The organism is Sulfuritalea sp., assembly GCF_017302275.1.
GTDB lineage: Bacteria > Pseudomonadota > Gammaproteobacteria > Burkholderiales > Rhodocyclaceae > Sulfuritalea.
On sequence record NZ_JAFLDR010000019.1, the window covers coordinates 1 to 54,951 of the forward strand.

Sequence of the window (54,951 nt, forward strand, 5' to 3'; positions counted from 1 at the left end):
GGCGCGGCGGCCGATCCTGCGGGCGCGGACGCCACGGCGGCGGCGGCGGCTGGCGCCGGTGTCGGTGCGCCCGGAGTGGCGACGGTCTTGCCTTCGAGAATGTTGTAGAAGTCGAAGCGCTGCCGCTCGGCGGGCTTGTCGCCGGGCTTGCCCGGCAGCGCTACCGGCGGCGCCTTGGGATTGGCTCCGTTGGCGGCCTTGTCCGCCTTGGGCGCGCCTTCGTACTTGTTCTGGAAGGGCAGCGGCGACTTGTTGAGGTACCAGACCACGCCGAAGGCGATGCTGACCCCGATCACCAGGCCGACGAACACGCCGAGCAGGGTGCCGCCGCCGCTCTTGTTCCGCGGCGCCCCGGGTTTCACCGCAGGGCGCACGCCCTGGTCACCCGTCTTGTCGAACTTGCCCATGGTCACATGCTCACCGGTTGCGATACGCCCAGCAGGGAAAGGCCGTTCTGCAGCACCTGGCGCGTCGCCAGGGCCAGCGCCAGGCGCGCGCGGCGGACTGCCGGATCGTCGACCAGCACCCGCTCGGCGTTGTACCAGCTGTGGAAGTCGCCGGCCAGGTCCTTGAGATAGAAGGCCAGCGCATGCGGCGCATGGTCGCGCGCCGCCTGCAGGATCAGGTCGGGGAATTCGGCCAGGCGCGCGCAGAGGGCGAACTCGCGTTCGTTCTGCAGCGGCGACAAGTCGGCGCCCGCCAGTTCGGCGGCATCGCCGTCCCACTGTGCCAGCACCGAGCAGATGCGGGCGTGGGCGTACTGCACGTAATAGACCGGGTTGTCGTTGCTCTGCGACTTGGCCAGGTCGAGGTCGAAGTCCAGCGCCTGGTCGCACTTGCGCAGCATGTAGAAGAAGCGGCAGGCGTCGTTGCCGACTTCCGCGCGCAACTGGCGCAACGTGACGTAGTCGCCGGAGCGGGTGGACATCGAGACTTTCTGCCCATCGCGAAACAGGCTGACGAACTGCACCAGCGTAACTTCGAGGCGGCTCGCATCGGCGCCGGCGGCCGACAGCGCGCCCCTGACGCGCGGGATGTAGCCGTGGTGGTCGGCGCCCCAGACGTCGATCACCTTGTCGAAGCCGCGCTCGAACTTGTTGAGGTGGTAGGCGACGTCGGACGCGAAATAGGTGTAGATGCCGTTCTCGCGCTGCACGACGCGGTCCTTCTCGTCGCCGAAGGCGGTGGACTGGAACCACTTGGCGCCGTCCTGGACGTAAATGTGGCCGGATTTTTCCAGTTTCTCCACCGCACGCGCCACCATGCCTGTGTCGTAGAGGCTGCGCTCGGAGAACCAGACGTCGAAATGCACGCCGAATTCTTCGAGGTCAGCGCGGCAGTCGGCCAGTTGCTCGGACAGCACGTGGCTGTGCACGTAGGCCCAGTCCTCACCCAGCAGGTCCTTGCCGGCGAGGATCAGGCCGTCGAGGCGTGCCTCGATGTCGTCGGTATCGGGTAAGCAGGCCAGCACGGCCTCGGCCGGATGCACGTAGCGGTCGCCGTGGGCCTGCCTGATCTGTTCGGCCATCTCGCGCACGTAGCCGCCCTGGTAGGCATTGGGCGGAAAGGGCAGCGGCTCGTCGAAAAGTTCCAGGTAGCGCAGCCATGCCGACAGCGCCAGGATGTCCATCTGGCGGCCGGCGTCATTGACGTAATACTCGCGCGTCACCTCGTAACCGGCGAAGGCCAGCAGCGAGGCCAGGCTGGCGCCGAAGGCAGCGCCGCGGCCGTGGCCGACGTGCAGCGGGCCCGTGGGGTTGGCGGAAACGAACTCGACCTGCAGGCGGCGCGCGGCGCGGCCGTTGCGCACCGGGCCGCGGCCGAAATCATGTCCGTTGGCCAGCACGGCGTCGACCACGGCGCAGCGGGCGGCGGCGGTCAGCGTGAAATTGATGAAGCCGGCACCGGCGATCTCGACCTTCGCCAGGGCCGACGAGGCGGGCAGCTCGCGCACCAGGCGCTCGGCGATCTGGCGCGGATTGGTCTTCAATTCGCGCGCCAGCTGCATCGCGACGTTGCTGGCAAAATCGCCGTGGCTGGCCTGCTTGGGACGTTCCAGGAGTATTTCGGCAAGTCCCTGGCCGGGAGCCACGCTGGCCAGTGCCGCACGCAGCAGGCCGGCGAGATGCTGGCGGGCGTCGAAGCCGCTACTGATTTTTTCGCTGGATGCAGCCATATCGGTGGTTGGGGGCTTTCGAAAGGCTGTGGATTATACTTCCCGTTTTAGCTACGGCCGCTTCGCTTAACGTCGATGAGGCCAACGTTAGCCTGCACTGAAATTTTCAATTTTAGCTACGGCCGCTTCGCTTAACCTCGATAATGCCGGCGTCGGCCCCCCACTGAATCCAGGTTCCTCGCCCGCCCCCGTGCGCCTCTTCCGCCTGATCCGAATCGCCCGCGTCGCGTACCTCTACGGACTCGACAGCCTGGTCCTCGAACACGAGGTCGAACCGGGCATGCGCACGCGCCTGCTGCTTGCTGCGCAGCGCCTGATGTTCTGGCGCGACCTGTCCGCACCGCGCGCCGTGCGCCTGCGCCAGGCACTGGAAGACCTGGGGCCGATCTTCGTCAAGTTCGGCCAGTTGCTGTCGACCCGACGCGACTTGCTGCCGTTGGACATCGCCGACGAACTGGCGAAGTTGCAGGACCGCGTGCCGCCCTTCCCGTCGGAACTGGCCATCGCCGAACTCGAGAAGGCCTACGGCAAGCCGGTAGACCAGATCTTTGCGCGGTTCGAACGGCAACCGGTCGCCTCCGCTTCGGTGGCGCAGGTGCATTTCGCGGTGCTGCCGGATGGCCGCGAGGTCGCGGTCAAGATTCTGCGTCCCGGCATCCAGCCGGTGATCGAGCATGACATCGCGCTGCTGCAGGTCGCAGCGAACCTGCTGGAAACGGTCTGGGCCGATGGGCGGCGCCTCAAGCCGCGGGAGGTGGTGGCGGAGTTCGACAAGTACCTGCATTACGAACTCGACCTGATGCGCGAAGCGGCCAACTGCTCGCAGTTGCGGCGCAATTTCGAAGGCTCCGACCTGTTGGTCCTGCCCGAGGTGCATTGGGACTGGTGCAGCACCAGCGTCATGGTCATGGAGCGCATGCACGGTACGACCATTTCGCAGATCGACGCCCTGCGCGACAAGGGCGTGGACATACCGCGCCTGGCGCGCGCCGGCGTCGAAATATTCTTCACCCAGGTGTTCCGCGACGGCTTCTTCCACGCCGACATGCATCCGGGCAACATCTTCGTCGCCACGGAGGGGCCGCGCAAGGGCAGCTACATCGCGCTCGATTTCGGCATCGTCGGCACGCTGTCGGACGTCGACAAGAACTACCTGGCGCAGAATTTCCTGGCCTTCTTCAAGCGCGACTACAAGCGCGTGGCCGAGGCGCACATCGAATCCGGGTGGGCGCCCAAGGAAACCCGCGTCGACGAGTTCGAGGCGGCGATCCGCTCGGTCTGCGAACCCTTCTTCGACCGCCCGCTGAAGGAAATTTCGCTCGGCCGCGTGTTGCTGCGGCTGTTCCAGACCTCGCGCCAGTTCAACGTCGAAGTGCAACCCCAACTCGTGCTGCTGCAGAAGACCCTGCTCAACGTCGAGGGCCTCGGCCGCGAACTCGACCCCGACCTCGACCTGTGGCAAACCGCCCTGCCCTTCCTCGAGCGCTGGATGAGCGAACAGCTGGGCTGGCTGGCGCTGGAGAACAACATCAGGCGCGAGGCAACCAACTGGGCCCGGCTGCTGCCGACACTGCCGCGCCTGGTGCACCAGGCGCTGACCGCTACGGCGACGCCCGCGCCCAACCTGGAATTGGAAAACCTCGCCGCCGAAGTACGCAGCCTGCGGCGACTGCTCTGGCTCGCATTCGCGGTCGCCGCGGGTGCACTGGCGTTCGCTTTCCTGCGCGCCTGAGGAGAGGGATTTACGCGGGATCGGCGCCACATTTATACTTTTGGCTCACTGACTACTGCTCACTGACATGCTGCTCTGGTTCGTCGTCCTCTATCTGATGGTCTCGGTCGGCATCGGACTGTTCGCCGCCACCCGGGTCCATAACGCCAGGGACTTCGCCGTCGCCGGCCGCAGCCTGCCGCTTCCGGTGGTGACCGCCACGGTGTTCGCCACCTGGTTCGGCGCAGAGGCCGTGTTCGGCGTCTCCGCCACCTTCGTCAAGGACGGCCTCGGCGGCGTGGTGGCCGACCCCTTCGGCTCCTCGATGTGTCTGATCATCGCCGGCCTGATCTTCTCGCGCTACCTCTACAAGCTCAACATCATCACCCTCGGCGACTTCTACCGAATGCGCTACAACCGCGCGGTCGAAGTCATCACCACCATCTGCATCGTGCTCTCCTACCTGGGCTGGGTGGCGGCGCAGATCAAGGCCCTGGGGCTGATCTTCTACGTCGTCACCGACGGCGCCGTGTCGCAGGAGGCCGGCATGATCCTCGGTGCCGGCATCGTGCTGACCTACACCGTGTTCGGCGGCATGTTCTCGGTGGCCATCCTCGATTTCGTGCAGATGGCGGTGTCGATGGGCGGCCTGCTGTTCATCGCCTGGACAGTCAGCGGAAAAGTCGGCGGTGGCGCCACGGCGGTGATCGACCACGCCGCGGCGGCCGGCAAGCTGGAATTCTTCCCGGCGCCCGACCCCTGGCTGTGGCTGACCTTCCTCGGCACCTGGATGACCATGATGCTGGGCTCGATCCCGCAGCAGGACGTGTTCCAGCGCATCACCTCGGCGAAGACGGCGAACATCGCGCTGTGGGGTTCGGTGCTCGGCGCCTCGATCTATTTCTGCTTCACCTTCGTGCCGATGTTCATCGCCTATTCGGCGACGCTGATCGACCCCGCGCTGTTCAACGAGCTGCTGGCCAAGGACACGCAGCTGGTGCTGCCGACCCTGGTGCTGCAGCACACGCCGCTGTTCGCCCAGGTGCTGTTCTTCGGCGCGGTACTGTCGGCCATCATGAGCTGCTCCTCCGCGACGCTGCTGGCGCCCTCGGTCACTTTCGCCGAGAACGTGGTGCGCGGTTTCTACCCGAACATGGGCGACCACCAGTTCCTGCGGGTGATGCGCCTGTGCCTGGTGGTATTCACCTGCATCGTGCTCGGTTTCGCGCTGAAGTCCGAAGCCTCGATCTTCAAGATGGTGGAGAACGCCTACAAGGTGACGCTCGCCGGCGCCTTCGTGCCGCTCGCCGCCGGCATCTTCTGGCGCCGCGCGACGACGCAGGGCGCGCTGGCGGCGACCTTCGGCGGCCTGCTCTCCTGGGTGCTGGTCGAAGTGCTGATCGGCGAAGCGAGCCTTGTGCCGCCCCAACTGATCGGACTGGGCGTGTCCATCCTCGGCATGGTCGTCGGCTCGCTGCTGCCGCAGTGGGTAGGCCACCGCCTGCCTGACCACGACCCGCACGCGATATTGCACCACCACGCCGCGTCGCAGACCCATCACGCCGACCCGGAACACCGACACTGAACCGGACAGCCGACAAGCAGACCCTCTACGAGCTTCTCGGCCTCGGCGACAAAGCCTCCCCGGCGGACATGCAGCAGACCCATGGCGTCCTTCGACTGACGCTGGACGCACAGTCCGAGAACGAGCAAGAGTACGAGCGCATTGCGATCCTGACGGACGCCCGCGATCTGCTGCTCGACCGGCCGAACCCATGGCCGTCGCAGCGACCGTGGCGCCAGCGCCGACTTTCCCCGTTCCGCCCGCAGCGGAAAGCCGGGATGCCGAAACCCCTGCCGCAAACATCGCCACCCAGAATGTCGCCATCGAACGCGCCAAGCGGCTCCCCAATGTGCACCCCATCCCCCCGATATGCACGAGGGGCCCCCGCGTGAGATCATTTCCACCACCGGAGCGTCGTCGAGAATCACCCTTGCCCCTGGACTCGATGCCAAACCGATCTGCCTTGGAAACGCCGGACGCATGGCGCGTGGAAGCCGGACATACAAGCCCGGATTTGCCAAAGGCCGCTTGATCCTTGCGCGGGGCACCATGCTCGGTGCAGCCAATCCCCGCGGCCAGCACCGACGCATCTCGAACAACCACTGTAACCACGGCGCCTCGGGTGGAGCGCGCGACCGAAGCCTCGGCGCGTCACTCACCGTGGAATCCGCGTGCCGGGCGCTCGACCGGACCTTGATCGTGATCGACGCCTTCCCGACCGACTGCCTGACCAACCTCCAGCGCAACCGGTAGCGTCGCATCGCCGCTGGCGAGGCTTGTCGCTCCTGCATGAAGGGGGCAGAATCCTGTTCGTGGCAATCGGCTCGCGCACCCACCTGACGCTCTACCTGACCGGCGGCTACCTGCTGCTGATCGTCTATGCCAGCCTGTATCCCCTTGCCGGCTGGCGCGACAGCGGCGGCAATCCGCTGGACTTCCTGTACGCCGCCTGGCCGCGGTATTACACCGACTTCGACCTGGCGACCAATGTCGCGGTATACCTGCCCTTCGGCCTCCTCTGTGCCGCCGCGCTGCGCCGCCGGTTGCCCGCCGTTCCGGCGGGGCTGTTGGCGACCCTGCTCGGCAGCGCCGTGAGCCTGTCGATGGAATTGCTGCAGAACTACCTGCCCGACCGCGTCCCCTCCAACCTGGACCTGGCCTGCAACGCCGCGGGCGCATTGCTCGGTGCCTGGCTGGGCGCCAGCAAGGCAAGCTACCTGCTGGACGAGGGACGCCTCGCCGACTGGCGGCGAAAAAACCTGATGCGCGGCTATGGCGTCGACCTGGGCGTGATGCTGGTGGCGGCCTGGTTGCTGACCCAGCTCTCGCCGGAATCGCTGCTGTTCGGCAGCGGCAACCTGCGCCTGATGCTCGACCTGCCCCCGGTACAGCCCTTTCTCGCGGAACGTTTCATCAGCGTCGAAACCACCATCGCCGCCTCCGGCCTGCTAGCGGCCGGACTGATCGTCACCCTGCTGTTGCGGCGCCATGCGCGACCGCTGACGATCGGCCTGCTGCTATTCGCCGTATTGGTCAAGGCGGCCACCCACGGCGTTCTCATGGGCCAGGCGGCGGCACTGGCCTGGATCACGCCCGGCAACAGCACCGGCATGGCGATCGGGCTGCTGCTGTGGTGGAGCGCCACCTTCCTCGGCATCGAATTGCAGCGCGCGGTGGCCGCGCTGGCGCTGCTGTTTGCCACCGTCATGGTAAATGTCGCGCCGGACAATCCCTACCTGCAGAATACGCTGAATATCTGGAACCCCGGCCAGTTCCTCAACTTCAACGGCCTGACGCGCCTGATTTCCTCGCTCTGGCCCTTCCTGGCGCTGCCATGGCTGATGTCCTACCGACCGAGAACAAATGACTCCGATTACTGACCTCACCACCCTGCGCGATGCGCTGCGGGCGTTCTGCGCCGCACGCGACTGGCATCGCTACCACACACCGAAGAACCTGGTCATGGCGCTCAGCGTCGAGGCGGCGGAACTGGTCGAACATTTCCAGTGGGCGACGCCCGAGGAAAGCCTGGCACTGGCGCCGGAAAAACACGCCGAGGTCGCCGACGAGATCGCCGACGTGCTGATCTACCTGACCGAACTGGCCGACGTGCTGGGCATCGACCCGATCGCCGCGGCACGCCACAAGATCGTCAAGAATGCGGCCAAGTATCCCGCGCCGGCCCGGTAGAATTCGCCCTCCGTCCCCCGCCCGGAACCCAAGCCATGAGCCACTTCACGCACCACGTTTTCTTCTGCACCAACCAGCGCGCGGCGGGCGAGGCCTGCTGCAACAACCACGGTGCCGGCGACATGCGCGCCTACGCCAAGGACAAGGTCAAGTCGCTGGGTAGCAAGCTGCCGGGCAGGGTGCGCATCAACGCGGCGGGCTGCCTCGATCGCTGCGAGAAGGGCCCGGTGATGGTGATCTATCCCGCGGCGGTCTGGTACACCTATGTGGACCAGGAGGACATCGACGAGATCATCGACCAGCACCTGGTCAATGGCCGCGTGGTCGAGCGGCTCATGGTGGACTGAAGGTGTCGCGCCACGAACGCGTGCTGCTGGACGGCCCCGACGGCAAGATCGAGGTCTTCGTCGAGGACCATGAAAGCCCAAGCGGCATTGCTCTGATCGCGCATCCGCATCCGCTGTTCGGCGGCACCGCCGACAACAAGGTGGTGACCACGCTGGCGCGCGCCTTCCGCGAGCGAGGCTGCATCACGCTGCGGCCCAGCTTTCGCGGCGTCGGCGGCAGCGAGGGCGCGCACGACCACGGCGACGCCGAGACCGACGACGTACTGGCGGTGCACGATTGGGCCCGCGCACGCTTCGCCAGCCGGCTTACCCCTGCCGGCACGCCGCTGCCCCTCTATCTGGCCGGATTTTCCTTCGGCGCCTACGTCACCACGCGGCTGGCGAAACGCCTTGCCACCGCCGGCGATCCGGCGCGCTGGCTGGTACTGGTGGGCACGGCGGCCGGTTTCGTCGAAGGCATGCGCCGTTACGAAACCGAGGCGGTGGCGCCCGACACGCTGGTCATCCACGGCTCGGAAGACGAAACCGTGCGCCTGGCCAATGTCCTGGCCTGGGCCACGCCGCTCGATCTGCCGGTGGTGGTGATACCCGGCGCCGACCATTTCTTCCATCGCCGCCTGCACCTGATCCGCGACTTGATCCAGCGCGCCTGGCACTGACGTCGATCACACGGGCGAGGCGGCGCTCTCCAGTGACGAAACCTGCTGTTTCGCGCAACCCGGTGTCAGTGCGGCATGGCCTCCCAGGTCTTGCGGATCTGCTCCAGCCGGTGGTTGCCGACGTCGCGCAGGGCGACGAAATTCAGGTAGCCCTGCATGCGGTTGTTGAGCCGCTTGCGCGTGTCGCCATCAATCGCCAGGCGGCCGGCGGCGAGCTCCTCGAAGCACTTGACGATGCAGGTCGCGGCATTGAGGTAGACCGCGACGTTCTTGTTCGACTCGGCCAGCCGGGCGAATTCCTCCACGGCACCGAGCAACTGGCCGTGCTTGGCCATGTTGGCGGCGGCGACGTTTAGCTGCCGCAGGTTTTCGCTGGCACCCTCGGCAATGCGCGTCGCGTGGGCCTCCCAGCCGCCTTTGGCCATCATGGTCATGATGCGCGCCTCGATCGACTGGTTGCCGATGTGGTCCTGGTACAGGGCCTGCGCCATCTGGCACGCCGTGTCTTCGTCGCCCATTTCGACCGCGGCTTCGAGCACGAACATCGACTCCTCGCGATCCAGCTCGTGCCCCCCCGCCGTGGTCGCGCCAAGGGCCTGGCGCATCTTCTGGTAGGCGTCGTCGACCGCCTTGCGGTCGCCCTTGGCCACGGCAGCGGCATAGGACACCGTCTTGCCGGAAAGCGCATAGGCGGGGTCGCTCTTGTGGAAGTCGGCGAGGTTGGCGGAGAGTCCTTCGAGTCGTTCCAGCGCCGCCTTGCTGCCGCTCTTGATCAGCATGCCGGCATAGGTGCTGAAATCGCCGGGGCGGATGAAACTCGAACCGCGCCCGTGCCGGTGCATCATCGCATAGGCATCGATCGCCGTCAGGGGGTCGTCGGTGGCCACCGCGATGCGCGCTATCTCGCGCTGGCGCTGGAGCGACTTGGGGTTCTTCTCCAGCACCAGCTTGAGCAGCACCTTGGTGGCTTCGAGGTCGCCCTTGCGTTCGTGCACCTTGGCCAGCAGGTCGTGCGCGTGCAGGTAATCCGGATTGTCGTGGATCAGTTCCTCGATGATGGCCGCGGTCTCGTCGTAGCGATCGAGGTGGAAGAAGGCGCGCGCCTTGCCCAGCTTGGCCCATGGCAGCACCGGGCGATCGGTCAGGATGGACTCGAAATGGTCGTAGGCTTCCTGGAAATGCTCCATCTGCAACATGCATTCGCCCGCGATGCGCTGGAATCCGGACGAATGACGCGGGTTGTCCAGCGAACTGCGCCGGCACACCTCCAGCGCCTCGCCGAAACGGCCGGCATCGAACAGGTCCGTCGCCCCCTTCAGCGCCTGGCGACGATCCCAGGCCTTGCCCAACCGTACGTGCAGCATGTCCGGCGAGATGGGCTTGATCAGGTAGTCGTCGGGGGCAAGTTCCACCGCCGAAAATACCTGCTCGTATTTGCGCTCGCCGGTGATCATGATCCAGATGGTCGACTGCGGCAGCAGCTTCTGTCGCCTGACTTCTTCGAGCAACTGCTGGCCGTCGCGGGTGTCGGAGAGGATGTAGTCGCACAATACGACATCGTAGTTGCCGCGATTCCGTATCCGGTAGAGCGCGTCGTGGTAGCTGTCGGAGACGTCGATCTTGGTGCCGCCCGCGTTCGCTATGGTGTTGCGCAACCAGACGCGCATGGTCTGCGAGTCCTCGATCAACAGGTAGGACAGAGTGCCGTAGGGGCAGGGCAGGAGCTGCGCGGCGGGCCGCCGCAACGGGGTCGTGCCAGGCTTGGCGTCGCCACCACCGTCGTCGTCAAACAGTCCATCCAGATCCGTAAGTCCAGCCATCGCCGACATCGCCTCCCGGCAAGCACTACGCCCACACCAAGCCCCGATATGCCCAGCGGCCCGCCGCCATTCGGCCGCGCGCCGTCATCGCATGGTACGCCCGCACGAACGGGTCGATGCGGGCTGTTAGAATTTTACCTTCAGCGACGGAACAGGAATATGTGCTGCATCACGGATCGCCCATGAGCCCACTGCGGGTGGTGTCGCTGCGCAAGTCCTACGAGGGCCGCGAAGTCGTCGCCGGGCTCGGCTTCGAACTGCGGCGCGGCGAGTGCTATGGACTGCTCGGCCCCAACGGCGCCGGCAAGACCACCACGCTGCGCTGCTGCCTCGGCCTCACCGCACCGGATTCGGGCGAGATTATCCTGGCCGGCGAACCGGTGCCGCAGCGGGCACGCGAAGCCCGCATGAAGATCGGCGTGGTGCCGCAGTTCGACAACCTCGACCCGGATTTCACCGCCGCCGAAAACTTGGTCGTGTATGGCCGCTACTTCGGCATGAAGGACGCCGAAATCAGGCCGAAGATCGCCGAGTTGCTGGATTTCGCCGGCCTCGCCGGCAAGGCAGATGCCAATATCCGCACCCTGTCGGGCGGCATGAAGCGGCGCCTGACCCTGGCCCGCGCGCTGGTGAACGACCCCGAACTGCTGCTGCTCGACGAACCCACCACCGGGCTCGACCCTCAGGCGCGCCACCTCATCTGGGAACGGCTCAAGCGCTTGCAGGCGCAGGGCAAGACCATCCTGCTGACGACGCACTTCATGGACGAAGCCGAGCGCCTGTGTCAGCGCCTGGCCATCATCGACGCCGGCCGCATGGTGGCCGACGGAGCGCCCCGCGACCTGATCCGCGGCAACATCGAAGCGCAGGTGGTCGAGGTCTACGGTGAAGATGCGCCCGGCTGGGCCCAGCGCGAGGCACAGGCCTTTTCGAATCGCGTCGAGGTCAGCGGCGAGACCGCCTTCTGCTACGTCGCCGACGCCACGCCCCTGCTGGCCCAACTCGCCGCCTGGCCCAGCCTGCGCACCCTGCACCGACCGGCGAACCTGGAGGACGTGTTCCTCAAGCTGACCGGCAGGGAATTGCGGGACTGAACCTGCGCCGCATCCGGCTCGCGCAGCGGAATACGAAAAGTCGGCGCCGGCGCGACGGCAAGCAGACATCGGAAACCACGGACGATCAGGTACCCATGGCGACAACCGGGTCGCCCGTGGCGACCCGGTTGCGCCCTTGCTGCTTGGCTCGATACAAGGCTTGGTCCGCGATGCCGACCAGTTGCGTCGGCACGGCTTGCATGGAAACGGCCATCGAGGCGACCCCAATGCTGATCGTGACATGGTCGGCAATCGCGGACCTCGCGTGCGGCATGGCGAGCTCCTCGACGGCGACGCGAATGCGCTCGGCGACGATGCAGGCCCCCGGCTGGTCCGTGGTGGGCAGGAGGATGGCGAACTCCTCGCCGCCATACCGGGCGACCTCGTCGCTGGATCGCTTGACGACACTCGACAGGGCGCCGGCGACGCGCCGCAGGCATTCGTCGCCCCCCTGGTGCCCGTAGGTGTCGTTGTAAAGCTTGAAGAAGTCCACGTCGATCATGAGCAGTGACAACGCACGGGACTCCCGAGTGGCGCGGCGCCACTCGGCATTCAGGGTGCTGTCGAAGCTGCGGCGGTTGGCCACGCTGGTCAGTCCGTCGCGCAAGGCCAGGCGTTCGAGCTCGGCCTGGGCCTCCTTCTGCTCCGTCATGTCGCGCAGTGTTTCCACCACGGCGACCACCTTGCCATGGCTATCGTAGATGGGCCCCGCATCGACGGCCAGGTACAGTCGCGCGCCCATGCGCGGCATGACGCACCAGTTTTCCGCCTTGCGCCCGTGCGCGGCGGCGGCCTCCCCGCCGACGTGGTCATGCGTGACGTAGAGCGCGTCGATTTCCCCGGTGCGACCCAGCGCGACCAGGTCGGCCAGGCAGGGACGCGGCTCGTCGTAGAAACCGCGCCAATGTTCCCGGGTGCCGATCACCTCGGCGGCCTTGATGCCGGTAAGGCGTTCGCAGGCACGGTTCCAGATGATGACCCGGCACCCGGCGTCGATGACAAAGGTCGGCACCACCAGTTGTTCCATGAGTCGAACGGAAAAATCCAGCTCGTCGACGCCTTGATGGCTCGCCGGAACGGTTTGCCTGCCGGTCATGCCTGCCTCCATTTGGTCGATATTATCCATGCAAGTGTAATGGCTAATCGACGGTATGGGGCTAACTTTCGGCATAGTGGCGAGGCGGCTGCCGGCGCGGTTGGCGCGACGAGTCGCCGTTTGCAGTTCCGTGCCACTGCTGGTCCACCTCGCCGCCCGAACCAGCCGGCGCACCCTGCACCGGCTGGCGAATCTGAAGGACATGTTCCGCAAGCTAACCGGACGCGAGTTGCGCGACTGATTCGGGACTATTTGACAAACAATAGTCGGTGCTGGCGATACGGCGATATTGCAATCAGGCGCCAGTCTGTAGAAGGCTCGCTGCACCGAACGTATCACAGCTCTCTCAACCGTTCTTCAACTAACCCCATTAGCTGTGCTGCCGGAATCTTCAGTGCTTCAGCCAAGCCCAATATTGTTGCAAGCGTTGGGCCTTTTTCCGCGCGCTCAAGAGCGCTGATATGGCTGCGTTCGGTGCCCGCGCGTTCGGCAAGTTGATCCTGTGTGAGCGCCTGTTGCAAGCGCAATTCCTGCAACACCTCACCAAAGATCTTCGTCGGTAGCTTCTTGTCCCGCATAAGCGGGCAAGGTTTGCCTATACACTCCGGCTTGTCTGCATACCGTTGTATGCGCTATCCTGCAAACATACTCAAATCGCAAGATGATTGTTCAGGGGGACTTTATGACCGGAATCCGATTTGCCACCGCCCTACTCTGCATTCCAGCCCTTGTGGGTTGCTCCCAGTTGGCAGGGATGCCCAGCGCAGAACCTTTTCCAGACGCGACGCTGCGGAAAGCAAAGTCCGCCGAGCACTGGAATATCATCGCCGGCGACGTCGCCGTGCAGACGACTGGATTGAGGAGTCGCCCGGAGCTTCAGGGAAAGGCGCTCTATGTCTCGCCCTCGGGGGACAACAGTGATTTCTCTCGTGGATTTCATTCGATGCTGATTTCCAAACTCGTCAATGGCGGGCTGAACGTCGCGACGAGGCCCGAGGGAGCCGTTCAAGTCACATATGAGGCGCAGGTCGTCCGGCATCTGGCGGGCCAAGGCGACTATCAGCCCGGCAGTGTGGCGGCTCTTGCTGGCGGCATAATCGTTGCGCGCGAAATAGCGGTAGGAGGCGCATCGTCCACAGCCAAGGCGGTCGGTGTTGCCGCGCTTGTTGCCGGTGCGGATCTATTGGCGGCAAATGCCCGGCTACACAGCGCAACGAATACCGAGGTGATCGTCACAACTTCCTTGGTCGACAACAACAGGTACTTGATGCGGAAGACCGATGTCTATTACATCGAAGACGCCGAAGGAATCATGTTCGAGGCACCGTTCCGTCCGCGGATCAAAACCTTGGGGGTAACCGGACAATGAGATAAATTGCCGCACTCATATGTGCCGTTGTCTTGAGCGCTGCTTGTGCCACGGGGCCAACCTATCAAGCTGCGGAAACCAGCGAGTTCACCCAGGCGAACTACTCCGCAGTCGATAAACTTGTCGCGGCCACTGCGGTGCCCATTGCAAAAAGTGCTCCATTGCTCGTGGCCACGATGGTCAATATCGACTCACTGAACCAGAGTTCGCGCTTTGGACGCCTGATCTCAGAACAAATCGCAACAAGATTGACCCAGCTGGGTCATGGCGTCGTGGAAATGAAGTTGCGAAACGACGTGTACATTCGAGAAGGAACCGGCGAACTGCTGTTGTCCCGCGACGTGAGGACTTTGTCCAAGAACCACAATGTCCAAGTGGTTGTGGTCGGCAACTATGCCGTTGCCGCCGGCTATGCGTATCTGACACTGAAGATGGTTACCGTCACGGACAATCGCGTTGTCGCGGCCGTCAACTACCTGTTGCCGCTTACGGAAAACAACAAGGCTTTGCTGATGCAGCCGAGGGAATAGAGGGCCGCAGGGATAGCCGGTTGCTTCAGTCGAAGAACTGCGCCTACCAAGTCCTATGTAGTGAATCTCGGCCGGAACAGCTTGGCTCTGGATCGAAGTGGATTTCCGGCCACTCGAATCGCCGTACCACCAGCGCCGACTATTGACAGGCACACGCCGTTGATACCAATTTGGTATCATGCTACAGTGGCGCATGCGGATCATTGCGCTATCCACCTTGCGGACCTTCTGGGAAAAGCACCCGGATGCCGAAACACCTTTGCGGTCCTGGTATGCCTTGGCGGGCCGGGCACACTGGAAAACACCGGCAGACATCAAGGCGGAGTATCGCAATGCCAGCTTCGTCGCCGATCGCAGGGTGGTATTCAACATCAAGGGCAATGACTATCGGCTGGTGGTGGCGGTTCGCTACGATCGGGGTCTGATGTATGTTCGTTTCGTCGGCACGCATCGGCAGTACGACAGGATCGACGTGGAAACAATCTAGGAGGCCGACATGGAACTCAAGCCCGTCCGCAACAAGAAGGAATATCAGGAGGCGCTGGCCGAGGTCGAGCGCCTGTGGAACGCACCGGCGAAGTCGGCCGAGGCGGACCGTCTCGACGTGTTGGCCATGCTGATCGAACGCTACGAGCGGCAGCACTTCCCGATCGCCGATCCCGATCCCATCGAATTCCTCGGCCACGTCATGGAAAGTCGTGGCCTGACACGCAAGGACATGGAAGCCTACATCGGGCCGCGTGGCCGCGTGGCCGACATCCTGAACCGCACCCGGCCGCTGACCCTGGAGATGATCCGGCGTCTCGCCGATGGCTTGCAGTTACCTGCCGAGGTGCTCATCAAGCCCTACCGCTTGCGCCGTGAAGCCGGTGAGCTGGAAGCGGCATGACCGCTGGTCAGGCATCCGCCTTCCCGCTTCGACGCCTTCCATGAGCGCCCAACTCCTCCTGCCGCGACTATCCCTGCGTGCCTTCGCCGTCTGGCGACGCAACTTCCTGGTCTGGAAGAAACTGGCGATCCCCTCGCTGCTGGGCAATCTGGCCGATCCGATGATCTATCTGTTCGGCCTCGGCTACGGCCTCGGCGGGCTGCTGCCGCAGGTCGGCGGCGTGTCCTACATCGCCTTCCTCGCCGCCGGCACGGTGTGCGCCTCAACCATGAACGCGGCCTCCTTCGAGGCGCTCTACTCGGCCTTCTCGCGCATGCACGTGCAGCGCACCTGGGAGGCGATCATGAACGCGCCGGTGACGCTGGAAGACGTGATGGCCGGAGAGTTGCTCTGGGCGGCGGCCAAGGCCACGCTGTCGGGAATCGCGATCCTGCTGGTGATCTGGGTGCTGGGCCTGATCGGCTCGCCACTCGCGCTGTGGGCGCTGCCGGTGATCTTCCTCACCGGGCTGGCCTTCGCCGCGCTGGGCCTGATCGTCACCGCGCTGGCGCCGTCCTACGACTTCTTCATGTACTACTTCACCCTGTTCATCACGCCCATGGTGTTGCTGTGCGGCGTGTTCTTCCCGACCGAACAGTTGCCGCCCGCGGTGCAGGCGGTGGCGGCCTGGCTGCCGCTGACGCATGCGGTGGCGCTGGTGCGGCCGCTGCTGTTCGGCGAAATCCCTTCCGGCATCATCGGCCACATTGCCGCGCTGCTGGCGGTCGCCGCGATCGCCTTCGGCATCGCCTCGGCGCTGATCCGCCGCCGCCTGCTGAAGTAAAATAAGGCCAGAGGCAAATTGGTCGCCCGCCCCCCTATCCCCCCTCACGGGGGGCTACTGTCTGGCTCGCTGCGCTCGATTGTGGCTAAGCACTCTTATTCTTGTAGTTCACGTTACGCATGAACCTCATCATCAACGGCGAAGCCCAACAACTGGCGGCACCGCTTTCCGTCGCCGCGCTGCTCGAGGCACGCGGACTGGCCGGCAGGCGCGTTGCCGTGGAGCGCAACGGCGAAATCGTGGCCAAGAGCCGCCATGCGGACACCCTGCTCGCCGACGGCGACCAGATCGAAATCGTCGTCGCCGTCGGCGGCGGCTGAAATTTTTCGGAACCCGAAACCATGAGCAACGATACCCTCGTCATCGCCGGCAAAGCCTATCGCTCGCGCCTGCTGGTCGGCACCGGCAAGTACCAGGATTTCGCCCAGACGCGCGCCGCGATCGACGCCTCCGGCGCCGAGATCATCACGGTCGCCATCCGCCGCACCAACATCGGCCAGGAACCCGGCCAGCCCTCACTGCTGGAAGTGCTGCCTCCCGCGCAATTCACCATCCTGCCCAACACCGCCGGCTGTTACACGGCGGACGACGCGGTGCGCACCCTGCGCCTCGGTCGCGAACTGCTCGATGGGCACCCCTTGTGCAAGCTCGAAGTACTGGGCGATCCGCAAACGCTGTTCCCCAACATGCCGGAAACGCTGAAGGCGGCCGCAACCCTGGTCAAGGACGGCTTCCACGTCATGGTGTACTGCTCCGACGACCCGATCCAGGCACGCATGCTGGAAGACATCGGCGTCGTCGCGGTGATGCCGCTGGCCTCGCTGATCGGCTCCGGCATGGGCATCCTCAACCCGTGGAACCTCAAGCTGATCATCGAGCAGTCGAAGGTGCCCGTGCTGGTGGATGCGGGCGTCGGCACCGCGTCCGACGCGGCCATCGCGATGGAACTCGGCTGCGACGGCGTACTGATGAATACCGCGATCGCCGCGGCGAAGGACCCGGTGCTGATGGCCGGCGCCATGAAGAAGGCGGTCGAAGCCGGCCGCGAGGCATTCCGCGCCGGGCGCATGCCGAAGAAGTTCTACGCCGCGACCCCCAGTTCGCCGGTCGGCGGAATGATCGGGCAAGGTGGCAAATGAGCCCCCTCGACAGTGCCGCGTCGCTCCGTTCTTCCCCCAGGGGGCCAAGAGGCACTTGGGGCGGCCCGGCGTGTCGCTTGTGAAACACCTCGTCGCCTGCGCACTTTGTATCCCGCTGTTCGGCCCGGTGCAGGCGGCGGACGCCACGCCGCAACCAACGCCGGCGATGGCACAGGCGGCGTCCGAACTCAGGCCGCGGCATCAGGGCTATGCCTTCGAGCAACCGCAACTGCTGCTGCGCCAGCGCCTGTTCGGCCTGGCGCACGGATTGTCGATGCTGGCGGCGGCCTGCCTCGACCTGCCGCGGCATTCGACGCCGATCCAGGATGCCTACGCGAGCTGGCATGGCAAACAGACCGGCACCATCGAGGTGCTGGTGCTCGACCTCGCCCGCTACTATTTCGGCGAGCGTGCCGACGAGGCCAGCTGGTTCGACCTGGCGCGCGCACTGGGCCTCAACGACAGCATCGAGCCTGCCTTGCGCGACGTCAGCCTGGACGATGCCTGCGCCAGCCTGCCGCAGGCGATAGTCGGGCCGCGCTACGATTTCGCGCGACTGCTGGCGGACGCCGCCGCGCCCGACAGCCCGGCGACGGTGGCGAACGCCGTGCCGCCGGCGACCGAAGGAAGTCCTCGTGGGACGCCGACTTCCCCCAAGCCCGCCGAATGAGCGCCGACGACGATCTCGAAACAGCGGATGGCGGCGCGCCCGGCCACGGCCACATTCGCAGCTATGTGCTGCGCCAGGGCCGCGTCTCCGACGCGCAGCGGCGCTTTCACGAACAAGGCATGCCGCGCTGGGGCATTCCCTACCAGGCGGCGCCGCTCGACCTCGATGCCGTGTTCGGCCGCCGCGCCCACCGCATCCTCGAGATCGGCTGCGGCATGGGCGAGACCACGGCCACCATCGCCGAGCTGCATCCGAGTAACGACTACCTGGGAATCGAGGTACACACCCCCGGCGTCGGCAGCCTGCTGAAGGAAATATCCACGCGCGGCATCACCAACCTGCGCGTGGTCCAGCACGACGCGGTCGAGGTGGTGCGCGACATGATCGCGCCGGGCGCGCTGTCCGGCATCCACGTTTTCTTTCCCGATCCCTGGCCCAAGAAACGCCAGCAGAAGCGCCGCCTGATCCAGCCGGCATTCGTCGCGCTGCTGGCGGAACGCCTCGCACCCAGTGGCTACCTGCATTGCGCCACCGACTGGGAAGACTATGCCCACCAGATGCTGGATGTCCTTGCCGCCGAGCCGCGCCTGCAGAACATGGCCAACGGCTTCACGCCGCGCCCGCCCTACCGGCCGCAAACCAAGTTCGAAAGCCGCGGCCTGAAGCTCGGCCACGGCGTCTGGGACCTCGTCTTCCGCCGCTCGTCGATGCGATGAGCATCGATCCGCGCACCGTCATCCTGCTTGCGGGCGTCATGGGCGGCATGATGTCGCTGGTGCTGTTCTTCATGCGCCGCAACTACCCGACGGCGATCGCCGGGCTCGGCGAGTGGGCCGCCGCCGCGGGACTGATCTTCGTTTCGACGCTGCTGCTCGGCGCGCGCGGAGCGATTTCCGACCTGTTGTCCGTCGTCGGCGGGAATACCCTCCTGCTAGCCGGCCTGGCGCTGTTCCACATCGGCAGCCAGCGCTTCATCGGCCTGCGGCCGTGGAAGCGAATCTGGGCCGGACTGATACTTTCCTCGCTGCCGGTGATGCTCTGGTACACCCTGGTCGAACCGCATTACGGCGTCCGCGTGTTCACCATGAGCCTGCTCATGGCCGTGCTCACCGCGGCGCATGCCTGGACCATCTCGCGCCACGGCATCCGCAGCCTGGCCAGCTACCTGTGCATCGGAGCACTCGTGGTGCAGGCCATCGCCCAGTCGGTGCGCTTGTTCTCGGCGTTCGGCACCACGCCCGACAGTTCCTTGTTCATCCTGTCGCCGGCACAGACCTACTTCGTCACCACCTATGCCCTTTGCCTGCTGGTGCTGAGCATCGGCGTGGTGCTGATGGCGACCGACAAGCTGCGCACCGAGTTCGAGCACATGGCGCGACATGACTCGCTGACCGGCGCACTGACGCGGCGCGCCTTCCTCGATTCCTGCGCACAGGAACTGGAGCGCGACCGGCGCAAGAACCGGGTCAGCTCCCTGCTGATCATGGACCTCGACCATTTCAAGGCTGTCAACGACAGCTACGGGCACCAGGCCGGGGATCGCGTGCTGATCGATTTCGTCGACCGGGTCGGCGGCCTGCTGCGCCGGCCGGACCAGTTCGGTCGCTTCGGCGGCGAAGAGTTCGTCGCGTTGCTGCCCGAAACCACTCTCGACGAAGCGCTGGTGGTCGCCGAACGCATACGGGCCGGAGTCGAGCAGGCGCGCGCGCAACCCGGTTGCACCGTGAGCATCGGTGTCGCCACCAGCGTCCCCGGCGAAGGCGCCATGGACACCATACTCGGGCGCGCCGACGAGGCCCTGTATCGCGCCAAGGCCGCCGGCCGCAACTGCGTCCGCGCCGCGGCCTGAGAGTCTCAACGTGAAGCACCCTGTTCGGAGACCCCTGTGATGGACGCGCGCAGCGCGCCAACTGGTAACCCCCCGCGAGGGGGGAAGGGGGGCGGGCGAATAGTTGGCTTTTGGTTACGGCCGCTGCGCTTAACGCCGATAATGCCGGCGTTAGCCTCCACCGAAACTTCGTTTTCTCGTGTTTCATCCTCGGCGAATGGCTCTCGCCGCCATTTGCGTTAGATGGATTTCCTCGCACATCCGCTCTGGCTGGTCGGCTTCCGGCCCTTCTTCGCGCTGGCCTGCCTCGCCGGCCTGAGCCTGCCCATGCTCTGGGTCCTGGTCCACCTCGGTCACGTGCCGGCCGCCGCGCTGCCGGTGGCACCGCTGCAGTGGCATGCCCATGAAATGTTCTTCGGCTTCGGCTGGGCGGTGCTCGGCGGTTTCCTGCTGACGTCGACCAAGAACTGGGTCGGAATTCGCGGCTATCACGGCGCGTCTCTGGTGATCCTGGTCGCCGCCTGGCTGTTCGAGCGCGCCGGCATGTGGCTGGGCGGCAGCTGGCCGGGCTGGCTGTTCCGGCTGTCCTGTCTGGGCTTCCTCGCCGCCATCGTCGCCATGCTGCTGTGGACCCTGGTGCGCCACCACAAGGACGACAGCTACCGCGACAACTATTTCTTCCTGCTGATCCTGCCGACCTTCCTCGTGGCGAAATTCCAGATGCTTGACGCCGGGCAGTTCCAGGCCGGCATCGCCATGGCCACGGGCCTGTTCCGCGTCGCCTTCCTGGTGATGCTGGAACGTACCCTGACCCAGTTCATGAAGAACATCTACCAGGTGGACATCCTGCGCCATGCCGGGCTGGACCGCGCCATCAAGCTGCTCGGCCTGATCCTGGTCGGCGCCGGCTGGATGCCGCCGCCGCTGGCCGCCGGCCTCTCGCTCGCGCTTGCCTTGCTGCTGGCTGGGCGCCTGGCGTTCTGGCAGCCACAACTGGCATTGCGCCGGATCGACCTCGGCATCATGTACCTCGGCTATGCCGCCATCGTGCTGCAACTGGTGGTCGAATTCGTCGCCGTGGCGGCGCCGCCGAACTGGATCGGCGCCTTTTCCACCCACATGTTCGGGCTCGGCGTGATGGGTCTGGTCATTCCCGCGATGCTGATCCGAATCGCCAAGGGCCACACCGGGCGCAAGGTGGTGTTCGAGCCCGTCGACCGGGGCGTGCTGTGGATCATGATCGGCGCCTTCCTGCTGCGCGTCCTCGCGCCGCAGCTGCTGCCGGCGTCCTACGCGCTCTGGCTGGCCTTGGCCGCCGGCGGCTGGCTGGCCGGCTTCGGCATCCTGGCCTGGCGCCTGATCCCGTTTTTGCTGCAGCCCCGGGTGGACGGCAAGGAACACTAGCGCGGCTAGCGACCCCTACCGCCCGAGTTCCAGGTCGCCGCGGTAGGGTTCGCGGGGATAGTGGAAGGCCACCGGGCCGTCCGGTTCGGCGTGGATGAACTGGTGCACCGAGGGATTCGACGAGTTCAGGAGTTCATCGGGCGTGCCGGCCGCGACCACCTTGCCGTCATGGATGAAGTAGGCATGGTCCACCACCTTCAGCGTTTCCGAAACGTCGTAGGTGACCACGATCGAGGTGGCGCCCAGCGCGTCGTTGAGGCGGCGGATCAGCTGCGCGATGACGTTGAGCGAGATCGGGTCGAGCCCGGCGAAGGGCTCGTCGTACATGGTCAGGCCGGGGTCAAGGGCGATCGCGCGGGCCAGCGCGACGCGGCGCGCCATGCCGCCGGACAACTCGTTGGGCATCAGCCCGCTGGAACCGCGCAGGCCGACCGCATGCAGCTTCATCAGCACCAGGTCGTGGATCAGGTCCTCGGGCAGGTCGGTCAGCTCGCGCATCGGAAAGGCAATGTTCTCGTAGACGGAAATGTCGCTGAAGAGGCCGCCGGCCTGGAACATCATGCCCATGTCGCGGCGCATGTCGTAGAGGCCGTCGTCATCGAGCTCATGCACGACGCGGCCGTCGACGCTAACGCGGCCGCGGTCGGGTCGCAACTGGCCGCCGATCAGCTTGAGCAGGGTGCTCTTGCCGGCGCCGCTGACGCCGAGGATGCCGACTACCTTGCCGCGCGGCACGGCGAGTTGGACGCCGCGCAGCACCTTGTTGCTGCCGTAGGCGAAGTGGAGGTTTTCGACCTCGATCAGGTTCCCGCTGGTGCCCTTCACGCCGCTGCGTCCTTGTCCGTGGTTTGCCGGGCGGTATGGTGACACAGAACGCGCGCCGTCAGGCGCGATCCTCGGCGAGGAAGCCGGCCAGCAGCCGATTGAGGAAACGCCGGCCCTGCATGGTCGGCCGCAGCCAGCCGTCGGCCGCTTCCAGCAGGCCCTCGCGCCGTGCCGCCAGCGCCGACTTTTCGATGGCGGCCAGCGGCAGGCCGGTGCGCTCGGTGAACAGCGCCAGCGGAAAGCCACCATTCAGGCGCAAGGCATTCATCATGAATTCGCCGGGCAGGTCGGCGCGCTCGATGTCCTGCCGGGTGGCGACGAAATCGCCGCGCGCGGCGCCCTCCAGGTAGGCGCGCGGGCTGCGGTGGCGCGTCTCGCGCCAGATCGAGGCGTGGGTCGACAGCTTGCCGTGGGCGCCGGCGCCGATGCCGAGGTAGTCGCCGAAGCGCCAGTAGTTGAGGTTGTGCGCGCACGGCGCGCCAGGCCGGGCGAAGGCCGAGGTTTCGTAGTGCGCGAAGCCGGCGGCACCGAGCCGGGCTTCCACCATCTCCTGCATGTCGGCCGCCAGGTCGTCGTCGGGCAGCGCCGGCGGCGCGCGGTGGAACGCCGTGTTCGGCTCCAGTGTCAGGTGATAGGCCGAGATGTGGCCGACCCCGCTGCCGCTCGCCGTGGCGATGTCGGCTTCGGCCTGTGCCAGCGTCTGCCCCGGCAGCGCGTACATCAGGTCGAGATTGACGCGCTCGAAATTGGCCAGCGCCAGTTCGATCGCGCGCCGCGCTTCGGCGCCGTTATGGATGCGGCCCAGCGCGGCGAGCTTGGCGTCGTCGAAACTCTGCACGCCGATCGACAACCGGGTCACGCCGGCGGCGCGGAAGGCGGCGAACTTGGCCGCTTCGGCGGTGCCGGGATTGGCCTCGAGCGTGATCTCGGCGCCGGGATGCAGTGGCAGTCGCATTCGGATCGCCGCCAGCAACGCTTCGGCGGTTTCGCCACGCATCAGGCTGGGCGTGCCGCCGCCGATGAAGATGCTGGACACCGGACGGTTCCAGACCTGCGGCAGGGCGGCTTCGAGATCGGCGACCAGGGCGGCGAGATAGGCGGCCTCGTCGACTTCACCACGGGCCTCATGCGAATTGAAATCGCAGTAGGGACACTTCCTGACGCACCACGGCCAGTGCACGTACAAGGACAAGGGTGGCGGCGCGACCAGTCCGGAGGAGTCTGCAATAGTCGGCGCCGGCGGGACGGCGACCACCGGAATGATCGGAATCACATCCCGAGCCGCAGCCGCGCGATGAGTTGCGCCAGCGCCTGTCCGCGATGCGAGCGGCGGTTCTTCTCCTCGTGCGGCAGTTCGGCCACGGTAAGCCCCAGGTCGGGCACCAGGAAGTAAGGGTCGTAACCGAAACCGCCCTCGCCGCGCGGCGCATCGACGATCTCGCCATGCCATTCGCCTTCGGCGACGATGGGTTGCGGATCGTCGGCGGCACGCATCAGCACCAGCACGGCGACATAGTGCGCGCGGCGGTCGGCGACGCCGGCCAGGTCGGCCAGCAGTTTGGCGTTGTTCTTCGCGTCCGATTTCGGCTCGCCGCCATACCGTGCCGACCAGACGCCCGGCGCGCCGCCCAGCGCCTCCACGCACAGGCCGGAGTCATCCGCCAGCGCCGGCAGGCCGGTCAGCTGCGCCGCATGGCGCGCCTTGGCGATGGCGTTCTCGACGAAGGTGACGTGCGGCTCCTCGGCTTCCGGCACATTGAAGGCCGACTGCGGCAACACCTCGAAATCGAAGGGCGCCAGCAGTTGCCCGAATTCGCGCAACTTGCCGGCATTGCCGGAGGCGAGGACGAGCTTTTTCACGCCGCCACCCCCGGGTCGCCCCAAAGTGGTGGCAAGCCACGCCCCGGAAGCCACGCCAGTGGCTGAACCGCGGTCAACCCTTGCCCTGGGCAGGGAGCTGGGGGGTTGGCTGTCCTGGTCACCGTAGCGCCAGCGCCGACTCTTGCGCCTTGACGATGTCGCCGATGCCGGCCGCGGCGAGTGCCAGCAGGGTGTCCAGCTCGACGCGAGAGAACGGCGCGCCCTCGGCCGTGCCCTGCACTTCGATGATGCCGCCGCCGGCGGTCATCACCACGTTCATGTCGGTGTCGCAGGCCGAATCCTCGGCGTAATCGAGATCGAGCACCGGGATGCCCTCGACGATGCCGACCGAGACCGCGGCAACCAGTTCGCGCATCACGTGCTGCGCCAGCTTGCCGCCGGCGACCAGGCTGCCGATGGCATCGTGCAGCGCCACGCAGGCGCCGGTGATGGACGCGCAGCGCGTGCCGCCGTCGGCCTGCAGCACGTCGCAGTCGAGCGTGATCTGGCGTTCGCCGAGCGCCTTGAGGTCGGTCACGGCGCGCAAGGAGCGGCCGATCAGGCGCTGGATTTCCTGCGTGCGGCCGGACTGCTTGCCCTTCGCGGCCTCGCGCGCGGTGCGGGTGTTGGTGGCGCGCGGCAGCATGCCGTATTCGGCGGTGACCCAGCCGGCACCCTTGCCACGCAGGAAGCCGGGCACCGACTCCTCGACGCTGGCGGTACACAACACCTTGGTGTTGCCGAACTCGACCAGCACGCTGCCTTCGGCGTGGCGGGTGTAGCCGCGGGTGATGCGCAGCTCGCGCAGTTGCGCGGCGTCACGGGAAATGCGTTGCGAGGGACGATTCATCAAGGAACTCCGTTGGCGTGAAATACGCTCTCCAACAATCGAGCGCAGCGAGCAAATCGGTCACCTCCCCCGCGAGGGGGAGGGCGGGAGGGGGAGGGCGTTGGACAAAGACCCCTCCGGGACGGAAGTCCCGGAGGGGGCGGGCGTTTGGGAATGACCCTCCTCGGCGGCAGCCCAGGCGGTGTAGGGTATGCGGCGGCGAATGTCGGCCACGGCAAGTTCGATGTCCTCGTCGCTGATCGGCGCCAGCTGCAGCCGGTGCGGCGCGTCGGGGCGCTGGTTGATGGTGGGCGAATCGGGATTGGGCGCGTCCCAGCGCATGGCGATCACGGTCAGGTTGTCGGCGCGGGGACCGGCGGCGCGTTCCGCCGCGTCGAGCAGGTTCGGCACCGACCTGGTCAGCGGCGCGCAAGCCAGCTCATTCACCAGCCGTTCGCCCAGCGGCGACCAGGCGCCATCGGTACACAACGCGATCAGGTCGCCGTCCTCCAGCGACACCATGCTCGCGACCTCTATGTGCGGCGCGACGCTGCCGCCCAGGCAGCTGAAGACGCGATTGCGCATCGGATGGGATGCCGCCTCGTCTCCGCTGATGGTGCCGTCATCGACCATGCGCTGCACCACGCTGTGGTCGCGCGTGCGCAAGACGCTGGCACCGTCCGGCGCGTGGCCGTGGATGAGGTAGAGCCGCGAATCGCCGGCATGCGCCCAGCAAGCCTGGCCGTCCTGCACCACGCAGGCGATGCAGGTGGTGCGCGGCGCGGCATGGGCGGCGATCTGGCAGGCGTGGGCGTGGTTGAGTATGTTGGCGTGGGCCCGCTCGAAAGCGGCGACCAGGAAGCGGCCCGGGTCGGCCAGGCGCGGCAGGGCCTCGCGGCGGAAGGATTCGACCACCGTATCGACCGCGAGCTGCGCCGCGATCTCGCCCTGCAAATGGCCGCCCATGCCGTCCGCCACCACCATCAGCAGCGCGTCGTCGGTGGCCAGCCAGGCGGCGCGATCCTGGTTGATGTCGCGCCCGCCGATGCGGCTGTCATGGACGATGGTGTACTTCATCGAGGCGTCAGAAGCCGAGGCGGGACAGCCAAGAGCGCGACTTGACGGCGTCCGGGTCGGCCATCAGCGAGGCGTGCAGGGCGCGTGCGTGCTGCGGCCGGCGCGGCGGATCGAGGCGCAGGCATTCGTCGATGGTGGTCAGCAGGCGCAACGAATAGTCGCGGCCCCAGCGCTGCCGGGCGGGCAGCAACTGGTCGTCGACCAGCCGCTCGTCCGCCGCCTGCGGCGCCGAACCGGCCAGCGCCGCGTAGATGCAGGCGCCGACGGCGTAAATGTCGGTCCACGGTCCCAGCGTGTATTTGCCGTGGTACTGCTCGGGTGCGGCGTAGCCCGGCGTGTACATCGCGCGCGGCTCGGGCGGACCGATGTCGACCGCGTAGCGCGCGGCGCCGAAGTCGAGCAGCACCGGGCTGCCGTCGGTGCGCAGCCAGATGTTGGCCGGCTTGATGTCGAGATGCAGCAGGCCGTGGCCGTGCACCTCGCCGAGGCCGTCGAGCACGCCGCAAAACATGCCGCGCATGAAGGCTTCGTCCATCCGGCCGCGATGCTGGCGGATGTAGTCGCGCAGCGTCTGGCCGGTCTCGTAGCGCATCACCAGGTAGACGGTCTCGTTGGCGCGGAAGAAATTCAGCACCTGCACCACGTTGGGGTGGACGATGCCGCTCAGCGCACGGCCTTCCTCGAAAAAACACTTGAGGCCGAAGTTGAATTCCGCCTGGTATTCCGGCGGGATGACGGGCGCCACCTGGCCTTCACCGCGAAGGGTCAGCGCATTGGGCAGGTATTCCTTGATCGCCACCGGGGTACCCTGGGCGTCCTGCGCCAGGTAGACGATGGAAAAGCCGCCGACCGAAAGCTGCCGCTCGATGCGATAGCCTTCCAGCTGGTAGCCGGGAGGAAGTGCCTGATTGTTCTGCGAGACCACGATTCGACCTGAAAAAACCACCAAATAGTGCGCCGGGCAACCTTCGGGCGCAGCGAGCCCATCAATAACCCCCCGCGAGGGGGGATGGGGGGCGGGCGTTCCAATAGCCCTTCCGGATCCCCGGAAGGGGGCGGACGTTCCAAACAGCCCTTCCGGAAACCGGGAAGGGGCGCGTTGATATACTGCCGCAATTTTCCTTGTTCGCCCCCTCGCTGTAAACAACTGCTTTTGGCGCCGCGAACCGGCTCCGGCACGGAGACCCCCCAACATGATCCACAGCATGACCGGCTATGCCGCCGCCAGCCGCGACCTCGGCACGGCGGTAATCAACCTCGAAATCAAGAGCGTCAATTCGCGCTACCTGGACATCGGCTTCCGCCTGAGCGAGGACCTGCGCTTCCTCGAAATGCCGCTGCGCGAGAGGATCACCGAGCGCATCGCGCGCGGCAAGATCGAATGCCGCGGTTACCTGCAGGCCCAGCCGGCTCAGGGCCATGCCAGCCGCCAGCGCCTGCCCGACAGCGCGCTGCTGGCGGAACTGGGCAGCCTCGACGCGGCCGTGCGCAAGGCGCTGCCCCAGGCCGCGCCGCTGTCGGTGGCCGAGGTGCTGCGCTGGCCCGGCGTACTGGCGGACGACTCGCTGAGCGGCGAACAGTTGCAGGCGGCGGCCCAAGGACTGTTCGCCACCCTGCTCGACGAGTTCGTCGCCTCGCGCGAACGCGAGGGTGCCAAGCTGGCCGACGTGCTTAGGAATCGCGCGGCACGCATGCGCGAGTGCGTGGCCGCCGCCGAGCCCCTGCTGCCGGCCGCGCTGGCGGCCTACCGCGAACGCCTGGCAACCAAATTGCGCGAAGCCGTGGCCAACCTCGACGAGGAACGCATCCGCCAGGAAGTCGGCGTCTTCGCCGCCAAGATCGACGTCGCCGAGGAAATCGCGCGGCTGGTAACCCACCTCGACGAACTCGACCGCGTCCTGAAAAAGGGCGGCGCGGTTGGCAAGCGGCTGGACTTCCTGATGCAGGAACTCAACCGCGAAGCCAACACGCTATCCTCCAAGTCGGTCTCGGCCGAGGTCACCGCGATCGCGCTCGACCTCAAGCTGCTGGTCGAGCAGATGCGGGAACAGGTGCAGAACCTCGAGTAGGCGGCGCCCGTCCTCGCCCCCCTAAGAGTCGGCGCCAGCGACACGACGATCGCACCGACCGAATGCCGGCTACGCCTGCCTTCATCGCCATCCATGCCGCCGCGCCCGCCAAACCCGCGCCTGGCGCCGCCTGCAACGGCTGCGGCGTCTGCTGCTGCGCGGTTCCCTGCCCGGTCAGCCGCGTCCTGCTCGGGCATCGGCAGGGCGCCTGCCCTGCCCTGACCTGGCGCGAGGGCGACCAGCGCTATGTCTGCGGCATGATCACGCGGCCGGCCGATTTTCTGCGCTGGCTGCCGGCGCGCTGGGAGGCCGCGGCTGGTCGGCGTTCCGCGCGCTGGGTTGCGGCCGGCAGCGGTTGCGACTCGGACATCGAGCCGGAGTGATCCAGTTCGCGGAGCACGTGACGGAGCGGTGACGATGTCGATCCGGAACGCAGCAACTCAATGCTTGTGCTGGTGGTCCATTTTTTCCGACGCCTTGCTCGCCGTCGCCAGGGGTTTTGCCGGCGCCTTGACCTCGATCGAGGAACGCTTCTTGTCCTTGTCCTCGACCACCAGGGTCAGCGGTACCACGTCGCCCTCCTTCACCTGCTGCTTGAGGTCCATCAGCATGACGTGATAGCCACCCGGCTTGAGCTCGACGCTCTTGCCGGCGGGCAGGGCCAGGCCTTCCGGCAGCGCACGCATTTTCATGACGTCCTTTTCCATCTTCATCTCGTGCACTTCGACCACCCCGGCGACCGGTGATCTGGCCTCGACCAGGCGCGCGTCCTGCGCCGACGTGATTTGCATGAAGGCGCCGGTAGCCTTCTGCTGCGAAACCGTGGCGCGCACCCAGGGATCCTTGACGGTGACCTGGGCCTGGGCGGGCAAAACGAAAGCGGCGGACAGCAGGGCGGACAGCACGGTGGAACGGGCGATGCGATTCATGACGACTCCTTGGATTGGATTTGGTCCGCGTCGGAACGCGGTTCGGATAGCGCGCGCCAAGCTATTGTGTCGCGGCGCGGACGACGGGGCGAAACGGGATTCAGTCCGCAGCCGGCGGACCGCGCGGGGCGTGCGCGGTCAGCGGAGGATGGGGACGCCGCGCCAGCGGGCGCCGGTTCGGCGCGGCGTGGAAAGTCGGCGCTGGCGACACGGCAAGGCCATTGCCGGCGGCCAGCAGCGGAGCGCCGGCCGCGCAAAGCGTGCAGCAATCGTGAAGCTCGCCGGCCGGGGCGCTGCCGCCGTCCTGCCCAAGATCCACCTTGAGCACGCCGTGGCTGGTACATAGTTCGGTGACGATGCCGCCCTTGCCGCCGTCCGTCACCGCCGCACGCGCCATGCCGCTGCCAGCCAGCAAGTGCAACGCCACCGCCAGCAGGCCGAGCGCCGACCGCATCACGGGATGGCGTCGAATCGGGAACGGGCGGGCGAAGTTGCACATGGGCCGCGTATACTAATGCATCGATTCCTTGTCCAGCCCTGACACCCCTCAAACACCGCCAACCATGATTTCCGGAACACTTTTCATCGTCTCGGCGCCGTCGGGCGCCGGCAAGACCACGCTGGTGGGACGCTTGCTGGCCGACGATCCGAAGGTAAGGCACTCGGTGTCCTTCACTACCCGCGCCCCGCGCCCGGGGGAGCAGGACGGCCGCGAATACAACTTCATCGGCGTGCAGCGCTTCCTCGCCATGCGCGAGCGCGGCGAGTTCGCCGAATGGGCGGAAGTGCACGACAATTTCTACGGCACCTCGCGCACCTGGCTCGAACAGCGCATGCTGGAAGGCTGCGACATGATGCTGGAGATCGACTGGCAGGGCGCGCAGCAGATGCGGCGGCAGTTTCCCGAAGCCGTCAGCATATTCATCCTGCCGCCGTCGATCGCCGAACTGGAACGCCGGCTGCGCGGCCGCGGCGCCGATAGTGAAGATGTCATAGCGCGCCGGGTGGCTGGCGCCCTGGGCGAAATGCGCCACGTAGCCGAGTTCGATTTTGTTATAATCAACAATGACTTGGATGTTGCCCTCGGCGAACTCAAAGCCGCCGTGTGCGCCTCGCGCCTGCGCTTCCCGCGCCAGCGCGCACGTCATCCCGACGTATTCCGCTTTTTAGAACAGGACTGAAACCATGGCCCGTGTCACCATCGACGATTGCATCAAGCTCATCCCCAACCGTTTCCAGCTGACCCTGGCGGCGACCTATCGCGCGCGCCAGCTGACGCTGGGCAACACGCCCCAGGTCGAACCGGGCCGCGACAAGCCGACCGTGATCGCCCTGCGCGAAATCGCCGCCGGCAAGGTCGGCGTCGAAATCCTGACCCGCAGCAATACGTAAGCAAAATGCGAACGGGGTGAATCGTGACGGCGGCGCAGGTTCCACTCCGGCCACATCCCGCTTCGCCCCTGATGGACCCCGGCGTGGTGCCGGGCGCCCTCGACGAACCGCCGCTGATTTCGGCGGACATGCATCCGCCGGTCGACCTGGCCGAGGATCTGGAACGGTTCAACGCCCGGCTCGCCACCTACCTCAAACCTGAAGACATCACGCGCGTCGGCGCCGCCTACGTCTTTTCCGACGCGGCGCACCGCGGCCAGATGCGCGTCAGCGGCGGCCCCTACATCACGCATCCGCTGGCCGTCGCGGAAACCCTGGCGGGATGGCATCTGGACGCGCACGCGCTGATGGCCGCGCTGCTGCACGACGTGATGGAAGACACGTCGATCACCAAGGAACAGATCGCCGAACGCTTCGGCAAGGTCGCCGCGGAACTGGTCGACGGCGTCTCCAAGCTCGACCGCATCGAACACCAGAGCTTCGAGGAAGCGCAGGCGGAGAATTTCCGCAAGATGCTGCTGGCGATGGCGCGCGACGTGCGCGTGATCCTGATCAAGCTCGCCGACCGCCTGCACAACATGCAGACTCTGGACGCCATGCGGCCCGAGAAGCGGCGCCGGATCGCCCGTGAAACCCTCGACATCTACGCCCCGATCGCCAACCGGCTTGGCCTCAACGCCCTGTATCGCGAACTGCAGGAACTCGCCTTCCGCCATGCGCATCCTCTGCGCTATCGGGTGCTTTCCAAGGCGGTGAAGGGCGCCCGCGGCAACCGCCGCGAAGTGGTGAGCAAGATCCTGGACGCCATCCGGCAGGCGTTGCCGGCCGCCGGCATCGACGCCGACGTCAAGGGGCGGGAAAAGCACCTGTACGGCATCTACCGCAAGATGCGCGACAAGCATCTTTCCTTTTCGCAGGTGCTGGACATCTACGGCTTTCGCATCATCGTCAAGGACCGCCCCACCTGCTACCTCGCGCTCGGCGCGTTGCACGCGCTGTACCAGCCGGTGCCAGGCAAGTTCAAGGACTACATCGCGATCCCCAAGGCCAACGGCTACCAGTCGCTGCACACCACGCTGATCGGTCCCTTCGGCACGCCGGCCGAAATCCAGATCCGCGATGCCGACATGCACCATGTCGCCGAATCCGGCGTCGCCTCGCACTGGCTGTACAAGGACGAAACGACGCTCGACCAGTTGCAGAAGAAGACCCACAAATGGTTGCAGTCGCTGGTCGAACTGCAATCGGCGAGCGGCGACTCTTCGGAATTCCTCGAGCACGTCAAGGTCGACCTGTTCCCCGGCGAAGTCTATGTGTTCAGCCCCCGCGGCAAGATCTTTGCCCTGCCGCGCGGCTCGACGCCGGTCGACCTGGCCTACGCCGTGCACACCGACATCGGCGACCGCTGCGTCGCCTGCCGCATCAATTTCGAAACCATGCCGCTGCGCACGGAACTGCGCAACGGCGACCGCGTCGAGATCATCACCGAGCCAAACGCCGCGCCCAACCCCGCCTGGCTCGGCTATGTCAAGAGCGCGCGGGCGCGCTCCAAGATCCGCCACTTCCTCAATACCAGGCACGCCGAGGAATCCGCCGCGCTGGGCGAGCGCCTGTTGTCGCACGCCTTGCGTGACCTCGGCCTGGCCCTGGCCAAGTTGCCGGCGCAGGCATGGGAACGCTTCAAACGCGCCTCCGGGGCACGCTCGCAAAAGGCCGTGCTGGCCGAGATCGGGCTGGGCAAGCGCCTGCCGGCCATCGTCGCGCGGCGACTGGCCGAAGGCGTCGAGTCGACGAACGCCGCCACCGAAGCGCGCGGCAAGCAGGCGATCCTGATCCACGGCCCCGAAGGCGTTGCGGTCAAGCTCGGCAATTGCTGCCGTCCCATTCCCGGCGACCCGATCGTCGGCCTGATACGCAAGGGCCAGGGCCTGGTGGTGCACACCCACGATTGCACGGCGATCGCCAAACTGCGCAGCGAGCGCGGCAACTGGGTGGACGTCGAATGGGAAGCTGACATCAAGGGCATGTTCGAAGCCAGCATCCGCGTCATCGCCAAGAACGTGCGCGGCGTGCTGGCCCGCATCGCCGCCGGCATTGCCGAGGCCGGCTCCAACATCGTCAATATCAGCATGGATGACGACAGCGGCGAAGCCACCACCCTGTTCTTCACCCTGCAGGTCACCGACCGAATCCACCTCGCCCGCATCCTGCGCTCGCTCCGTCGCGTGCCGGAAGTGGTGCGCATCACCCGTTACGTCGATGCAAAACCCAGAAAGGAAAACTGATGGCACTCTATGAATCCGAGCACACCAAGTTCATGCGTGAATGGATGGAAAAGCATCCCGAGGAAAAGGCCGAGCAGCAGAAAGGGCGCGCGTTATGGTGGGACAAGGCGCCGCGTTCGCTGAACACGATGAAGGAAACCGAGGCCGCAAGAGTGCCGAACAAGGCCTATTACTACGACGCCAACTAAAAGCCGATCGCCAGCGGAGCGTACTTTCCGCCGATGAACCCCGCGTCGCCGGCCGGCAAGCCCCGGCGGGTCAAGAAGGCCTTCATGGGCGCCTTCGCGATCGCGATCATCGTCATCATGGCGGTCTTCGCGACCGCCATTTACATGGTGGAAGTCAAGGTGCGCGATCGCGATCTCGCCGAACGATCGTCGGCCGCGGCAAAACTCTTTGCCGCAAAACTGGAGAAGGACGGCAACCTGATGCGTGCCGTCGCGCATGCCATGATGGGCAACGCGGCCATCGAGCAAGCGTTCCGCAAGGGCGACCGCGACGGACTGGAACGCAGCGCCCGCGGCTTGTTCGAGACCCTGCGCGGCGACCACCGCATCACCCATCTGTATTTTACCGGGCCGGACCGGATCAATCTCTACCGCCTGCATACGCCTGCCGAGTACGGCGACCGCATTGACCGCGCCACCATGCTGCAGGCCCATAGCCGCAAGCAGACGGTGCAAGGCCTCGAACTCGGCCCGCTGGGAACCCTGACGCTGCGGCTGGTCATGCCTTGGCGACAGCGGGAACGCAGCCTCGGTTACGTCGAACTCGGCGAGGAGGTCAAGCACCTGATCGACGAAGTGCGCGACAGTCTCGCGGTGGATATCGTGGTCCTGATCGACAAGCGCTACCTTGAGCCGAAGCAGTGGCAGCGTGGCCAGACCCTGATGAATCGGCAGGGTGACTGGGATCGGTTCTCCAGCCATGTCGCGCTGGCGCAGACCTCGCCGTTGCCGACCGGGTTCGACGACCGAGCGCTCGCCCGTCTGCTGGGAGGTGAAGGCGTAAAGATTGCGGAGGGCGGGCGTTCACTGCACATGGCCATGGTCCCGTTGGAAGACGCCGCCGGCCATCCAATCGGCAAGCTGGCAATCGTCCGCGACGCAACGGCACTTGAAGCGACTTTCAACAACTACATGGCCGCCGTCGTCCTGCTGAGCTTGGCGGTGGCGGCCGGGGTGCTCGGCGTGTTCTACGTCGCGCTGGAACGCGTGGAGCACGACTACCGGCGCCAGCACGAGCTCGAGCACCGTTTGCTTCACCTCGACACCAAACACCAGCGCATGCTCCAGGTGGAGAAGCTTTCGGCGCTCGGCACGATGGTCGGCAGCATCGCCCACCAGCTCAACAATCCCCTGGTCGGTGTGGTCAACATGGCCCAGTTGGCCGAGCGCGGGGCCGAAGATCCGGGACGAACCCGCGAACTGCTGGCCGAGATTCGTCATGCCGGCGAGGACTGTCGCGGCTTCGTGCGCCGCATGCTGGAGTTCTCAAAAATTTCGTGCTTCGACAGCAAACCTACCGCGATCGCGGCGCTGATCGACGAAACGGTGTTGATGTTTCGTCAGACCGAAGCGCGACATCTGCCGGTGGACATCCAGTTGCCGGACGAGCCGCCGCTGTTGACCATCGACCCGATCCTGATTCGCCACGCGCTGTTCAACCTTTTGCAGAACGCCGCCCAGGCCACCGAAGGCAATGCCGGCATCACCATCCACCTGGAGCCGCTGGCCGACCCGGGCACCGGCGCGCCGGGTTGGTCGCTGTCGGTGGCCGACCGGGGGCGCGGCATCGCGCCCGAGGTGATGGACAAGATTTTCGTGCCCTTCTTCACCACCCGCAGCGACGGCACCGGCCTTGGCCTGCCGGTGGTGCTTCATGTCGTGCTGCTGCATGACGGGCACGTGACGGCCGCCAATCGCCCTGACGGTGGCACATTAATTGCGATCTGGCTCCCGCAGGCAGATCAGCATCCCGTTGGATAGGCTATCGATGACCGTTATTGTTCCAAATCCCGAAGCAAAGATGTTGCCCCGAGTCCTGGTGGTCGACGACGACCACTACACGCGCACGCTGATCGACCGCCTGATCGGCAAGGCCACCGAGGTTCGCCTTGCCGCAGACGGTGCGGAAGCACGCAAGCTGTTCGCCGCGGAGGACTTCAACCTGGTGCTGATGGATCAGCGTCTTCCCGCCGACAACGGGATCGATATGCTGCGCGAATTCCGTGCGCGGAGGCCGAAGCTGGTCGCCATCCTGATGACCGGATATGCCGATGTCCGCGACGCCGTGGCGGCGGTACGCGAAGGCGTTTTCGACTATCTGACCAAGCCCTTCGAGGACCTCGAATCGCTCGAAGCCGTGATCGGCAAGGCACTTGAACTGGATGGCGCCTACCGCGAGATCGACGGCCTGCGCGCGCGCCTGGACGCGGGCGACGCCACGGTCGCCGTGATCGGCCAGTCTGCCGCAATGGAACGCATGCTCGGCCAGGTACGTCAGGTCGCCGGACTCGATACCACCGTGCTGCTGGAAGGCGAAAGCGGCACCGGCAAGGAACTGGTCGCCAAGCTGGTTCACACCTGGAGCCCGCGCGCGGCGAAACCCTTCCTCGAAGTCAATTGCGGCGGCCTGCCGGAAACACTGCTGGAAAGCCTGCTGTTCGGCTATGAGAAAGGCGCCTTCACCGGCGCCAGCGTCGCCAGCGCTGGCTACTTCGAAAGGGCGGATGGCGGCACGCTGTTCCTCGACGAGATCGCCGACATGAGCCCCAAGCTGCAAAGCAGCCTGCTGCGCGTGTTGCAGGACCACCAATGCACGCGCATCGGCAGCAGCCAGGCGCGCCACGCGGATTTCCGCCTGATCTGCGCCACCAACCGCGCCCTGGCCGGCGAGGTAAAGGCCGGCCGCTTCCGCGAAGATCTCTACTACCGGATCAACGTCGTTGCTGTCCGCCTGCCGCCGCTGCGCGAACGCGCCGGCGACGTCATCCGCCTTGCCACGCATTTTCTCGATCACTTCAATGAAAAGTTCGGCAAGGCCTGCGGCCCCCTGACGCCAGCGGCGGTGAGTGCGCTCGAATCCGGCGCTTGGCCGGGCAATGTGCGCCAGATAAAGCACTGCATCGAGCGGGCGGTGGCGCTGCACCCGGGCGGCCCGATCGATGTGGTTCATTTGTGCGCGCCCGGATGCACCCAAGTTGAAGATCAGCCCGGACAAGAGCCGCTTGCGGCCAGCCTTGCCTACGAAGAAGCGCGCGCCCGTTTCGAGCGCGACTATCTGCAAGACATCCTCGCCCGCGCCGGCGGCAATGTCTCCGAAGCCGCGCGCATGAGCGGCATTCCAAGGCAGAATTTATATGTGCGGATGAAGCGCTGGGGAGTTGTCACCGAATAGCGACACCTGTCGCTCGACGATGACAGCACAAGTGCCGCGCGCAACGCTGGTATCGCGCGAAACTGCCGGATTGGAAGGCCCGATTGAAGTGGCATGAGTATTGCATTCCCTGAAGCGAACAGTGCTTATTAGGGAGCTAACGTGTTCATGTCATGGCGCAACAGTATCGCCGCTGCCGTTCTCGGCCTGATCTGTTTTCTTCCCGCCGTTCCCGTACTGGCCGCCGATGCCGCCCCGGTCGATCAGGCCACCATAGAGCAGAACCGCAAGGCCAACGCGGAGTGCTATTCCTGCCACAGTGCCGCGGGCATCAAAAATCCGCCGAAGGCCGGGCTCGATCTGGGCAAGCTCAAGGATTCGCGTCTCGAACCCGAGGTATTCAACCCCTCCGACCACGGCGTCATGGACTGCCGCCAGTGCCACGCCAAGAACCATTACGCTGAGTACCCGCACGCGGAAGCCGGCAAGGCCGCCACCAGCCCCTGCACCGAATGCCATGCAGCCAAGTCGCTGCGCCTGGAGCCCCAGTTCAATGCCTCGGTCCATGCCAAGAACAAGGGGCTGAAGGAAAAATTCACCTGCAGCACCTGCCATAACGCGCACGTCAGCATCGTCCAGAAGCGGCTCAAGGATCCGGCCAAGATCGTGGCTCAGGACAACCACGGTTGCCTGGAATGCCATGACTCGGACCTGATATTCGCCAAGTTCGCCCCCGACGGCGAGAAGACTCCCGGCACCAAGAAAAAGCGGCCGGACATCGACGCCATCCACGACTGGCTGCCGAATGCCAAGGCGCACTGGAACGCGGTGCGCTGCATCGAGTGCCACACCCCGGCCGTGGCCGAAGGCAAGATGCTCTCGCACGAAATCCTCAACAAGGAAAAGGCCGAGAAGAAGTGCCTCTCCTGCCACTCCGCCAACAGCACGCTCAAGGTCCGCCTGTATCGCCACATGGTCAAGGAGGAACAGCAGAAGTATGGCTTCACCAACAGCGTGATGCTGTCCACCTCCTACATCATCGGCGCCACTCGCCATCCGCTGCTTGACTCGATCATCATCGCCCTGGCGGTCGCCACGCTGCTCGGGGTGCTGCTCCATGGTGCCATCCGTATCGTCATGAACGCGCGCCGCAACAAGGGGAAATCGCAATGAGCGAACGTGTCTACCTCCTGCCGCTGTGGGTCCGCCTGTGGCACTGGACCAATGCCCTGCTGATCATCACCCTCACCATCACCGGCATCAGCCTGCATTTCGCCGATCCGAAGCTGCCCCTGGTCGAGTTCTCGCTCGCGGCGCGCATCCACGACATCGCCGGCCTCGCGCTGGTGGCGGCCTACGCCTTCTTCGCCGTCGCCAACATCGTCAGCGGCAATTGGTGGCAATACGTGCCCAAGCCGCCCGGCATCATCGATCGCTGCATGGTGCAGGCGCGCTGGTACCTGTGGGGCATCTTCCAGGGCGAACCGCACCCCTATCCGGTGACGAAGGAAGTCAATTTCAACGCGATGCAGGCGCTGGTCTATTGGTTCATCATGTACATCATGATGCCCACGCTGCTGGTTACCGGGCTGGTCTTCATGTTCCCGCAGTTTGCGCCGGAACATGTATTCGGCATGGACGGTCTGCTGCCCGTGGCCGTGCTGCACTACCTGACCGGCACCGCCATCGTCCTGTTCATGATCGCCCACATGTATCTCGGCACCACCGGCCACACCGTCACCACCATGTTCAAGACGATGATCACCGGCTGGCACGAGCATTGAGGTTTTTCCGTCCGATTGCTTTCCCAACAAAGGAGATAACACCATGAGACAAACAGTCATGTCCGTCGCGATTCTGGCTTCCCTGGCGCTGGTCGGCAACGCCTTCGCCAAGGAACCGGCGCCGAAGGAAAAACCCAAGGAAATGAAGCCGATCACCGTCACCGCCGTGATGGCCGCCGCGGCACCGAAGCTCGACGGCGACGCCGGCGACGCGATCTGGAAGACCGCCCCCGTGACCAAGCTCAAGGCAGTCAAGGGCGCCAACTTCAACAAGGGTGCGACCGACGCCACCCTGCAAGTGGCCTACGACAAGGAAAACATCTACATGCTGCTCAGCTTCGACGACAAGACCCTGTCGGTGCAACGTTCTCCCTACCAGAAACAGGCGGACGGCTCCTGGGCCAAGATGAAGGATCCCGAGGACAAGGGCGGCGACAACGATGTCTACTATGAAGACAAGTTTGCCGTGCAGTGGAACATGAGCGTCGTCGGCTTCGAGAGGTTCGGCTGCGCGATCAGCTGCCATGGCGGCGAGCCGGGCAAACCCTATGGCAACAAGTACAACGAGGAAGCCGGAGAACTCTCCGACATGTGGCACTCGAAGTGGGTGCGCATGGGCCATCTCGGTCAACTCGATGACGGCTATGTTGACCACACCCGCTTTGACGCTGCCAAGGAAAAGAACGCCGGCCGCAAGACTGATCCGAAGACCGGCGGCGGCTATGAGGACAACAAGCTCGTCAACGGCAAGCCCGAGTTCATGAGCAAGGACGCCAAGCCGGCCAACAAGGGCGGCACCTACTGGTTATTGGCAGAAAACAAGGTACCGTTTGACGACAGCAAGTTCAAGGCCGGCGACGAAGTCGCTTCCATCATCGTCGCTCCCGTGGTTGGCGACCGCGCCGACGTCAAGATCGCCGGCAAGTGGGCGAAAGGCAAGTGGACCTACGAGATCACGCGCAAGCTGGTCACCGGCTCCAAGTTCGACGTCAACTTCGACGACCTGAAGAAGTCCTATAACTTCGGTATCGCCCTGTTCGACAACGCCCAGGTACGCCACGCCATGGTCGAAGAACCGCTGGTCCTGCAGTTCAAGTAAGCGATCGCAAATACGCAGTCCCGACGGCGCCCGCGGTTTCGCGGGCGCCGTTGTATTTTCCGCGCCTTCAGGCCTTCGCTACCGGCTTCACCGCGCGGTGGAAGCCGATCATCCCGTGGAACACCGTATCGACGCTGACCTGCACGAAACCCAGCTCACGCAGCACGATCGACAGTTCCTCCGCCGTATAGAACAGGTCCAGCGCATCGATGAAATACTGCTTGAAGCGGGTCGCCGCCGGGCTGCTGCCGACGATCAGGCTGGTAAAGTTGAGGCAGGTCCTGAGGTAGGCGTAGTAGAGGTTCTTCACGATCGGATTGCGCGGGCGCAGCATGTCCGAATGGTGGAAGTGCCCGCCGGGCTTCAGCACGCGCAGGATCTCGCTGAACACCTCGCGCACCCGCAGGTGGCGCGAGGCGAACTGCAAGGTGACGACGTCGAAGTGGTTGTCGGGGAAGGGCAGGGTGTGCACGTCGCCGATCGTGCTCTTGATCGTGAAGCCCAGTGCCTTGGCGTTCTGCTGGCCGACCGTCTGCATCTCGGCGCTGCGATCCATGGCGTGCACATCCAGCGTCGGTTCGCGCTTGAGCAGGGCAACGCCGATCGCATTGGTGCCGGCGCAGACGTCGAGCACCTTCTGCTGCGGCGCGATGTCCACGGTTTGCATGAAGCGCTTGAGGAAGGTGCTCCAGAGGCCGAGCGCCGCGATTTCGTTGGCTCGGTCGTAATAGCGCGCGATGTCGGCGAAGGCGTCGTTCAGATCGTTGGTCCAGAGTTCGCCGAAGCGCTGCTCGCGTACCGCCTCGCGCGAGGCCAGCGGGGGGGGTGCCATGGTTGACTCTCCTGCAGATAATTAGATGTTGCTGATATACGGCGGATTTAGCCCGTGCAGCGGCCTACTGTCAAGTCAGGTAATTCAGTTTGGCAATTTCCTGGAAAAGTTATGTCTCCGGCCCGGCCGGAGACGGTATCCCCTGCGGACGGCGCCGATGCTGCGGCGACCAGGTCCATCCTTCGCCGGGCGCGGCCCGCGTTGCCTCACTTCAGCGCGTTGCCGACCACCTCCGCCACGTCGCGTGCCAGTCCGGCGCAGGCCCGGATGCGCTCCAGCGCTACGCACGCGTGGCCCTGGCGCACGGCGTCGAACTGGCGCCAGCGGTCAAAGCTACGGGCGATGCGCGAGGCCACCTGCGGGTTCATCGCCTGCAATTCGATGATGACGTCGGCGGCGAACTGGTAGCCGCTGCCGTCCAGGGCATGGAAGTGGCGTGGATTGGCGCCGCAGAAGGCGCGCACCAGAGCGTACACCTTGTTCGGGTTCGTCAGGTCGAAGGCCGGATGCCGCATCAGCGCGCGGACCCGCGCGCCGGTGCCGGGCAGCCGCGAGGTGGATTGCACCGAGAGCCACTTGTCGACCACCAGGGCCTCGCCCTGCCATTTGGAATAAAACGCGGCGAGCGCCGTTTCGCGTTCCGGCAGATCCTGGTTGGCCAGTATGCCAAGCGCGGCGATGACGTCGGTCATGTTGCCACCCTCTTGCAGCTGGACCAGCAGGCGCGGCAGCACGGTGGCGGCATCGGCATCGGCGAGGTAGGCGAGGCAGGCATTGCGCAGCGCGCGGCGGCCGACCTGGGCGCCGTCGGGCGCGTAGGGCTCGTTCGGCGCCAGCGCCCGCCAGGTGGATTCGAACTCGACACGTAGTCCCGTGGCGAGGTGGCGGCGCAGGTTGAGCCGCGCGAGGTGGATGGCCTCGGGATCGATGACGCCGCCGCCGGCGACGACTTCTTCGGCCAGCACTTGTTCTGCCGGCAGGGCCAGCGCTTCGGCGGCGAAGGCGGGGTCGTGTTGGCCGTCGGCGAGGACGCGGGCGTAAGCCGCGACCAGGCTGCGCGGTATCCAGGTGTCGCCATGGCCGCCGGCACCGATGCCGGCGAGCAGCACGCGGGTCGCCAGGCGCTGGCCGGCTTCCCAGCGGTTGAAGGGGTCGGAGTCGTGCGCCATGAGGTGGGCCAGTTCGGCATCCGCCTGGTCGAAGTCGAGATGCACCGGCGCCGAGAAGCCGCGCAGGATGGAGGCCACCGGCGGCCGTGCGATGCCGTCGAAGACGAAGCTCTGGGTGGATTGCGTGAGCGACAGCACGCGCGTGGGGAAGGCATCGCTGCCATCGGGCAGCACCAGGCCGACCGCGACCGGGATGTGCAGCGGACCACCATCGGCGACGATGCCGGCTTCGGCGAGCCGGGCTTCATAGGCCGTCGGCGCCAGCGTCTGGGTCAGCGTCAGCGTGTAGCGCTTGGCGGCGGCGTCATAGGCGCCCTCCGCCTTGAGGCGCGGCGTGCCGGCGCGGGCGTACCAGCGGCGGAACTGCGTCAGGTCCGTTACCGATGCGTCCTGCATCGCGGCGACGAAATCCTCGCAGGTCACGGCCTGGCCGTCGTGGCGCGCGAAGTAGAGGTCCATGCCCTTGCGGAAATTCTGACGGCCGATGATCGTTTCGATCATGCGGATCACCTGGGCGCCCTTCTCATACACCGTCGCCGTGTAGAAGTTGTTGATCTCGGCGTAGGAGGCGGGCCGGATCGGGTGCGCCATCGGCCCGGCATCTTCGGGGAACTGGGCGACCCGCAGCGTCCTCACCTCCTGGATGCGGGTCACCGCGCGCGAGTGCAGGTCTTCGCCGAACTCCTGGTCGCGGTAAACGGTGAGGCCTTCCTTCAGCGAGAGCTGGAACCAGTCGCGACAGGTGACGCGGTTGCCGGTCCAGTTGTGGAAGTACTCGTGGGCGACGACGCGCTCGATGCCCTGGTAGTCGGTGTCGGTGGCGGTGTCGGGGCGGGCCAGCACGTACTTGGTGTTGAAGATGTTGAGGCCCTTGTTCTCCATCGCACCCATGTTGAAGTCGCCGACGGCGACGATCATGTAGTGGTCGAGGTCCATCTCCAGGCCAAAGCGTTCTTCGTCCCATTTCATCGACTTCTTCAGGGCCGCCATGGCGTGGTCGCACTGGTCGAGCTTGCCGGGTTCGACGTAGACGGCGAGACGCAGCTTGCGCCCCGATGCCGTGGTGAAGCTGTCCTCCAGCACGTCCAGCTTCGCCGCGACCAGGGCGAACAGGTAGGCCGGTTTGGCGAACGGATCTTCCCAGCGCGCCCAGTGGCGACCGTTTTCGGCGTCGCCAGTGGCAACCGGGTTACCGTTGGACAGCAGCTGCGGGAAGCGCGCCTTGTCGGCCTCGATGGTGCAGCTGTAGCGCGCCATGACATCGGGCCGGTCCGGGTAGAAAGTGATGCGGCGAAAGCCCTGCGCCTCGCATTGGGTGAAGTAGCCGTCCTTGGACTTGTAGAGGCCGGAGAGCTGGGTGTTGTGGTCGGGGTCGACGCGGACCAGGGTTTCCAGCGTGAAGGCATCCGGTAGCGGGCCGTGCAGTGTGAGGATTTCGTCGCCTATCGTGTAGCGCGACGGAGCCATCGCCGTACCGTCAGCGCCGACTTCCAATAACGTCAGCTCTTCGCCATCGAGCACCATGTCGGCCTGCGGGTTGGCCGGGTTGCGCCGGCAGGCCAGCCGGGCGCGCACCTCGGCATGGCCGTCCTGGATGACGACGTGGAGCTCGACCGTGTCGATCAGCCAGGCCGGCGGGGCGTAGTCCTTGAGGTAGATGGCGTGTGGAGTTTCGGTGCGCATGTTGTTTCGTGTGCTCTCGGGTTGGGATCGGCCGACCGGGCCGGTGCAGAGGCGGCAGTATTTGCGCGATGGGGCTTGCGGTCAAGCGGCGAGCTCGCCCAATTGAAACGCATGCGATCTATTTGACCGTTCGCCCTGAGCTTGTCGAAGGGCTCGAGGGGCTTCGACAAGGCTCTCCTGAGCGAATTCGAAGGGCTCAGCCCGAACGGCGGTCTCAATTTCAGTGGTGCCGACTCAAGTACGACGCTGCAACGGCGCCTCGGACATTGGACGCCGGCGTCCCGCAGGCTTATTCTTGGTTCATCACTGATCCCCGAAAGCGCGGCAGATGTCCCTGCGCAACGCCCTTCGCCATCCCGGAATCGCCGCCGCGCTCGGCGCGGCCTTGCTGTTCGGGGCCGGCACGCCGCTGGCGAAATGGCTGCTCGATGCGGTCAGCCCCTGGCTGCTCGCGGGCCTGCTCTACCTCGGCTCGGGCCTCGGACTGACGCTGTATCGCGCGCTCAGGCGGGCGCCGGCGGTGCGCCTGGCGCCGGGGGACGCGCTCTGGTTCGGCGGGGCGATACTCGCCGGCGGCATCGTCGGCCCGGTGCTGGTGATGGTCGGTCTCGCCGGCATGCCGGCTTCCGACGCGTCGCTGCTGCTGAACGCGGAAGGGGTGTTCACCGCCTTGCTGGCGTGGTTCGCCTTCCGCGAAAACTTCGACCGGCGCATCGCACTGGGAATGGCCGCCATCGCGGCCGGGGCTATCGTGCTGAGCTGGCCGGGCGAGGCGCGCTTCGCCGGACTCTGGCCGACGCTGGCCGTGCTCGGCGCCTGCCTGGCCTGGGCCATCGACAACAACCTGACGCGCAAAATCTCGGCGACCGACGCGACCTGGATCGCCGCCATCAAGGGCTCGGCAGCGGGTGCAGTCAACCTGATGCTGGCCTGGTCGCTCGGCGCCTCCCTGCCGCCGCTGCCGGCCGTCGCCGGCGCCATGACAGTCGGCCTGCTGGCCTATGGCGTCAGCCTGGCGCTGTTCGTGGTCGGCCTGCGCCACCTCGGCGCCGCACGCACCGGCGCCTACTTCTCGGTCGCGCCCTTCTTCGGCGCCGTGGTGGCGGTGGCGATGGGCGACGCGCTCACGCTGCGACTGCTCGCCGCCGGCGCCCTGATGGCGCTCGGCACCTGGCTGCACCTGACCGAGCGCCACGAACACCAACACGCCCATCCGGCGCTGTTGCACGACCACGAGCACGTTCACGACGAGCACCACCGGCACCAGCACGAAGCCCCCGTAACGCCCGGCACAAGGCACCGCCATCCGCACTGGCACGAACCGCTGGCGCACAGCCACCCCCACTATCCCGACGAACTCCACCGCCATGGGCATTGACGGAAGGATTCCTTGGGACGCAGAGCGTCGGCGCCGGCGACACGGCAACGATTCAGAGCTTGAGCCAGCCCCGCCCGGCCGCGTGGTGCAGCAGGAAGCCGAACACCACCGCCGCGCCGACATGCCACATGGCAAAGGCCGCGGTGACGAGAACCACGGAACGACCGCCGCGCTCTTGGTCGTGCGGCCTGCCGCCGAGAGCGAGTTCGGCCCCGGCGAGAAACAGGATCACGCCCAGCACCGGGGTCGGGAACAAGGCGAGGATCGTCATCATCGAGCCGCCGAAGAACAGGGCCAAAATCAACAACAGCGCACCCAGCATGATGGCCGCGCCCCCGGTACGGGCGCCGAACCTGACGTGGCCCGCCATGCCGCCGGCACCGTGAAGGACAGCCGCTTGGCCAGGTCGCTCATGCCCAGCAGCAGCCAGAACAGCCCGGTGGCCAGCCCGCGCCGGCAACGATGGCCGGCGTCAGCACGACGGCGCCGGCCGTCTGCGTGATCGCGGCGGTACCGATGGCTTTCATCGGCTGCACGGGAAAGGGCGTCTTGTAGTACGCCCCGACGACGACGAGCGCGACGCCGAAGCCGAGCAGGATTCCGCTCGGGTCCATCTTGGGAATGGAGACCTAGGCGACGATGAAGGGGATCAGCGTGCCGAGGTCGCCGAAGGCGCCGGCGAGTTCGGCGAGGTCGAATCGATTCCCGGCCTGGGTTGCTGTCATTGCTTATTCGGGCTTGGTTGGCAGGATTTGCAGCAGATCGGCGCTGCGGCGAATTCGCCTGCTTCGCTCCAGAGCCGCCATCGCACGGTAGAGCGCTTCATGGGTCAGGCCCAGTTCGGCGGCCATGTCCTTCAAGCTTCCGCTGGTGCGATAGGCCCCGCTGTCATCACAGCGCAAACGCAGCAGTTGCAGCACCCGTTCCGGCGCGGAGCGGATCTGCTTCAGTTCGTAGCGCTGGCGCATCCCCTGGAGCCCGCGCGCGAGTCCGCCGGCGAAGTCCCACAAGCTCTCCGGATTGCCGCGCAGGCTGTCGACGAGTTCCTTCTTCGGGAAAAGCCAGACCTCGGCGTCCGTTTCGGCCAGCATGTCGCAGTGGTAGCGGCTGGAGAACAGGGACGGCTCGGCGCAGGTTTCGCCGGGCCGCACGATGTGCAAGCTCACCGTGCCGCCATCCGGCGTCACGCGCTGCATGCGCAAGCGGCCCGACTTCAGAAAGAACATGCCGACCGTCCTGTCGCCCTGGCGGAACAGGAAGGCCCCGGCGGCAAGATGTCGTGGAGCGGGGTGAACCCCGGCAATCGAGGGAATGTCGTTGGTCGTCGAATCCGCCGCCAATCGGGAAGTATTTTTCTTCATGTGACTGCAATCATAAATCCCGCCGGCCGGTTCGGACAGAATTTCGCCCACGACGCGTAACAAGAAACACTTGGTCAGCCGCCGACTCAACCACCGGAGGAAACACATGAAGACTCTTTACGCCATTGGCGGCGCCTGCGCCCTGGCCGCTTGCGCTACCGCGACCATTCCCGCCGTGAAGGAGGGGCTGGTCGAATACTACGGTTCGCAGAAGACCATTTTCGACACCGGCAAGGCCGAGGCCAAAGTGCCGCTCGCCGCGATGTCGGGGCCGGAAGCCAGCTTCGGCGTCGGTGCCGTTGCCGGGCTCGACGGCGAGATCACCGTCTTCGATGGCAAGCCCTACGTGACCAAGGTGCGCGGCAAGGAATTCACCATGGATCATGGCCGCGACCACGCTGCCGTGTTCTCCGTCTGGACGAAAAACACGCAATGGCGCGACGAGTTGGTTCCGGCCTCGGTCAAGTCGTACCTCGACCTGCAACGCCACGTCAAGGTGCGCGCCGCCGCCGCCGGCATCGACACCAACCAGCCCTTCCCCTTCCTGCTCGCCGGCACGCCGGCCGAACTGAAGTGGCACATCAACGTCGATCGCACTGAGGGCAAGCCGGTCACGCGCGAGCTTTTCGCCAAATCCAAGGTGAACTACACGATGAAGGGCACCCCGGTCGATATCGTCGGCTTCTACTCCGAGAAGCACCTGGGCGCCTTCATCGGTACCTATGTTCCGGCAATCAAGGAAAAGGACGTGAAGAACACGATCCATATCCACCTGGTAAGCAAGGACGGAAAATCGGCCGGACACATCGACGATCTGACTTTCGCCGGCGGCATGACATTGCGATTGCCGAAAAACTGACGCGTCCGCGAAAGTTTTCTTGGGACGCACAGCGCTGGCGCCGGCGGGACGGCGCTCAGAAATGGAAGCGCGCCATCAGATCCAGCTTGCGCGCGGCCTGCTTCTCCCCGAAATCCGTGCCGCTACGACCCCTGAGCCAGGTGGCGCGCACGAGACTCAGGCTATTTCATCCGTTCGCTCAACACGGCCTGTACGTCGGCCGTAGTCCACTTGCCGCGCACGCCGGGCGGTGCGCCGTCGATTGCCGGAAAATTGACAAACTCCATGACGACGTCATCCTTGCGTTTCTGTCGGTATTGGCCGTCGATCAGAATCGCTATCGGGATGTGGCCGTCAAGTCCGATCGCCGCGAGGCGTTTCTCGCCCAGCGGACTTTCGACGTCGACTTCGATGACCTTGACCTTGTTGCCCTGCGCGGCCAGCCATTGGCGCAAGGGAGCCAGGGCCATCTTCACCGGCGGGTGCGCCATGGCGACGATCTCCACCGTCAGCGGCGCGGCCAGCGCGTTGCCCGCGAAGAGAGACAGGGCGGAGACGGCCAGGGCTGCGAGGAACTTCCCGCGCGTGTTCATTGTTGTTCCCTTACTTGCAGTTGTTGTGCAACTTCCACATTTCGCCGTGACCCATGGCCACTGCCCAGTCCGGCGGCGTGCATTTGCCGGCACCGCCCGTGGCGGCGGCTTCCGGCGCAGCGGCTTGCGCCTGGGTCGGCTGGAACCATTGCCGGCTGGTGAAGCCGATCACGGCGACGAAGATCGCGACGATCGCCGTAGCGCCGGCGCCGACTTTCTGGCTGGGGTGTGGCACGAAGACTTCGCAGGCGCCACCCGGGCAATGCCTTGCCTGTTGGCGGCTGAAGGCGTTGTAGATCTTGCAGGCGAGGCAGATGCCGAAGGCGCTCTCGAAGAACATCAGGGTCAGGCAAGTGGCGCATACGATCAGGTTGATCGGACCGACCACCTTGTTGAGCACGATCAGGTAGAACATCACCACGGCCAGCGTCCAGCCCACCGCCCAGGCAAAGCGCTTCTGCGGCGCGCCCGACCATTCCGGCACCTGATTCTTCACCGCGAGGCGGCCGAGGATCATGCTCGGCGAGTACTTAGGATTGATGAAGATGCGGATCGTGAAATCGATCAGGAAGCCGATCACGAAAATCTGCGTCAGGCGGAAATTTCCCATCAGCCAGGAGTTCATGAACGAAACCAGGGCGAAGGCGAAGAGGATGCCGGCGGCCGCCCGCACCTCACGTTCATTCAATACCGGAACGCCGTAGTCGGGCACTCTCTCGCCGAAGCCGAGAATTTTCTGCATCTGCATTCCTTTCAAAAGTTCCCAATGGGACGCACCGCACTGGGGACACGGTGCCGGACCACCGCCGGCATGCTAGCCTGAAAAGGCGCTGCAGCCTATGATTACAATCACATGACCCTGCGCGCCCGACTCCCTCGCCACCGTCCCCGTGCTGACCGATAGCCTGCGGCTGCGCGTTGCCGGCAAGCGAGTGCCTGCTTACTCCGGCTTGATGACTTTGCCTGAACCATCGCGCACGGTGACAGACACCGGGAAGCCGCTCCTGACGCTTTGCGTGACGACGCAGAAGTCCTCGAACTGGGCGAGCACGCGGTCCAGGTGTTCGAGCGAATCGGCCGGCGAATCGAACTGGATCATCACATCGACGCGGCCGACGCGCAGGCGCTTTTCCGTGTTGCGCTCCATGTGCGCGGTGACCACCGCGGTGATCGGGCCGGGATTGTTCTTGAACTTGCGCAGCGCGAACAGCAGGCTGGCCGAAAGGCTTTGGCGATACTGGCGGCCAGCAGGCGCGAGGGATTGGGCCCGGCGTCATGGCCCAGCGGCGGCGGCTCGTCGGCCAGCAAGGGCGGGATGTCCTTGTCGAAGCGGATCAGGAAGGCGAAGTCTTCCTGCTGTTCGAGGGTGAAAGAGAATTGCTGGGATTCACTCATGATGGGCTCCTGGTAAAAGTCGGCGCTGGCGGCACGGCGGTTGCAGCGATCATGCCTGTTTCAGCCAGCCGGCAATCTCGTCCTTGCTCGGCATGCGGCCGAAGACCGCGACTTCCTCGTCGATCACCAGCGCCGGGGTGGTGGTGATCGGGTAGGCCATGATTTCCTTCATGTCGCGCACGTGTTCAATGCTGGCGTCCATGCCCTGTTCGGCCACCACTTCGCGCGTGAGTTGTTCGAGGCGCTGGCACTTGGCGCAGCCGGTGCCGAGGATCTTGATCAGCATGGGGTTCTCCTGTTTTCGATGACGTTGAGCGCGATGACCAGTGTAGCGACGAAGCCGCCGACGACCAGGATCAGGGTCAGTGCCGGCGTGCCGTCCACCCAGGCGCCGTAGGCCAGCCCGGCCAGCGTGGAGAACAGCGCCACCAGCGCGACATAGGTCCAGGCCTTGAGCTTGCCGATGATGGCCGCGGTGATCAGGATGCTTTGCAGCGAGAGTTCCGGGTCGGCCATCAGGTAGGCGATCAGCGGGCCGGGGTGCATGCCGAGCGATAGGAACATTTTCGCGATCGGCACTTCGACCAGGGTCGGGAAATACATGAAGACGCCGAAGACGACGCCGGCGAGGTTGGCGGCGACGGTGTTGCTGCCGGCGACCGCCCTGATCCATTCCGGCTGGATGAAGACACGGATGACGCCGATCAGGAACACGCCGACCACCAGCAAGGGAAAGATCATCCTGACGAAGCGCCAGGTTTCCCACAGCCACTGCTGCATGTCCCAGACATCGAAGCGGCGCACCTGCGGCAGTAGCGCGGCGCACAGCAGGGGCACGGCCAGCGTGCGGCCGCTGACTGTGATGGCGAGTCCGGCATCCGTGACGCGCAGGCCCAGCGCGGCGAAGGCCAGCGTCAGCACGGTCAGCGCCAGGGCCGGCAGGGTCAGGCGGTTCACGCCGTTGTCGATCAGGCCGAGGCCGCGCCAGGCAGTTGCGCCGATGGCAGCGAGCAGCGCGATCAGCGCCACGCCCTGCAGGCTGATGCCCTCGGCGCCGGTGGCTTCGTTGGCGGGTACCCAGCGATCGAGCAGGGCCTGCGCGCTTGCCGCCTCGGGCCAGGCCATGCTGTGTTGCCAGAGCGTTGAGGTGAACAGATCGACCTTCAATGTGCCGGCAATCAGCAAAGCCACCAGCGTGGCGAAGAACAGCAGCGTGCGCGCCGGCACGTGGCCGTCGCCGGCGAAGGCGCGCGCGCCGCCCTGGCGCGCGGCCTCGCTCCTGCGAAAAATCATCGCCATGATCATTCCGATGCCGATGCCGAAGGACAGCGCGAGCACGATGCGCGCGATGGCGATCTCGGCGCCGAGCGCGACGCCGGTGTAGGACAGGGCGAGGATGTTGGCGGCGGGAGCGAAGAAGAGGAAGGTGATCGCCGGCCCCAGTCCCGCACCCTTGCCGTAGATGCCGGCGAACAGCGGCTGCACGGTGCAGGAGCAGACGGCGAGCAGGCTGCCGGCGCCGGCGGCGGCCGGATAGGCCACCCAGCGCGGCGCGTCGGGGCCGAGGTAGCGCGTGATCGAGGCCTGCGGCAGCAGCGCCGAGAGCGCGCCGGCGATGAAGAAGGCCGGCACCAGGCAAAGCAGGACGTGCGCCGCGAGGTAGGCGGCGAGGCTGGCGGCGCCGCCCTGCAGCGTGGGAATCAGGAAGTCCATCACCCGCCCCGTTCGTACCACCCCTTGCTGGAATTAACCACCTTGACTACCAGCAGCATCACCGGCACTTCGATCAGCACGCCGACCACGGTGGCCAGCGCGGCGCCGGATTCGAAGCCGAACAGGCTGATGGCGGCGGCCACGGCGAGTTCGAAGAAATTGCTGGCGCCGATCAGCGCCGAGGGGCAGGCGACGTTGTGCTTTTCGCCGACGGCGCGGTTGAGCCAGTAGGCCAGCGCTGAATTCAAGAAGACCTGGATCAGGATCGGCACCGCCAGCAGCGCGATGATCAGCGGCTTGTCCACGATGGCCTTGCCCTGGAAAGCGAACAGCAGCACCAGCGTAGCCAGCAGCGCGCTGATCGACCACGGCCCCAGTCTGGCCATGACGGCGTCGAAGTGGACCTGGCCTTTGTTCAGCAGCGCCTTGCGCCACAATTGCGCGAGCGCCAGCGGGATCACGATGTAGAGCACCACCGAGGTGACCAGCGTGTCCCAGGGCACGGCGATGGCCGAGATGCCGAGCAGCAGGCCGACGATGGGGGCGAAGGCGAAGACCATGATCGTGTCGTTCACCGCCACCTGCGACAGTGTGAACAGCGGGTCGCCATTGGTCAGCCGGCTCCAGACGAAGACCATGGCCGTGCAGGGCGCGGCGGCGAGCAGGATCAGGCCGGCGATGTAGCTGTCGAGCTGGTCGGCCGGAAGATACGGCGCGAACAGCTGGCGGATGAAGATCCAGCCCAGCAGCGCCATGGAGAAGGGCTTAACCAGCCAGTTCACGAACAAGGTCACGCCGATGCCTTTGACATGCTGGCGGACCTCGTGCAGCGCGCCGAAATCCACCTTGACCAGCATCGGGATGATCATGACCCAGATCAGCAGGCCGACCGGAATGTTGACCCGCGCCACTTCCATGCGCCCCAGCGCCTGGAAGGGTGCCGGCAGGAACTGGCCGAGCGCGATGCCGGCGACGATGCAGAGTACGACCCAGACCGTGAGGTAGCGCTCGAAGGTGGACATCGGGGCGCCGGCGGCGAGCTTGGCGGTGGTTTCACATTGCGCGGACATGGATCAGTCTCCGGTATGGATGCGCCGGGCGGCGGCGAGCGCCTCGTCGCGGCTCATGGTTTCCAGCGGCAGGGCGAGGAAGGCTTCGATGCGCTTCCTCAATGACTGGTAAGCCTCCTCGAAGGCCTCGCGCCGCGCTTCCAGCGGTTCGACATGGGCGGGGTCGGGAATGCCCCAGTGCGCCGTCGCCGGATGGCCGGGCCAGACCGGGCAGGTTTCCTGCGCCGCATTGCCGCAGACGGTGAAGATGAAATCGAAAGTTATGGGAACCGGTATCCCCTTGTGGGACGGCGCTGGCGGTACGGCGTCAGCGTTGAATTCGTCCCAGGATTTGCTGCGCGCACCGGCGCAGGGCACGCCATGCCTTGCCAGCGTTTCCAGCGCGACCGGGTTGACCGCGCCGCCGGGCTTGCTGCCGGCCGAATGCGCCTCGATGCTGCCCCGGCCGAGGTGATTGAACAGCATCTCGCCGAGGATGGAGCGCGCGGAATTGCCGGTGCACAGCACGAGTACCTTGAACGTCATGAGAACTCCCGAATTAGGCGGCCTGGCGCCGGCGCTTCGCCGTGGTGGCCGCGGCGGCGGTCTTCGGCAGGCATTGCCCACCCTGGCAGCAGTTGTCGGTGAGGAAGGCGATCAGGTCATCCATCGCCGCGAAGCCCGCCGCGTAGAAGATGAAGCGCCCTTCCTGGCGCGCGCTGACGAGCCCGGCACGGACCAAGTGGGCGACATGGAAGGACAGCGTCGCCGGCGCCAGTGCCAGCGCCTCGGCGATGGCGCCAGCATGCAGGCCCAGCGGTCCCTGCTCGATCAGCAGGCGGAAGATGCGCAGGCGCGTTTCCTGGGACAACGCGGCCAGCTTGTCGACGGCTTCGGTGGTTTCCATGGATCGCTTCCATATTTCCAGAAATATGGAAGCATTGTAGGAGTGGACCTGCCTTCCGGTCAAGCGCGACGATCCATGTGCCTGTTCAGGACCTCCGGGTGACCCGGGCTGCGATTGCGGTGACAAGGACCGCGACCGCCATCAGGCCGAAGGCGATCCCGACCTGGCTGACCCGTTCTGGCGCCAGCAGCAGCAATCCGCCGAGGCCCAGCATCATCACGCCCGACATCAGTTTCAGCAGGCGGCCTTCGCGCTCGCTGAGCTTTCTCGCACCCAGCGTCCCGGCGAAGGCCGCGACAATCGCCGCGAGCGGCAGCACATAGACCACGTTGTAGGCGGCGAGGTAGGCGTAGCGCCCGGCCGGGGAACTCTCGGCCAGCGTCAACAGCCGCGTATAGACCATGGGGAAGCCGGCGGTGCACAGCAGTTCGTAGAAGTTCGCGGCGATGGCCAGCACCACCGTGGCGGCCAGCATCGCCGGCAGTCGGTCGGCGGCGAGGATGGCACGCGTGCGCCGGAATATGTCGGGCTTTTTCGCTTCGGGAATCGACAGCGTGAGCCCCTTTTCGAACCAGAAGAAGTCCTTCACGTTCACCGCGCCGACGAATACCGCGAGGGCACCTGCCGCCAACGTCACCCAGGCGAGGTGGCCGAAAAGCTGAAAGACGTTGAGCCAGGTCGCCATGAAGGCGAAATACATGAGGCCGGAAATGGTGACGAAGACGCCGCCGATCGCCAGCATGCGGGCCCGGCTCTTCTGGTGCGCCATCATCGAGAGCAGGAACAGCAGGACGAAGAAGGCGCAGGGGTTGAAGGCGTCGAGTCCGGCCAGCACCAGGGTCAGCATCGGTAGCGACAGGCTGCCAGGATCGACGGCGCCGACCAGCGGCAGGCGAATGGTCGCCAGGGGTGACGGGGCGGTCGTCGCCTGCGGCTCGCCGCCGACCTTGCCGCGACACGCGTCGAGGCGCTGCCGCAGCAGGGCGCCGGTGACCTCGTCACCTTCCCAGCCGACATGCATCTCGCCGCAGAAAATCACTGCCGGCACGGCCGCCGCCTCCTCGCCGAGCGCGCGCACCATAGTCTCGTAGCGGCGAAGGTTCTCCGGCTCGCGCGAGACCTCCAGCGCGTGCAGCGTGACCCAGGGCCGTGCCTGCGCGATGGCTGCGATGAACGGATGCGCCGCCATGCAGTGAGGGCAGGCCAACGACCAGAAGAAGTACACCGGTATCTGCACCTGCCCGTCGGCACCGGAACCGGTCGGGCCATCCTCTGCGGCTGTCGCATGTGCCGGAACGGCAAACAGCAGTGCGAGTGCGAGCACGCGGAGGAGGGCGATCACGGCAAAAGGCGGCGAACCCGGAATGTGCATGGTGGATTCCTCAAGACTTTGCTTCGGCCGGATCGCTATTCGCCAAGGGTGCGTGCACAGCCATGGTCGTGCCCACCCAGTTCGATCTGCAGGGTAGGGTGCGTGATGTGAAAGCGGTCATGCAGTTCGCCGCCGACCTGCTCGAGGAAGGCATCGCCCGGATGGCCGCCGGGCATCACCAGGTGTGCCGTCAAGGCCGTCCCGGTGGTGCTCATGGCCCAGACATGGAGGTCGTGCACGTCATCGACGCCGGGCTGCGCGCGCAGCAGTGCATCGACCTCCGCCAGCACGACGCTTTCCGGCACGCCGTCGAACAGCAGGTGCAGGGATTGCCGGAACAGGCGCCAGGTGCCGACGATGATGAGCAGTGCGATCGTCATGCTGGCGACCGGGTCCAGCCAGCCCCAGCCGGTCCACAGGTAGAGCGCGCCGGCCAGCACCACGCCCAGCGAAACCAGCGCATCCCCGGCCATGTGCAGGAAGGCGCCGCGCAGGTTCATGTCGGACTTCATGCCGGACATGAACAGCGCCGCCGTGACGCCATTCACCAGCACGCCGATGGCGGCTACGACCATCACGGTGACGGCATCCGTCGGCGGCGGCGCCTGCAGGCGTTGGCCCGCCTCCCACAGCAGCGAGCCCATCGCCACCAGCAGCAGCACCGCGTTGGCGAATGCAGCAAGGATGGACGCGCGCTGCCAGCCGTAGGTGTGGCGCGAATCCGGCAACCGCCCGGCGGCGAGCGCCGCCACCCAGGCGAGTACCAGGCCGGCGACATCCGACAGGTTGTGCCCGGCATCAGCCAGCAAGGCGAGCGAACCGGCCATCAAGCCGGCGGCGGCCTCGACCACGACGAAGCCGAGGTTCAGCGCAATGCCGATGGCAAACGCGCGATTGAACGCGAACGCCGCATGCGTGTGGCTGTGCTGGTTCATGGCGACAGGAACGAAAAAAGGGCTCCCGACCAGCTTAATATGAAACACCCGTTGCGAAGTCCCTGGACACTATCGAGCGAAGCGAGCCAGATGGTAGCCCCCGCCCTGGGGCGGGGGGCGCAGGCGGGGTTGCGCGAAGCACTGCTTCGCGCCGCCGAAGCCGGCCGGCCATGCAGGGCCGGCCGTGGATCGGGGGTGGGGGGCGATCCCTTCGCATTTCGCGTGTTCCATCTTCTGCGGGTGGCGCTCGGTGCCATGCGTGTTAGGCCGGGAGCCAGCCTTCCGCCATGGCGTGGGGCGGACTACTTGTAGAAGCCGCGCGCCTTCATGCGGTCGCAGCCGTTGGCGCGAGGCGCCGGCAACGTGACGCCTTTTTCCTTGGCGCGCGCTTCCATGGCCTGATGGTGTTCGGCCTGCAGGGCCTTGCATTCGTCGTAGGTCTTGGTGGCGCGCATATTGCCGCTGTGGGCCGCGCGCTCCTCGGCGCTCATCAGGGTCCAGCCGGGGGTGTTGTCCTTGTTGAAGTTGAAGCGCATCGGCTTGCCGCCTCCCGGACCCATGCCGGCGCCCTGCCCCATGCCCTGGCCGGGACCCATGCCGGCGCCGCCGGCAGGCTGCGCGGCGATAGGAGCCGCTATCGCCACGCCGAGCAGCGCGACCAGTGCAATGCGTCCCAAGCCGTTGCGAAGTGTGCTTGTCATGATCATTTCCTTTCGTTGCGAGGTTTGACTTCAGGTCGAAATCCATGCGGCCGCAATATCAGGCTAGTCCGGATTTTCGGGAAGCCAAGGCGGCAATCGTAAGATTTTGTTATTGGTCGGACTGTCGGTGCGGGGATGCCGGTTGCCGCGTTGGCCCGGCACGGGCAGAATTCGCTTCTCGATTCGATT

The 54,951-nt window shown here is 65.8% G+C and carries 60 protein-coding genes and 1 pseudogene; 32 read left to right on the forward strand and 29 right to left on the reverse strand.

Features of this window, described 5'->3' with window-relative positions:
- Both J0M27_RS11745 and argS read right to left on the reverse strand, forming a co-directional pair.
- Positions 1-407, reverse strand: a pseudogene (locus J0M27_RS11745) (hypothetical protein); the annotation flags it as partial.
- Between the two features lie 2 nt (positions 408-409).
- Entirely contained in the window at positions 410-2,176 is a 1,767-nt protein-coding gene (gene argS / locus J0M27_RS11750; protein WP_294991636.1) for an arginine--tRNA ligase, read from the reverse strand.
- Between the two features lie 190 nt (positions 2,177-2,366).
- Here argS and ubiB point away from each other — a divergent pair, with 190 nt between their 5' ends.
- The 7 genes from ubiB to J0M27_RS11785 all read left to right on the forward strand — a co-directional run bounded on the left by ubiB (position 2,367) and on the right by J0M27_RS11785 (position 8,647).
- Positions 2,367-3,908 (forward strand): ubiquinone biosynthesis regulatory protein kinase UbiB, encoded by a 1,542-nt coding sequence (ubiB, locus tag J0M27_RS11755; RefSeq protein WP_294991639.1) that lies wholly within the window; start codon positions 2,367-2,369, stop codon positions 3,906-3,908.
- 67 nt (positions 3,909-3,975) lie between these two features.
- Positions 3,976-5,472: a sodium:solute symporter family protein gene (locus J0M27_RS11760; RefSeq protein WP_294991642.1), complete on the forward strand. Its 1,497-nt coding sequence runs from the start codon at positions 3,976-3,978 to the stop codon at positions 5,470-5,472.
- A gap of 459 nt (positions 5,473-5,931) precedes the next feature.
- Positions 5,932-6,204 (forward strand): hypothetical protein, encoded by a 273-nt coding sequence (locus tag J0M27_RS11765; RefSeq protein WP_294991645.1) that lies wholly within the window; start codon positions 5,932-5,934, stop codon positions 6,202-6,204.
- A 59-nt stretch (positions 6,205-6,263) separates the two neighbouring features.
- A complete protein-coding gene (locus J0M27_RS11770; protein WP_294991648.1) occupies positions 6,264-7,331 on the forward strand; it encodes a VanZ family protein in 1,068 nt (355 codons plus the stop codon).
- A complete protein-coding gene (locus tag J0M27_RS11775; protein ID WP_294991652.1) occupies positions 7,315-7,641 on the forward strand; it encodes a nucleotide pyrophosphohydrolase in 327 nt (108 codons plus the stop codon). The genes J0M27_RS11770 and J0M27_RS11775 overlap by 17 nt, the downstream gene beginning before the upstream one ends.
- 35 nt (positions 7,642-7,676) lie before the next feature.
- The gene (locus J0M27_RS11780) at positions 7,677-7,988 is read left to right on the forward strand and encodes a (2Fe-2S) ferredoxin domain-containing protein (protein WP_294991654.1); all 312 of its coding nucleotides are present in this window, start codon (positions 7,677-7,679) and stop codon (positions 7,986-7,988) included.
- A gap of 2 nt (positions 7,989-7,990) precedes the next feature.
- Positions 7,991-8,647, forward strand: coding sequence for a CocE/NonD family hydrolase (locus tag J0M27_RS11785; RefSeq protein WP_294991657.1), 657 nt, complete (start codon positions 7,991-7,993; stop codon positions 8,645-8,647).
- A gap of 65 nt (positions 8,648-8,712) precedes the next feature.
- Here the strand turns inward: J0M27_RS11785 and J0M27_RS11790 are convergent, their stop codons facing one another.
- The gene (locus tag J0M27_RS11790) at positions 8,713-10,467 is read right to left on the reverse strand and encodes a response regulator (protein ID WP_294991660.1); all 1,755 of its coding nucleotides are present in this window, start codon (positions 10,465-10,467) and stop codon (positions 8,713-8,715) included.
- 182 nt (positions 10,468-10,649) lie between these two features.
- On the opposite strand from J0M27_RS11790, the gene J0M27_RS11795 reads away from it, so the two are divergent.
- Entirely contained in the window at positions 10,650-11,561 is a 912-nt protein-coding gene (locus J0M27_RS11795; RefSeq protein WP_294991663.1) for an ATP-binding cassette domain-containing protein, read from the forward strand.
- Between the two features lie 85 nt (positions 11,562-11,646).
- On the opposite strand, the gene J0M27_RS11800 is transcribed toward J0M27_RS11795, so the two are convergent.
- Both J0M27_RS11800 and J0M27_RS11805 read right to left on the reverse strand, forming a co-directional pair.
- A complete protein-coding gene (locus J0M27_RS11800) occupies positions 11,647-12,657 on the reverse strand; it encodes a diguanylate cyclase (RefSeq protein WP_294991665.1) in 1,011 nt (336 codons plus the stop codon).
- A gap of 335 nt (positions 12,658-12,992) precedes the next feature.
- Positions 12,993-13,235 carry a helix-turn-helix transcriptional regulator gene (locus tag J0M27_RS11805; RefSeq protein ID WP_294991668.1) on the reverse strand — a complete coding sequence of 81 codons (243 nt, stop codon included), beginning with the start codon at positions 13,233-13,235 and terminating at the stop codon, positions 12,993-12,995.
- A gap of 104 nt (positions 13,236-13,339) precedes the next feature.
- Between J0M27_RS11805 and J0M27_RS11810 the strand changes: the two genes are divergently transcribed.
- From J0M27_RS11810 to J0M27_RS11860, 11 genes are all read left to right on the forward strand, one after another.
- The gene (locus J0M27_RS11810) at positions 13,340-14,026 is read left to right on the forward strand and encodes a hypothetical protein (protein WP_294991671.1); all 687 of its coding nucleotides are present in this window, start codon (positions 13,340-13,342) and stop codon (positions 14,024-14,026) included.
- A 32-nt stretch (positions 14,027-14,058) separates the two neighbouring features.
- Positions 14,059-14,556, forward strand: a complete 498-nt coding sequence (locus tag J0M27_RS11815) for a FlgO family outer membrane protein (protein WP_294991673.1) — start codon at positions 14,059-14,061, stop codon at positions 14,554-14,556.
- A gap of 193 nt (positions 14,557-14,749) precedes the next feature.
- Positions 14,750-15,043 (forward strand): type II toxin-antitoxin system HigB family toxin, encoded by a 294-nt coding sequence (locus J0M27_RS11820; protein ID WP_294991829.1) that lies wholly within the window; start codon positions 14,750-14,752, stop codon positions 15,041-15,043.
- A gap of 9 nt (positions 15,044-15,052) precedes the next feature.
- A complete protein-coding gene (locus J0M27_RS11825; protein ID WP_294991676.1) occupies positions 15,053-15,445 on the forward strand; it encodes a helix-turn-helix domain-containing protein in 393 nt (130 codons plus the stop codon).
- Between the two features lie 40 nt (positions 15,446-15,485).
- Entirely contained in the window at positions 15,486-16,268 is a 783-nt protein-coding gene (locus J0M27_RS11830; protein ID WP_294991679.1) for an ABC transporter permease, read from the forward strand.
- A 119-nt stretch (positions 16,269-16,387) separates the two neighbouring features.
- Complete coding sequence (thiS, locus tag J0M27_RS11835; RefSeq protein ID WP_294991681.1) at positions 16,388-16,588, forward strand: sulfur carrier protein ThiS; 201 nt, start codon at positions 16,388-16,390, stop codon at positions 16,586-16,588.
- A gap of 21 nt (positions 16,589-16,609) precedes the next feature.
- The gene (locus J0M27_RS11840) at positions 16,610-17,407 is read left to right on the forward strand and encodes a thiazole synthase (protein ID WP_294991683.1); all 798 of its coding nucleotides are present in this window, start codon (positions 16,610-16,612) and stop codon (positions 17,405-17,407) included.
- Positions 17,408-17,486: 79 nt separating this feature from the next.
- Complete coding sequence (locus tag J0M27_RS11845; RefSeq protein ID WP_294991685.1) at positions 17,487-18,077, forward strand: hypothetical protein; 591 nt, start codon at positions 17,487-17,489, stop codon at positions 18,075-18,077.
- On the forward strand, positions 18,074-18,793 hold the full coding sequence (gene trmB, locus J0M27_RS11850) for a tRNA (guanosine(46)-N7)-methyltransferase TrmB (RefSeq protein ID WP_294991688.1): 720 nt from the start codon (positions 18,074-18,076) through the stop codon (positions 18,791-18,793). Before J0M27_RS11845 ends, trmB begins: the two co-directional genes overlap by 4 nt.
- Positions 18,790-19,926 carry a GGDEF domain-containing protein gene (locus J0M27_RS11855; protein ID WP_294991690.1) on the forward strand — a complete coding sequence of 379 codons (1,137 nt, stop codon included), beginning with the start codon at positions 18,790-18,792 and terminating at the stop codon, positions 19,924-19,926. The genes trmB and J0M27_RS11855 overlap by 4 nt, the downstream gene beginning before the upstream one ends.
- Before the next feature lie 222 nt (positions 19,927-20,148).
- The gene (locus J0M27_RS11860) at positions 20,149-21,309 is read left to right on the forward strand and encodes an NnrS family protein (protein ID WP_294991693.1); all 1,161 of its coding nucleotides are present in this window, start codon (positions 20,149-20,151) and stop codon (positions 21,307-21,309) included.
- Between the two features lie 15 nt (positions 21,310-21,324).
- Here J0M27_RS11860 and J0M27_RS11865 read toward each other — a convergent pair whose 3' ends face one another.
- The 6 genes from J0M27_RS11865 to J0M27_RS11890 form a co-directional block, all read right to left on the reverse strand.
- Positions 21,325-22,134: an ABC transporter ATP-binding protein gene (locus J0M27_RS11865; RefSeq protein WP_294991695.1), complete on the reverse strand. Its 810-nt coding sequence runs from the start codon at positions 22,132-22,134 to the stop codon at positions 21,325-21,327.
- Between the two features lie 58 nt (positions 22,135-22,192).
- Positions 22,193-23,389 (reverse strand): radical SAM family heme chaperone HemW, encoded by a 1,197-nt coding sequence (hemW, locus tag J0M27_RS11870; protein WP_294991832.1) that lies wholly within the window; start codon positions 23,387-23,389, stop codon positions 22,193-22,195.
- A 14-nt stretch (positions 23,390-23,403) separates the two neighbouring features.
- Positions 23,404-23,994: an RdgB/HAM1 family non-canonical purine NTP pyrophosphatase gene (rdgB, locus tag J0M27_RS11875; protein WP_294991698.1), complete on the reverse strand. Its 591-nt coding sequence runs from the start codon at positions 23,992-23,994 to the stop codon at positions 23,404-23,406.
- 118 nt (positions 23,995-24,112) lie between these two features.
- Positions 24,113-24,844, reverse strand: a complete 732-nt coding sequence (gene rph, locus J0M27_RS11880; protein ID WP_294991701.1) for a ribonuclease PH — start codon at positions 24,842-24,844, stop codon at positions 24,113-24,115.
- Positions 24,845-24,904: 60 nt separating this feature from the next.
- The gene (locus J0M27_RS11885) at positions 24,905-25,900 is read right to left on the reverse strand and encodes a protein phosphatase 2C domain-containing protein (protein WP_294991703.1); all 996 of its coding nucleotides are present in this window, start codon (positions 25,898-25,900) and stop codon (positions 24,905-24,907) included.
- A 7-nt stretch (positions 25,901-25,907) separates the two neighbouring features.
- Positions 25,908-26,825: a serine/threonine-protein kinase gene (locus J0M27_RS11890; RefSeq protein WP_294991706.1), complete on the reverse strand. Its 918-nt coding sequence runs from the start codon at positions 26,823-26,825 to the stop codon at positions 25,908-25,910.
- Between the two features lie 268 nt (positions 26,826-27,093).
- On the opposite strand from J0M27_RS11890, the gene J0M27_RS11895 reads away from it, so the two are divergent.
- Positions 27,094-27,969, forward strand: coding sequence for a YicC/YloC family endoribonuclease (locus J0M27_RS11895; RefSeq protein ID WP_294991708.1), 876 nt, complete (start codon positions 27,094-27,096; stop codon positions 27,967-27,969).
- A 62-nt stretch (positions 27,970-28,031) separates the two neighbouring features.
- Entirely contained in the window at positions 28,032-28,352 is a 321-nt protein-coding gene (locus J0M27_RS11900; protein ID WP_294991710.1) for a hypothetical protein, read from the forward strand.
- A 57-nt stretch (positions 28,353-28,409) separates the two neighbouring features.
- On the opposite strand, the gene J0M27_RS11905 is transcribed toward J0M27_RS11900, so the two are convergent.
- Entirely contained in the window at positions 28,410-28,898 is a 489-nt protein-coding gene (locus J0M27_RS11905) for a copper chaperone PCu(A)C (protein ID WP_294991712.1), read from the reverse strand.
- Positions 28,899-28,998: 100 nt separating this feature from the next.
- Positions 28,999-29,397: a DUF2946 family protein gene (locus J0M27_RS11910; RefSeq protein ID WP_294991714.1), complete on the reverse strand. Its 399-nt coding sequence runs from the start codon at positions 29,395-29,397 to the stop codon at positions 28,999-29,001.
- Positions 29,398-29,461: 64 nt separating this feature from the next.
- On the opposite strand from J0M27_RS11910, the gene gmk reads away from it, so the two are divergent.
- The 9 genes from gmk (at position 29,462) to J0M27_RS11955 (ending at position 38,836) form a co-directional block, all read left to right on the forward strand.
- Positions 29,462-30,079 carry a guanylate kinase gene (gmk, locus tag J0M27_RS11915; RefSeq protein WP_294991716.1) on the forward strand — a complete coding sequence of 206 codons (618 nt, stop codon included), beginning with the start codon at positions 29,462-29,464 and terminating at the stop codon, positions 30,077-30,079.
- Positions 30,080-30,083: 4 nt separating this feature from the next.
- Positions 30,084-30,290: a DNA-directed RNA polymerase subunit omega gene (rpoZ, locus tag J0M27_RS11920; protein WP_294991718.1), complete on the forward strand. Its 207-nt coding sequence runs from the start codon at positions 30,084-30,086 to the stop codon at positions 30,288-30,290.
- Positions 30,291-30,418: 128 nt separating this feature from the next.
- A complete protein-coding gene (locus J0M27_RS11925; protein WP_294991834.1) occupies positions 30,419-32,575 on the forward strand; it encodes a bifunctional (p)ppGpp synthetase/guanosine-3',5'-bis(diphosphate) 3'-pyrophosphohydrolase in 2,157 nt (718 codons plus the stop codon).
- Positions 32,575-32,763: a DUF3460 family protein gene (locus J0M27_RS11930; protein WP_294991720.1), complete on the forward strand. Its 189-nt coding sequence runs from the start codon at positions 32,575-32,577 to the stop codon at positions 32,761-32,763. The genes J0M27_RS11925 and J0M27_RS11930 overlap by 1 nt, the downstream gene beginning before the upstream one ends.
- A gap of 33 nt (positions 32,764-32,796) precedes the next feature.
- Complete coding sequence (locus tag J0M27_RS11935) at positions 32,797-34,563, forward strand: ATP-binding protein (RefSeq protein ID WP_294991722.1); 1,767 nt, start codon at positions 32,797-32,799, stop codon at positions 34,561-34,563.
- Positions 34,564-34,603: 40 nt separating this feature from the next.
- Entirely contained in the window at positions 34,604-35,974 is a 1,371-nt protein-coding gene (locus J0M27_RS11940) for a sigma-54 dependent transcriptional regulator (RefSeq protein ID WP_294991724.1), read from the forward strand.
- Between the two features lie 147 nt (positions 35,975-36,121).
- A complete protein-coding gene (locus J0M27_RS11945; protein ID WP_294991726.1) occupies positions 36,122-37,126 on the forward strand; it encodes a cytochrome c3 family protein in 1,005 nt (334 codons plus the stop codon).
- Positions 37,123-37,737: a cytochrome b/b6 domain-containing protein gene (locus J0M27_RS11950; protein WP_294991728.1), complete on the forward strand. Its 615-nt coding sequence runs from the start codon at positions 37,123-37,125 to the stop codon at positions 37,735-37,737. The genes J0M27_RS11945 and J0M27_RS11950 overlap by 4 nt, the downstream gene beginning before the upstream one ends.
- 43 nt (positions 37,738-37,780) lie before the next feature.
- Positions 37,781-38,836 carry an ethylbenzene dehydrogenase-related protein gene (locus J0M27_RS11955; protein ID WP_294991729.1) on the forward strand — a complete coding sequence of 352 codons (1,056 nt, stop codon included), beginning with the start codon at positions 37,781-37,783 and terminating at the stop codon, positions 38,834-38,836.
- Between the two features lie 67 nt (positions 38,837-38,903).
- Here the strand turns inward: J0M27_RS11955 and J0M27_RS11960 are convergent, their stop codons facing one another.
- Positions 38,904-39,668, reverse strand: a complete 765-nt coding sequence (locus tag J0M27_RS11960) for a class I SAM-dependent methyltransferase (RefSeq protein WP_294991730.1) — start codon at positions 39,666-39,668, stop codon at positions 38,904-38,906.
- Between the two features lie 206 nt (positions 39,669-39,874).
- Positions 39,875-42,520, reverse strand: coding sequence for an aminopeptidase N (gene pepN / locus J0M27_RS11965; RefSeq protein WP_294991731.1), 2,646 nt, complete (start codon positions 42,518-42,520; stop codon positions 39,875-39,877).
- Between the two features lie 328 nt (positions 42,521-42,848).
- Here pepN and J0M27_RS11970 point away from each other — a divergent pair, with 328 nt between their 5' ends.
- Positions 42,849-43,898 (forward strand): DMT family transporter, encoded by a 1,050-nt coding sequence (locus tag J0M27_RS11970; RefSeq protein WP_294991734.1) that lies wholly within the window; start codon positions 42,849-42,851, stop codon positions 43,896-43,898.
- A 52-nt stretch (positions 43,899-43,950) separates the two neighbouring features.
- On the opposite strand, the gene J0M27_RS11975 is transcribed toward J0M27_RS11970, so the two are convergent.
- The 3 genes from J0M27_RS11975 to J0M27_RS11985 form a co-directional block, all read right to left on the reverse strand.
- The gene (locus J0M27_RS11975; RefSeq protein ID WP_294991736.1) at positions 43,951-44,358 is read right to left on the reverse strand and encodes a molybdate transporter family protein; all 408 of its coding nucleotides are present in this window, start codon (positions 44,356-44,358) and stop codon (positions 43,951-43,953) included.
- Positions 44,309-44,512, reverse strand: a complete 204-nt coding sequence (locus J0M27_RS11980; RefSeq protein ID WP_294991738.1) for a hypothetical protein — start codon at positions 44,510-44,512, stop codon at positions 44,309-44,311. Before J0M27_RS11980 ends, J0M27_RS11975 begins: the two co-directional genes overlap by 50 nt.
- 114 nt (positions 44,513-44,626) lie before the next feature.
- A complete protein-coding gene (locus J0M27_RS11985; protein ID WP_294991741.1) occupies positions 44,627-45,259 on the reverse strand; it encodes a Crp/Fnr family transcriptional regulator in 633 nt (210 codons plus the stop codon).
- A 106-nt stretch (positions 45,260-45,365) separates the two neighbouring features.
- Here J0M27_RS11985 and J0M27_RS11990 point away from each other — a divergent pair, with 106 nt between their 5' ends.
- Entirely contained in the window at positions 45,366-46,118 is a 753-nt protein-coding gene (locus tag J0M27_RS11990; protein WP_294991743.1) for an acetolactate decarboxylase, read from the forward strand.
- A gap of 161 nt (positions 46,119-46,279) precedes the next feature.
- Here J0M27_RS11990 and J0M27_RS11995 read toward each other — a convergent pair whose 3' ends face one another.
- The 11 genes from J0M27_RS11995 to J0M27_RS12045 form a co-directional block, all read right to left on the reverse strand.
- A complete protein-coding gene (locus tag J0M27_RS11995; RefSeq protein WP_294991746.1) occupies positions 46,280-46,690 on the reverse strand; it encodes a hypothetical protein in 411 nt (136 codons plus the stop codon).
- A gap of 10 nt (positions 46,691-46,700) precedes the next feature.
- Positions 46,701-47,432, reverse strand: coding sequence for a DUF4395 domain-containing protein (locus tag J0M27_RS12000; RefSeq protein WP_294991749.1), 732 nt, complete (start codon positions 47,430-47,432; stop codon positions 46,701-46,703).
- Between the two features lie 198 nt (positions 47,433-47,630).
- Positions 47,631-47,852: a hypothetical protein gene (locus J0M27_RS12005; protein ID WP_294991751.1), complete on the reverse strand. Its 222-nt coding sequence runs from the start codon at positions 47,850-47,852 to the stop codon at positions 47,631-47,633.
- A 282-nt stretch (positions 47,853-48,134) separates the two neighbouring features.
- Positions 48,135-48,371: a thioredoxin family protein gene (locus J0M27_RS12010; protein ID WP_294991754.1), complete on the reverse strand. Its 237-nt coding sequence runs from the start codon at positions 48,369-48,371 to the stop codon at positions 48,135-48,137.
- The gene (locus tag J0M27_RS12015) at positions 48,365-49,798 is read right to left on the reverse strand and encodes a permease (protein WP_294991757.1); all 1,434 of its coding nucleotides are present in this window, start codon (positions 49,796-49,798) and stop codon (positions 48,365-48,367) included. The genes J0M27_RS12010 and J0M27_RS12015 overlap by 7 nt, the downstream gene beginning before the upstream one ends.
- Complete coding sequence (arsB, locus tag J0M27_RS12020; RefSeq protein WP_294991760.1) at positions 49,798-50,868, reverse strand: ACR3 family arsenite efflux transporter; 1,071 nt, start codon at positions 50,866-50,868, stop codon at positions 49,798-49,800. The genes J0M27_RS12015 and arsB overlap by 1 nt, the downstream gene beginning before the upstream one ends.
- 3 nt (positions 50,869-50,871) lie before the next feature.
- Positions 50,872-51,393 (reverse strand): arsenate reductase ArsC, encoded by a 522-nt coding sequence (locus J0M27_RS12025; RefSeq protein ID WP_294991763.1) that lies wholly within the window; start codon positions 51,391-51,393, stop codon positions 50,872-50,874.
- 13 nt (positions 51,394-51,406) lie between these two features.
- Positions 51,407-51,754: a metalloregulator ArsR/SmtB family transcription factor gene (locus tag J0M27_RS12030; protein ID WP_294991766.1), complete on the reverse strand. Its 348-nt coding sequence runs from the start codon at positions 51,752-51,754 to the stop codon at positions 51,407-51,409.
- Positions 51,755-51,839: 85 nt separating this feature from the next.
- Positions 51,840-53,126, reverse strand: a complete 1,287-nt coding sequence (locus tag J0M27_RS12035; protein ID WP_294991769.1) for a hypothetical protein — start codon at positions 53,124-53,126, stop codon at positions 51,840-51,842.
- Positions 53,127-53,161: 35 nt separating this feature from the next.
- Positions 53,162-54,061 carry a cation diffusion facilitator family transporter gene (locus tag J0M27_RS12040; protein ID WP_294991770.1) on the reverse strand — a complete coding sequence of 300 codons (900 nt, stop codon included), beginning with the start codon at positions 54,059-54,061 and terminating at the stop codon, positions 53,162-53,164.
- A gap of 302 nt (positions 54,062-54,363) precedes the next feature.
- On the reverse strand, positions 54,364-54,762 hold the full coding sequence (locus tag J0M27_RS12045; protein WP_294991771.1) for a hypothetical protein: 399 nt from the start codon (positions 54,760-54,762) through the stop codon (positions 54,364-54,366).
- Positions 54,763-54,951 lie beyond the last annotated feature (189 nt).

Excerpts from the sequence above, each read along its gene's own strand:
- argS (WP_294991636.1), bottom strand. The coding sequence starts at position 2,176 with ATGGCTGCATCCAGCGAAAAAATCAGTAGCGGCTTCGACGCCCGCCAG.
- J0M27_RS11760 (WP_294991642.1), top strand. The coding sequence starts at position 3,976 with ATGCTGCTCTGGTTCGTCGTCCTCTATCTGATGGTCTCGGTCGGCATC.
- J0M27_RS11765 (WP_294991645.1), top strand. The coding sequence starts at position 5,932 with ATGGCGCGTGGAAGCCGGACATACAAGCCCGGATTTGCCAAAGGCCGC.
- J0M27_RS11775 (WP_294991652.1), top strand. The coding sequence starts at position 7,315 with ATGACTCCGATTACTGACCTCACCACCCTGCGCGATGCGCTGCGGGCG.
- J0M27_RS11780 (WP_294991654.1), top strand. The coding sequence starts at position 7,677 with ATGAGCCACTTCACGCACCACGTTTTCTTCTGCACCAACCAGCGCGCG.
- J0M27_RS11790 (WP_294991660.1), bottom strand. The coding sequence starts at position 10,467 with ATGGCTGGACTTACGGATCTGGATGGACTGTTTGACGACGACGGTGGT.
- J0M27_RS11795 (WP_294991663.1), top strand. The coding sequence starts at position 10,650 with ATGAGCCCACTGCGGGTGGTGTCGCTGCGCAAGTCCTACGAGGGCCGC.
- J0M27_RS11800 (WP_294991665.1), bottom strand. The coding sequence starts at position 12,657 with ATGACCGGCAGGCAAACCGTTCCGGCGAGCCATCAAGGCGTCGACGAG.
- J0M27_RS11805 (WP_294991668.1), bottom strand. The coding sequence starts at position 13,235 with ATGCGGGACAAGAAGCTACCGACGAAGATCTTTGGTGAGGTGTTGCAG.
- J0M27_RS11810 (WP_294991671.1), top strand. The coding sequence starts at position 13,340 with ATGACCGGAATCCGATTTGCCACCGCCCTACTCTGCATTCCAGCCCTT.
- J0M27_RS11820 (WP_294991829.1), top strand. The coding sequence starts at position 14,750 with ATGCGGATCATTGCGCTATCCACCTTGCGGACCTTCTGGGAAAAGCAC.
- J0M27_RS11825 (WP_294991676.1), top strand. The coding sequence starts at position 15,053 with ATGGAACTCAAGCCCGTCCGCAACAAGAAGGAATATCAGGAGGCGCTG.
- J0M27_RS11830 (WP_294991679.1), top strand. The coding sequence starts at position 15,486 with ATGAGCGCCCAACTCCTCCTGCCGCGACTATCCCTGCGTGCCTTCGCC.
- thiS (WP_294991681.1), top strand. The coding sequence starts at position 16,388 with ATGAACCTCATCATCAACGGCGAAGCCCAACAACTGGCGGCACCGCTT.
- J0M27_RS11840 (WP_294991683.1), top strand. The coding sequence starts at position 16,610 with ATGAGCAACGATACCCTCGTCATCGCCGGCAAAGCCTATCGCTCGCGC.
- trmB (WP_294991688.1), top strand. The coding sequence starts at position 18,074 with ATGAGCGCCGACGACGATCTCGAAACAGCGGATGGCGGCGCGCCCGGC.
- J0M27_RS11855 (WP_294991690.1), top strand. The coding sequence starts at position 18,790 with ATGAGCATCGATCCGCGCACCGTCATCCTGCTTGCGGGCGTCATGGGC.
- J0M27_RS11860 (WP_294991693.1), top strand. The coding sequence starts at position 20,149 with ATGGATTTCCTCGCACATCCGCTCTGGCTGGTCGGCTTCCGGCCCTTC.
- rph (WP_294991701.1), bottom strand. The coding sequence starts at position 24,844 with ATGAATCGTCCCTCGCAACGCATTTCCCGTGACGCCGCGCAACTGCGC.
- J0M27_RS11885 (WP_294991703.1), bottom strand. The coding sequence starts at position 25,900 with ATGAAGTACACCATCGTCCATGACAGCCGCATCGGCGGGCGCGACATC.
- J0M27_RS11895 (WP_294991708.1), top strand. The coding sequence starts at position 27,094 with ATGATCCACAGCATGACCGGCTATGCCGCCGCCAGCCGCGACCTCGGC.
- J0M27_RS11900 (WP_294991710.1), top strand. The coding sequence starts at position 28,032 with ATGCCGGCTACGCCTGCCTTCATCGCCATCCATGCCGCCGCGCCCGCC.
- J0M27_RS11905 (WP_294991712.1), bottom strand. The coding sequence starts at position 28,898 with ATGAATCGCATCGCCCGTTCCACCGTGCTGTCCGCCCTGCTGTCCGCC.
- J0M27_RS11910 (WP_294991714.1), bottom strand. The coding sequence starts at position 29,397 with ATGTGCAACTTCGCCCGCCCGTTCCCGATTCGACGCCATCCCGTGATG.
- gmk (WP_294991716.1), top strand. The coding sequence starts at position 29,462 with ATGATTTCCGGAACACTTTTCATCGTCTCGGCGCCGTCGGGCGCCGGC.
- rpoZ (WP_294991718.1), top strand. The coding sequence starts at position 30,084 with ATGGCCCGTGTCACCATCGACGATTGCATCAAGCTCATCCCCAACCGT.
- J0M27_RS11925 (WP_294991834.1), top strand. The coding sequence starts at position 30,419 with ATGCATCCGCCGGTCGACCTGGCCGAGGATCTGGAACGGTTCAACGCC.
- J0M27_RS11930 (WP_294991720.1), top strand. The coding sequence starts at position 32,575 with ATGGCACTCTATGAATCCGAGCACACCAAGTTCATGCGTGAATGGATG.
- J0M27_RS11935 (WP_294991722.1), top strand. The coding sequence starts at position 32,797 with ATGAACCCCGCGTCGCCGGCCGGCAAGCCCCGGCGGGTCAAGAAGGCC.
- J0M27_RS11940 (WP_294991724.1), top strand. The coding sequence starts at position 34,604 with ATGTTGCCCCGAGTCCTGGTGGTCGACGACGACCACTACACGCGCACG.
- J0M27_RS11945 (WP_294991726.1), top strand. The coding sequence starts at position 36,122 with ATGTCATGGCGCAACAGTATCGCCGCTGCCGTTCTCGGCCTGATCTGT.
- J0M27_RS11950 (WP_294991728.1), top strand. The coding sequence starts at position 37,123 with ATGAGCGAACGTGTCTACCTCCTGCCGCTGTGGGTCCGCCTGTGGCAC.
- J0M27_RS11955 (WP_294991729.1), top strand. The coding sequence starts at position 37,781 with ATGAGACAAACAGTCATGTCCGTCGCGATTCTGGCTTCCCTGGCGCTG.
- J0M27_RS11960 (WP_294991730.1), bottom strand. The coding sequence starts at position 39,668 with ATGGCACCCCCCCCGCTGGCCTCGCGCGAGGCGGTACGCGAGCAGCGC.
- pepN (WP_294991731.1), bottom strand. The coding sequence starts at position 42,520 with ATGCGCACCGAAACTCCACACGCCATCTACCTCAAGGACTACGCCCCG.
- J0M27_RS11970 (WP_294991734.1), top strand. The coding sequence starts at position 42,849 with ATGTCCCTGCGCAACGCCCTTCGCCATCCCGGAATCGCCGCCGCGCTC.
- J0M27_RS11980 (WP_294991738.1), bottom strand. The coding sequence starts at position 44,512 with ATGGACCCGAGCGGAATCCTGCTCGGCTTCGGCGTCGCGCTCGTCGTC.
- J0M27_RS11985 (WP_294991741.1), bottom strand. The coding sequence starts at position 45,259 with ATGAAGAAAAATACTTCCCGATTGGCGGCGGATTCGACGACCAACGAC.
- J0M27_RS11990 (WP_294991743.1), top strand. The coding sequence starts at position 45,366 with ATGAAGACTCTTTACGCCATTGGCGGCGCCTGCGCCCTGGCCGCTTGC.
- J0M27_RS11995 (WP_294991746.1), bottom strand. The coding sequence starts at position 46,690 with ATGAACACGCGCGGGAAGTTCCTCGCAGCCCTGGCCGTCTCCGCCCTG.
- J0M27_RS12000 (WP_294991749.1), bottom strand. The coding sequence starts at position 47,432 with ATGCAGAAAATTCTCGGCTTCGGCGAGAGAGTGCCCGACTACGGCGTT.
- J0M27_RS12010 (WP_294991754.1), bottom strand. The coding sequence starts at position 48,371 with ATGCTGATCAAGATCCTCGGCACCGGCTGCGCCAAGTGCCAGCGCCTC.
- J0M27_RS12015 (WP_294991757.1), bottom strand. The coding sequence starts at position 49,798 with ATGGACTTCCTGATTCCCACGCTGCAGGGCGGCGCCGCCAGCCTCGCC.
- arsB (WP_294991760.1), bottom strand. The coding sequence starts at position 50,868 with ATGTCCGCGCAATGTGAAACCACCGCCAAGCTCGCCGCCGGCGCCCCG.
- J0M27_RS12025 (WP_294991763.1), bottom strand. The coding sequence starts at position 51,393 with ATGACGTTCAAGGTACTCGTGCTGTGCACCGGCAATTCCGCGCGCTCC.
- J0M27_RS12030 (WP_294991766.1), bottom strand. The coding sequence starts at position 51,754 with ATGGAAACCACCGAAGCCGTCGACAAGCTGGCCGCGTTGTCCCAGGAA.
- J0M27_RS12035 (WP_294991769.1), bottom strand. The coding sequence starts at position 53,126 with ATGCACATTCCGGGTTCGCCGCCTTTTGCCGTGATCGCCCTCCTCCGC.
- J0M27_RS12040 (WP_294991770.1), bottom strand. The coding sequence starts at position 54,061 with ATGAACCAGCACAGCCACACGCATGCGGCGTTCGCGTTCAATCGCGCG.
- J0M27_RS12045 (WP_294991771.1), bottom strand. The coding sequence starts at position 54,762 with ATGACAAGCACACTTCGCAACGGCTTGGGACGCATTGCACTGGTCGCG.